The following is a 50,905-nucleotide window of genomic DNA, read 5'->3' as shown; positions in this document are numbered from 1 at the left end:
TGTGGGGAACCCTCAGCCCAAGGGGAGAGGGAGAAAACACTAAAGGCCGTCCTTTGGACGGCCTTGCTGTTTATTCTCCGCGCTGGCGCACCGCTTCAAACAGGCAGATACCCGTTGCAACGGAAACGTTCAGAGACGACACGCTGCCCGCCATCGGGATGCTGATCAGCTCGTCGCAGTGCTCGCGCGTCAGACGACGCATGCCTTCACCTTCCGCCCCCATCACCAGCGCCAGACGGCCGGTCATTTTGCTCTGATACAGAGTATGATCCGCTTCGCCCGCGGTACCGACGATCCAGATATTCTCTTCCTGCAGCAGACGCATGGTGCGCGCCAGGTTGGTCACGCGGATCAGCGGAACGTTTTCCGCCGCGCCGCAGGCCACTTTCTTCGCCGTCGCGTTCAGTTGGGCAGAGCGATCTTTCGGTACGATCACCGCGTGCACGCCCGCCGCATCCGCGCTGCGCAGGCACGCGCCGAGGTTATGTGGGTCGGTGACGCCATCGAGGATCAGGAAGAACGGATTCTCCAGCTCAGCAATCAGATCCGGCAGATCGTTTTCCTGATACTGACGGCCCGGCTTCACGCGGGCAATGATCCCCTGATGCACCGCGCCGTCGCTTTTCTCATCCAGGAACTGGCGGTTCGCCAGCTGGATCACCACACCCTGCGCTTCCAGGGCATGGATCAGCGGCATCAGACGCTTATCTTCACGCCCTTTCAGAATAAACACTTCCTGAAAACGCTCCGGTGCGCGCTCGAGAAGGGCCTGCACCGCGTGGATGCCGTAAATCATTTCACTCATTGATGGTTCTCGTAATAAATATTTCCCCTCTCCCAGTTGGGGAGAGGGTCAGGGTGAGGGGAGAATTACTCCGCCTGCTTTTTCTTGGCTGCGCGCTTCGCTTTTGTCGCGGCAGCGATTTTCTGCGTCTTCGCGGAAGGCTTTTTCGCTGAGCGAGCCTCTTTCTTCGCCGCCTTTGGCTTCTGTTTCTTCTCGCCGCGGAAGGCGCTGTCCGGCTCGAAGTTTACCTTTTTGCCCGCCTGGCGACGTTTACCGCTCGCTTTGCCGTTTCCGCCTTTTTTCGCCCTTTCACGCTCGGTTTTACCGACGTTACGCGGCGCGCGCTCGCTGGAGATCAGGCTGAAGTCGATTTTACGGTCGTCCATATTCACGGCTTCGACCTTCACTTCCACGCGATCGCCCAGACGGTAGGTCTGGCCGCCTGATTCGCCAATCAGACGCTGGCCGACCTGGTCGAAGCGGTAGTAGTCGTTATCCAGGCTGGAGACGTGCACCAGACCGTCGATAAACAGCTCATCCAGACGAACGAAGAACCCAAAGCCGGTCACGCTGGCAATCACGCCCTTAAAGACGTTGCCCACCTGATCCAGCATAAAGTCACACTTCAACCAATCCGCCACGTCACGCGTCGCTTCATCCGCACGGCGCTCGGTCATAGAACAGTGCTGACCCAGCTGCAGCATCTCTTCCATCGAGTAGTGATACCCACCGGTTTCAGTCGTGTTGCCTTTATGGCCCTGCTCGTGCGCCAGCAGATACTTGATCGCACGGTGCAGTGACAGATCCGGATAACGGCGGATCGGCGAGGTAAAGTGCGCGTAAGACTGCAGCGCCAGGCCGAAGTGCCCCCGGTTTTCCGGATCGTAAATCGCCTGCTTCATGGAGCGCAGCAGCATGGTTTGCAGCATTTCTGCATCAGGACGATCGCTAATCGATTCCAGCAGCTCGGCGTAATCGCGTGGCTCAGGCTTATTACCACCAGGCAGTTCCAGGCCGAGCTCAGCCAGCACGGAGCGGAACGACGTAATGGCTTCCGTGGTCGGCTTATCGTGAATACGGAACAGCGCAGGTTCTTTGGCTTTCTCAACGAAGCGTGCCGCCGAGATATTCGCCAGAATCATACACTCTTCGATCAGCTTGTGCGCATCGTTACGCTGGGTCTGTTCGATACGCTCAATGCGGCGCTCGGCGTTGAAGATAAACTTCGCTTCTTCGCTCTCAAAGGAGATCCCGCCGCGCTCTTCGCGCGCCTGCTCCAGCGTTTTGTAGAGGTTATGCAGCTCTTCAATGTGTTTAACCAGCGGCGCGTACTGCTCGCGAAGGTCCTGGTCGCCCTGCAGCATATGCCAGACCTTGGTATAGGTCAGACGCGCGTGCGAGCTCATTACCGCTTCGTAGAATTTGTAGCCCGTTAAGCGCCCTTTGGTGGAGATGGTCATCTCACATACCATACAGAGACGGTCAACCTGCGGGTTCAGGGAGCACAGGCCGTTGGAGAGCACTTCCGGGAGCATCGGTACAACCTGAGACGGGAAGTAGACCGAGGTACCGCGGCTGCGCGCTTCGTTATCCAGCGGCGTGTGCGGACGAACGTAGTAGCTTACGTCTGCGATCGCTACCCACAGACGCCAGCCGCCACCGCGTTTTTTCTCGCAATAGACCGCGTCATCGAAGTCGCGGGCGTCTTCACCGTCGATCGTGACCAGCGGCAGGGAGCGCAGATCCACACGGCCCGCTTTGGACTCTTCCGGTACTTCTTCGCGCAGGTTTTCGATCTGCTCTTCGACCGCTTTCGGCCAGACGTACGGAATTTCATGGGTACGCAGCGCCATATCGACGGCCATGCCGGTGCCCATGTTATCGCCCAGCACTTCGACGATTTTACCCACCGCTTTGGTGCGACGGGTCGGGCGCTGGGTGAGTTCAACCACCACCACAAAGCCCATACGCGCGCCCATCACCTCTTCAGGTGGGATCAAAATATCGAAGCTCAGACGGCTGTCGTCCGGCACCACGAAGCCTACGCCCGCATCGGTAAAGTAGCGGCCCACAATCTGGCTGGTTTTTGGCACCAGCACGCGAACCACGCGTGCTTCGCGGCGGCCTTTACGGTCTGCACCCAGCGGCTGCGCCAGGATCTGGTCGCCGTGGATGCACATTTTCATCTGTTCGGATGAGAGGTAAAGGTCGTCCTTACGGCCTTCCACGCGCAGGAAGCCAAAGCCATCGCGGTGACCAATGACGGTCCCTTTCAGCAGATCGAGGCGTTCCGGCAGCGCGTAGCACTGGCGGCGGGTAAAGACCAGTTGCCCGTCACGCTCCATCGCGCGCAGGCGGCGGCGAAGGGCTTCAATTTGCTCTTCACCTTCAATATTTAATTCAACGGCAAGTTCTTCACGATTGGCGGGTTTTTCGCGTTTTGTTAAGTGTTCAATGATGAACTCGCGGCTGGGGATAGGATTCGCGTATTTTTCGGCTTCGCGTTCCTGGAAAGGATCTTGTGACATGTCGGTTCCTCCGTTGTCAGCTCCGGTGGAAATTTTCTTCATTCCACCAGCAATAATTTATAAAGCGGTTGATTCTCTTCAACCAAATCGGCCAGCGTGTAGTTATCCAGTTCCTTGAGAAAACTTTGCACGGCCTTTGAAAGCGCCTGTTTCAGGCGGCAAGCGGGCGTAATGTGGCAGAACGCGCTGCTGCAGTTCACCAGAGACAAGGGCTCCAGCTCGCGTACCACATCCCCGATACGAATACTCTGTGCCGGTTTACCAAGACGGATCCCTCCATTCTTCCCGCGGACGGCAGCAACGTATCCGGCACGGCTAAGTTGATTGATTATTTTGACCATATGATTACGGGATACACCGTATACCTCTGTGACTTCAGAGATACTGGTCATCTTCCCTTCGGGTAACGACGCCATGTAAATCAGCGCGCGTAAGCCGTAATCGGTGAAACTTGTTAACTGCACATCAACCTCAGGAAAAAGGGAAAACGCGGTCAAACCGCAGAGATATTCATTAATGATGATAAACCAGCCAGATAGTTAGCAGCTAATTTATTTGACAGACGGGGCGAAAAAGCGGAGATCCAGGAGCGGTCGCCGGTTGGCGCTACGCTTATCTGGCCTACGGGTCTCCCCGCAGGCCAGCAGTCACGAAGATTATGCGTCGAACGGGTCGCGCAGGATCATCGTTTCAGTACGATCCGGGCCGGTAGAAATAATATCGATCGGCACTTCGGTCAGTTCTTCAATGCGCTTGATGTAATCCAGCGCCGCCTGCGGCAGGCCGCTACGCTCTTTCACACCGAAGGTGGTCTCAGACCAGCCCGGCATAGTTTCGTAGATTGGCTCAATGCCTTCCCAGTCGTCAGCAGCCAGCGGAGTGGTGGTCACTTCGCGGCCATCTGGCATACGGTAGCCTACGCAGATTTTCACTTCTTTCAGGCCGTCCAGCACGTCCAACTTGGTCAGGCAGAAGCCAGACAGGGAGTTGATCTGCACTGCGCGACGCACGGCAACCGCATCCAGCCAGCCGGTACGACGACGACGACCGGTGGTCGCGCCAAACTCGTTACCCTGCTTGCACAGGAACTCGCCGGTTTCATCAAACAGTTCGGTCGGGAATGGACCCGCACCTACGCGAGTAGAGTACGCTTTGATGATGCCCAGAACGTAATCCACATAACGTGGACCCAGGCCGGAGCCGGTCGCTACGCCACCCGCAGTGGTGTTCGAGGAGGTGACGTACGGATAGGTACCGTGGTCGATGTCCAGCAGCGTACCCTGCGCACCTTCGAACATGACGAAATCGCCACGCTTGCGCGCCTGGTCCAGCAGATCGGATACATCAACAACCATACCGGTCAGAATGTCTGCAATCGCCATGACGTCATCCAGCACTTTCTGGTAGTCAACAGCGTCAGCTTTGTAGAAGTTCACCAGCTGGAAGTTGTGATATTCCATCACTTCTTTCAGTTTTTCAGCGAAGGTCGCTTTGTCGAAGAGGTCACCGACGCGCAGACCGCGACGTGCAACTTTATCTTCGTAAGCCGGGCCGATACCACGACCGGTGGTGCCGATCGCTTTCGCGCCACGCGCTTTTTCACGCGCCACGTCCAGCGCCACGTGATAGTCCAGGATCAGCGGGCAGGCTTCGGAGAGCAGCAGACGCTCACGAACAGGGATACCACGGTCTTCCAGACCTTTCATCTCTTTCATCAGCGCAGCAGGAGACAGCACAACGCCGTTACCGATGATGCTGGTGACGTTTTCGCGAAGAATGCCTGATGGAATAAGATGGAGGACGGTTTTTTCACCGTTGATTACGAGAGTATGGCCTGCGTTGTGACCGCCCTGGTAGCGTACAACATATTTAGCCCGTTCAGTCAGAAGATCGACAATCTTCCCTTTACCTTCGTCACCCCATTGGGTGCCCAGTACGACGACGTTGTTACCCATTTTTTTCAAAATCACCGTTTGCTTAAAAATGGATTCTACCATCGCTTTTTCAGATATACAGCACTTTTTGACCTTAAAATACGCCAATTGCGGCTAGTTTTTGATCAGCCAATCGTTTTCCTCAACATGTAGTAGATAACGATACCAGCAACCACAAGACCACCGCCGAAACGACGCAAAATATTATCCGGTAGCTGGCTCATGGTCGCGATCATACGACGCCATGCGCGCGGATAGAGCATCGGGCCGAGACCTTCCAGCACCAGAACCAGGGCCAGCGCGAGCCAGATCGTTGAATTCATTTTTCATCCTTATAAAAGAAAACCACCGCTCCGTTGGGAGCGGTGGTTTGAATACTCAAACGAGCCTGAGTTTATCGCGTTGCGTTGGTCGGCGTCTTCATATAACGGAAGAAATCGCTGTCCGGGCTGAGCACCATCACGTCCTGGTTGCTCTTAAAGCTATTCTCGTAAGCGCGCAGGCTACGGATAAAGGCGTAGAAGTCTGGATCCTGACTGAATGCATCGGCAAACAGCTTCGCCGCTTCCGCATCGCCTTCACCGCGCAGGATACGGCCCTGACGTTCAGATTCCGCCAGCGTCTTGGTCACTTCATAGTCCGCTGCCGCACGCAGTTTTTCAGCCTCTTCCTGACCCTGTGAACGATGACGACGGGCAACCGCTTCACGCTCGGCGCGCATACGGTTGTAGATCGCCTCGGACACTTCCGCTGGCAGGTTGATCTGCTTGATACGCACGTCAACCACTTCGATACCCAGCGCCGCCATACTGTTCGGGTTGATCACCGGCACTTTACCGTTGGTTTCAGCCTGAACGCGTTCGGCCGCTTTAGCAATCGCGTCATCCGCTGCTGGCGTTGCCACTTCGTCTTCGGTGCCCGCTGTACCGGAGTTCAGCGCATCGCGCACTTCCAGGGTCAGACGACCGCGGGAGTCGGTCACGATGTCTTTCACATCAAGACGACCAATTTCAGAACGCAGACGGTCAGAGAACTTACGTTTCAGCAGCACTTCTGCCTGAGAAACGTCACCGCCGCCCGTTGCCAGGAAGTAACGGCTGAAATCGCTGATGCGCCATTTGATGTAAGAATCAACGATCAGGTCTTTCTTCTCTTTAGTCACGAAACGGTCGGCCTGGTTATCCATGGTCTGGATACGCGCATCAAGCGTTTTCACAGACTGAATGAACGGCACCTTGAAGTGCAGGCCCGGCTCGTAAATCACCGGACGTTTGTCGCCATCACGCACGACGCTGCTGAACTGGAATTTGATCCCACGCTCGCCCTCTTTCACCACAAAGATCGAGGTATACAGCACGACCAGTACGATGACGATGATCGCAATAACTGACTTACGCATCCTTATTCCCCCTGACGCTGGTAGTCGTTACGCTGCGCGTTAGCACGGCGTTGGTCCATAATGTCACCATCGTTCAAAGAAGGCGTTGTGTTCGCGCTGGAGCTGCCTGATGAGGCTGGCGGCAGACGCAGCAGGTTGTTCGCTCCGCTGGTGTCTTTCGCTGCCGGCGCAGAACCGCCTTTCAGCATCTGATCCAGCGGCAGAACCATCAGGTTTCCGCCTTTGCTGTCGTTAACCAGCACTTTGCGGGTGTGGCTCAGCACTTTTTCCATAGTCTCGATATACAGACGCTCGCGGGTAATTTCCGGCGCGGCTTTGTATTCCGGCAGGATGCGCGCGAAGCGAGCCACTTCACCCTGAGCTTCCAGGATGGTCTGGGTCTTATACGCACGCGCCTCTTCCAGAATACGCTGCGCCTGACCGTTAGCACGCGGCTGAACTTCGTTGGTGTACGCTTCTGCTTCGCGGATGTACTGCTGTTCGTTTTCACGGGCAGCAATCGCATCGTCAAACGCGGCCTTCACCTCTTCCGGCGGACGTGCAGCCTGGAAGTTGACGTCCAGCAGGGTGATACCCATGTTGTACGGACGAATCGTCTCTTCCAGCTCGCGCTGGGTATCGCTACGAATAACGGTACGACCTTCGGTCAGGATGCGGTCCATGGTGTATTTGCCGATCACACCACGCAGGGCGCTGTCGGTCGCCTGACGCAGGCTGTCATCGGCGCTGGTCACGCTAAATAGATAACGCTCAGGATCGGTCACGCGGTACTGCACGTTCATCTCGACGCGCACCACGTTCTCGTCAGACGTCAGCATCACGCCAGAAGCGGCCAGTTCACGGACGGACTCCACGTTAACTGCGGTCACGTCATCAATGAAGGTCGGCTTCCAGTTCAGGCCCGGCTCAACCAGATGGCTGAACTTACCGAAACGGGTGACCACGCCGCGTTCTGCTTCTTTAATGGTGTAGAACCCGCTGGCTGCCCAGACGATCACCAGCCCGGCAGCAACGATGCCCACCAGGCGGCCACCTAATTGCGGGCGCGGCCCCTGACTGGAACTGCCACCCGAGCCAGAACCTTTTCCTCCGCCAAGGCCACCAAGCTTTTTGCTCAGCTTGCGGAAGATATCATCCAGATCCGGCGGCCCCTGCTCGCGACCACCTTTGTTGCCATTTCCCCCAGAGTTGCCGCCTTGATTATTGCTGCTTCCCCACGGGTCGCGGTCTTGTCCGTTATTACCGGGCTGATTCCACGCCATGTATATGCTCCATATTTGTTATGCAAGGGCGAATTTTTCAGGCTTCCCCTTTCTGATCAGACGATATAGTCCGCCAGCGCAGGTTCTTGTTTACAGAGGCGACGCCAGTCAACGATCGGCATACGCACCTGCATCCCCACGCTGCCGTCATCCTCCATCCACTCTTTTTCTATCGCCTGAAGCTGATAAAACCGGCTGCGCAGCCTGCCTTCCTGTGGCGGCAGTCGCAGCGTGTGCTGAGCTACCTCACCGGAAAGACGTTCTGTCAAAGCCTGGAAAAGCAGTGGCACACCGATTCCGGCCTGAGCAGAAAGCCAGACCCGAATCGGTTTGTTCTCTTCATCACGGTCGATACGCGGTTCGAAATCCTCCAGCATATCGATCTTATTCATCACCAACAGGGTGGGAATTTCGTGGGCGTCAATTTCTTCCAGCACCACGTTCACCGCGTCGATGTTCTCCTGCACGCGTACGTCAGCCGCATCAATCACGTGCAGCAGCAGAGTCGCCTGACGCGTCTCCTGCAACGTCGCCTTAAACGCCGCCACCAGATCGTGCGGCAGATGGCGGATAAACCCTACGGTATCCGCCAGCACTGTTTCACCCACGTCTGCAACGTCAATGCGGCGCAGCGTCGGGTCCAGGGTCGCAAACAGCTGGTCTGCGGCATACACCTGGGCCTCGGTTATCTGGTTAAACAGGGTGGATTTACCGGCGTTGGTATAGCCCACCAGCGACACCGTGGGGATGTCGGCTTTGGTTCGCGCCCGACGCCCCTGTTCACGCTGTTTCTCGACACGTTCCAGACGTGAGAGGATCTGGGTAATACGGCCACGCAGCAAACGGCGGTCGGTTTCGAGCTGGGTTTCACCCGGACCGCGCAAACCAATCCCGCCTTTTTGTCTTTCAAGGTGGGTCCAGCCACGCACCAGACGCGTCGCCAGATGGCGCAACTGCGCCAGCTCAACCTGCAGTTTCCCCTCGTGGGTACGGGCACGCTGAGCAAAAATGTCTAAAATCAATCCCGTGCGATCGATAACACGGCATTCGCAGAGAGCTTCCAGGTTGCGCTCCTGGGCTGGAGACAGCGCATGATCAAACAACACGACTGACGCGCCGGTTGCTTTTACGGCATCCGCAATTTCTACTGCTTTACCTTCACCAACAAAATACTTTGGGTGCGGCGCTTTACGGCTACCGGTAATCACCTGCATTGCTTCGACACCGGCGGAAGAGACCAGAGATTCAAACTCCTGGAGGTCTTCCATATCTTTGTCTTGCGAAAAATAGATGTGTACCAGCACCGCCTGCTCACCGGCATCATAACGGTCAAACAAGCGTAAACCTCTCTAAAAAGATCAGCGGGGAACGCAGGATCCCTGGCTCCCCGTGTGGATAACAGCTAAAACCTTATTCGGTCTCGTCGCTGTCCTGCGCAGGAGCAGAAGAACCCTGCGCGTTGCTGCCATGATGGTAGTTACTGCCTGTGCCGCCGCCAGCGTTATTGCTGTGATGAGAGACCGGACGGGACGGAACAACAGTAGAGATAGCGTGCTTGTAGACCATCTGGCTGACCGTGTTTTTCAACAGGATCACGAACTGATCGAAAGACTCAATCTGACCTTGCAGCTTAATACCATTCACCAAATAAATAGAAACTGGAACACGTTCCCGACGCAATGCGTTCAGGAACGGATCTTGTAAAGATTGCCCCTTAGCCATTCTATCTTTTCCTTATATGCTTGTTTTGTACTTAGAACCTTGCGATTCTGAAAAATTGCGCACGATACGTCTCAATTGTACACATTCAGTGGGCGATATCACCAACAACCTCAATCACATCGTTTAACGCCTGTTGCGGTTTTTCACTGTCTAACCAGTGAACCCCCTCCCAACCGCGCAACCAGGTGATCTGGCGCTTCGCTAACTGTCTCGTGGCGCAAACACCTCGATAAACCATTTCATCGTATGAAATCTCACCTTCAAGATACGACCACATCTGGCGGTATCCCACACAACGAACGGAAGGCATATCCGTATGCAAATCTCCACGGGCAAATAGCGCCCGCACTTCTGCTTCAAAATCTGAAGCCAACATCTGATAAAAACGCTGCTCAATTCGTTGATGGAGCAGTTCACGGCTCGCCGGGGCGATGGCGAACTGATGCACCTGATAGGGCAGAGCGTCTCCTGACGTTTGCGTCAGTTCCGTTAAAGTTTTACCCGAAATGAAAAAAACTTCCAGTGCCCGGGAAAGCCTTTGCGGATCGTTTGGATGGATTCGCGCCGCCGCAACCGGGTCAATCTCTGCCAGTTGCTTATGCAATGCGTCCCACCCCTGCTCTGCCGCCTGCTGCTCAATCTTTGCTCTGATTTCAGGATCTGCAGAAGGTAAGGGTGACAAACCTTCGAGCAGCGCCTTGAAGTAGAGCATGGTTCCGCCAACCAACAGCGGTATACGCCCCGCCGCCGTTATCTCGGCCATCTCAGCCAGGGCGTCCCGGCGGAAATCCGCTGCGGAGTAAGCCTCTGCCGGGTCGAGAATATCCAGCAAACGGTGCGGTGCCGCACGCAGTTCGTCTGCGCCGGGCTTCGCCGTGCCGATGTCCATCCCTCGATAGATGAGGGCGGAATCAACGCTAATCAACTCTACAGGCAAAACTTTACGTAACTCAATGGCTAACGCTGTTTTGCCAGAGGCCGTTGGGCCCATTAAAAAAATTGCCTTTGGCAGGCTCGCCTTGCTTACGTCAGTCATGTTTCAGGGCGGTCATCGCCGTTTTTAAATCAACAGGTTGTAATAACCCACCCGGCGGCGCTTTCACCAGCTGTGGGCAGAGGCGTTCCACCTCCGCCAGCACGGTAATCGCCTGCGCCATACTCCACGGTGAATGTTCGCTGGCCAGATGGCGGGCGATCCACTGCGCGGTGTTGGCAGCCTCCAACGATGTTTGCTGCGCCAGGTAGCCTATCAGTTCAGGAATCAAGTTTTGTAAATTTTGTTGGCGTAAGGGTAAAGGCACTGCGCGAATTGTCACATGTTGTGGTTCGAGCACAATTTCAATGCCCATTTGCGCCAGCTGGGCCTCTGCACGCTGCAATACCCTTGTTTCTTCAGCGGATATTTTCAGGCGAACCGGGATCAATAACGGCTGCGCACAGGCCGCATGTTCCCCCGGCGTCAGTTGCGCCTGCTTGAGCCAGCGTTCGGCAACCGGCAGCGCCAGAAGCAGCAGTTTGCTGTCGCGCTCAAGCAGGGCCATATCCGGTGCGATAATCGTCAGTACCCGGCCAAAACTCTGGCTAAGGCCTTCAAGGGAAGGTGTCGCCACCGAAACGTGCTCTTTGCGCTCGACTGCGGGCGTTTCCAGCAGCTTACGGTACAGCGCCCCCTGCTGCTTCTGATAGCCGGGCTGAGCGTTCGGGTAGTTCACGCCCGTCGGACGCGGCGCGGCTCCTGCAGAGGAGAAACGCGGGGCGTCTGGTTCACGCGCGACGGCAGGCTCCGCAAAATGGTTGCGGCCCGCAGCAACACGGTTTTCCGGAATGGGGCGCGGTGCGGAGTCTTCTTTTTCCAGCGGCAGCGTGGGTTCAAGCTGCTGTTGCAGCACGCTCAGCACGCCCTGGTAGATAAAATCATGCACCAGACGCGACTGATGGAAACGCACTTCATGCTTGGCAGGATGGACGTTGACATCCACCTGATGCGGGTCGATCTCCAGATAAAGCACAAAGGCCGGTTGCTGATCGGCCCCGAGCTTGTCTTCGCAGGCCTGGCGAATGGCGTGGTTAATGAGGCGGTCGCGCATCATGCGGCCGTTCACGTAGCAATACTGAATTTCAGAATACGCCGCGCTACTGGCGTTCGGATCGGCCACCCAGCCGCGTAAAGCCAGATCGCCGTGCTGCCACTCGATAGCCAACGCCTGCTCCAGGAACGGCGTCCCGCAGATAGCGCCTAACCGTCGCTCTTTCTGACCACCTTCAGCCACCGCGCGGTACTGGCGCATCACCTTGCCGTTATGGCTGAGGTTGATGGTGACGTCGAAACGGGCGAGCGCAATTCGGCGGATGATCTCGTCGATATGACCGAACTCGGTTTTTTCGGTACGCATAAACTTGCGGCGGGCGGGAGTATTGTAGAACAGGTCCAGAACTTCCAGCGTAGTACCGACAGGGTGCGCCGCGGGTTTGACCGTGACGTCCATATCCCGCCCTTCAGCGTAGGCCTGCCAGGCTTCCTGCTGTTCAGCGGTGCGGGAGGTCAGCGTTAAACGAGAAACCGAGCTGATACTGGCCAGCGCTTCGCCGCGAAAACCGAGGCTGATAATCGCTTCCAGGTCATCCAGAGAGGCAATTTTACTGGTGGCATGACGCGCCAGCGCCAGCGCCAGCTCCTCTTTTTTGATGCCGCAGCCGTTGTCGCGAATGCGGATAAGCTTTGCGCCGCCGCGTTCGATATCAATATCAATGCGGGTGGCGCCCGCATCGAGGCTATTTTCAACCAGCTCCTTCACCACCGACGCAGGGCGTTCCACCACCTCACCGGCGGCGATTTGGTTCGCGAGCTGCGGCGGCAGAACCTGAATCGGCATGAAATCTCCTTAATTTGTGGCGGTCAACCCACCCGGCTGCGCGGCGCTGGCCGTCTGGGCTGCTCCGCCCTGCGGCGCGGACTGCAGAGGATGCGCCTCAAAATATTTACGTAAACCGTTATAAATCGCTTCGGCAATTTGCTGCTGATAGCTGTCGCTGCCCAGCAGGCGCTCTTCACTGTTATTGCTGATAAAGCCCGTCTCTACCAGAATTGACGGAATATCCGGCGAGCGCAGAACGCCCAGGCTAGCATGTTCAGGGCGGCGCTTATGCAATGCCCCGATGCCCTGCAACTGGTTCAATACGTTAGTGGCGACATCATACCCGACGCGCTGAGAATGACCGAATTGTAAATCCAGCACCGCCTGGCTGAGGTATGGGTCAGACTGGCTGTTTGCCAGCACATCACCCGCGCCGCCTAACAGTTCAGACTGTTTCTCATGCTCTTCCAGCCAGTTGGCCATTTCGCTGTTTGCCCGGCGGTTCGACAGGACCCATACCGAGGCGCCCGTCGCGTTACGGTTCGGTGCGGCATCCGCGTGAATGGAGACCAGGAAATTGGCGTTTTGTTTGCGCGCCACGTCTGAGCGGCCCATCACAGAGATAAAATAGTCGCCGTCGCGGGTTAGTACGCCTTTAAACATCGGATCATCGTTTAACAGCGTCCGCAGCTTGCGGGCCACCGCAATAGTGACATTTTTCTCTCGCGTGCCGCCCGGGCCAATCGCTCCAGGATCCTGTCCACCGTGCCCGGCATCAATGGCGATAATCACTTTGTCACCGCTGACCGTACGCCGTGCGCTGACCGCCGGACGCGTTACCGTGTTACTGCTGGTTGCCGCGGTGATGCGATCGTTCTGCGATTTAAACGGATTACGCGCAGGTTCCGATGGGCGAGGCGTATACACCGGTTCTTCCACGCGTTTCGCGACAACCGGTGGCGGCGGAGGCGGCGGAACATCGGCATTGATGGTGAAGACCACCGTATAGTTCGCCCCGTTTTGCTGCTTCACCGCCTTCGTTTTGCCCTTTTCGGTCAGATCGACCACCAGGCGCAGCGACTGGCTGTCCTGAGGGGTACCCGAGCGGATACTTTTCACCAGGTTGTTACCGCTGAACCGCAGCGGTAACCCCTGGATCACGCCTGTCTGTTTGATATCCAGCGCCACGCTGTGGCTGTCTGGCTGTGAAAACGCGTATTCAGGGTCGCCCATAAAGCTGAACGTAATCCGGGCCTGGCTTTCGCCGTTTGACACCTGAATATCCGAAAGGCTTGCCGCCCCGGCCTGCGCGCACAGCAGCACCGTCGCAGCCAACACCCAACCTTTAACGCGACTAATCATCCCGTCATCCCTACTCTTAACCAGCGAGACGCGCCAGTAAGGAACACCCTGATGAGGAAACCGCACTGATGCGAGCCTCACGCCCTTGAGCCTGGTAATCTAAGTGAATTTCGACATCCGGGTCAGGCAGCACACCCGCACCTTGTTGCGGCCACTCCACCAGGCAGATGGCGTCGTTGGCAAAATAATCACGGATCCCCATAAATTCCAGCTCCTCAGGATCCGCAAGGCGGTATAAATCAAAGTGGTACACCATAAGATTGTCGAGGGTGTACGGCTCGACCAGCGTGTAGGTAGGGCTTTTCACGTTCCCGTTATGCCCTAACGCCTGCAAAAAACCCCGGCTGAAGGTGGTTTTACCCGCACCTAAATCGCCATACAGATAAATGACGGTTGCCCCCTGACAGGCCTGCGCCACGCGCTTGCCGAGATCTAAAGTGGCTTGTTCATCAGGTAAAGGAATCGCTCGATTAGTCATTTTCTACGTCAATCACATCCGGGTTAACAACACGCCGCAGCGTGCAAAAGAGATCGGTGGCCAGCATACCGCGTGTCCCCTCCCGCGCAGCAAGCCTGTCAGCTGCCGCGCCGTGGGCCACGCAGCCCGCACAGGCTGCATCATAAAGGGGAAGTTTCTGTCCAAGCAATGCGCCGATGATGCCTGAAAGCACATCGCCCATACCGCCGCTCGCCATGCCCGCATTTCCGGCATCAATAATGCCCTGCGTCTCGTCACTGGCGACAACGGTGCCTGCCCCTTTCAAAACGGCAACACCTCCGTAACGTTTTACCAGACGCTGAGCAGAAAGTAAGCGATCGCTTTCAATTTCTGCCACGCTGCAGTTAAGCAGGCGCGCGGCTTCGCCGGGGTGTGGCGTCAGAATGCGATTGTGACGCTTATCCGGATTTATTGCCAGAAGGTTAAGCGCGTCGGCATCCCACAGCATCGGTTTACGAAAATTCTCGACCTTTTGCAGGGCCTGTTTACCCCATGTCTGTTGTCCAAGCCCGGGACCAATAACCACCACATCCGCCCATTCGAGGCTTTCTTCCAGCGTCTGGGGCGTAAGCTCATGGACCATCAGTTCCGGTCGGGCTGTGATGATTGGCGCAATATTTTCAATGCGAGTGAGTACTCGCACTAACCCGGCACCGCTGCGAAGTGCCGCCTCACCGGTCATGCGAACCGCTCCTGCCGTACCGCGATCGCCACCAATAATCACCAGCCTGCCGTTGTCGCCCTTGTGAGACGTTGGGCGGCGCGGCGGAAGCCACTCTTTTAGCTGCGAGGAATCAAAGCGCGACAGGAGCGTTTCCTGTCCAACGAGCCAGCTCTCCAGCCCCAGCGCGTTATGGTGCAATACGCCGACCAAATCCCGCGCTTTTCCGGTTAACAGGCCCGGCTTCAGGGCGATAAAGGTCACGGTGTGCGCAGCCTGAATAACGGCGCCAGGCGTCGCGCCGGTCTGCGCGATCAGGCCCGACGGAATATCCAGCGCGACTACCGGCGCAGAGTACCCGTTAGCGTGTTCAATAAGCGCGGCAATGTTTTCGCGAGGCGCGCTGCGTAGCCCGGTCCCCAGCAGACCATCAACAATCAGATCAACATCTTCCGGCCAGACGATATCAGGAGCATGAATCACGCCGCCTGCGTTCAGCCATGCCTCCCGCGCCGCGCAGGCCTCTTCCGGCAGGGGCTTATCACTCTCCAGCGCCAGCAGGGTAACGCGGAGACCGGCCGCAACGGCAAGACGCGCAACGACGTAACCGTCGCCGCCGTTATTGCCGTGCCCGCACAAAATCAGCCAGTGAGTGGACTGCGGGTACGCGCTGTGGGCAACGTTAAACGCCGCCTCTCCCGCGCGCTGCATCAGTTCATAAAGGGTAATGCCGAGACTGTCTGCGGCCTCTTTTTCGGCGCGCCGGAGGTCATCCGCATGCCAGATGGAATGTGGTATACTTGCGGGGTTTTTCTTCACCGTATGGTCCGTCATGTCACAGCCCCTCGATCTCAATGAATTAGCGCAAAAAATAAAACAGTGGGGTGCTGAGCTTGGCTTCCAGAAGGTAGGCATTACCGATACCGACCTCTCTGCCAGCGAGCCAAAACTGCAGGCCTGGCTGGACAAACAATACCACGGCGAAATGGAGTGGATGGCGCGTCACGGCATGATGCGCGCCCGTCCACATGAACTTTTACCGGGTACACTACGCGTCATCAGCGTGCGCATGAACTACCTGCCTGCCAACGCGGCCTTTGCGCGCACGCTAAAAAATCCCTCCCTGGGTTACGTCAGCCGGTACGCTCTGGGACGTGATTACCATAAGCTTCTGCGTAACCGCTTAAAAAAACTCGGGGAAACCATTCAGCAGCACTGTGATTCGCTGAATTTTAGACCCTTTGTCGATTCCGCGCCTGTTCTTGAGCGCCCGATCGCCGAAAAAGCCGGACTTGGCTGGACAGGTAAGCACTCACTTATCCTGAGCCGCGACGCCGGATCGTTCTTCTTCCTCGGTGAGCTGCTGATAGATTTACCCCTGCCTGTAGATGGCCCGGTGGAGGAAGGCTGTGGCCGCTGCGTGGCCTGCATGACCATCTGCCCGACGGGCGCCATCGTTGAGCCTTACACCGTTGATGCCCGCCGCTGCATCTCCTATCTCACGATAGAGCTTGAAGGGGCGATCCCGGAAGAGTTCCGACCGCTTATCGGCAACCGCATCTACGGCTGCGACGACTGCCAGCTGATTTGCCCGTGGAACCGCTATTCACAGCTGACGGACGAAGAGGACTTCAGCCCGCGTAAAGCGCTGCATGCGCCACAGCTTATTGAGCTGTTCGCCTGGACCGAAGCCTGGTTCCTGAAGGTGACGGAAGGTTCCGCTATTCGGCGTATCGGCCACCTGCGCTGGCTGCGAAACGTGGCCGTCGCGCTGGGCAATGCCCCGTGGGATGAAGCGAATATTCAGGCGCTCGAAAGCCGTAGAGGTGAGCACCCACTTCTTGATGAACACATAGAATGGGCGATTGCGCAGCAAATCGAGAAGCGAAATGCCTGTGTGGTCGAGGTGCAGCTTCCTAAGAAACAGCGGCTGGTTAGGGTGATTGAAAAAGGGCTTACGCGGGATGCGTGATATATTCACAGCCTGTGAATAAAAATAAAAACTCAAGCGCCATCTGGACTTGAGAAGAGGTCAAGTGATCTCAATAACATTTTGAAATGAAATTTTACCCAATTAATACAGTGGCTTGGGAAGATATTATTCACCCTGCTAACTTTCTGTACGGTTTGGGTAAAGCGCGAATTCTGTGGATAACTCTGTTTACAAGAGTATTTCAGATGCAATAGAAAACGTCCCCAGCGCGTCTTTTCGCTGTGGATATTTTAGAGATGAAGAAGAATTTGGAGCGGGAAACGAGACTCGAACTCGCGACCCCGACCTTGGCAAGGTCGTGCTCTACCAACTGAGCTATTCCCGCAAATCTGTACTGCTTTTGTTGCTGTCGTAACGTGTAATTCTCTGTCGTTACGGGAGGCGCATTATACGAGAAATCCTTTTAGCTGCAACCCCCCTTAAAGTGATTTTTTCGAAATTCAGTTCAAGTGCTTATTTAATCGGCAAGCTGAACAATTTAACGACAAAAACCCGGCCACGCAAGGTGCCGGATCTCAAAATCACAGCTTAATAAAGTTTTCGCGGTAGTACGCGAGTTCCGCCACGGACTCGCGGATATCGTCCATCGCCTGGTGCGTACCCTGTTTTTTAAAGCCGTCCAGAATTTCAGGTTTCCAGCGGCGCGCCAGTTCTTTCAGGGTGCTCACGTCCAGATAGCGGTAATGGAAGTAAGACTCCAGCTCCGGCATGTACTTGAAGAGGAAACGGCGATCCTGACCGATGCTGTTCCCGCAGATCGGCGATTTACCCGCTGGTACCCACTGCTTCAGAAATTCGAGCGTCGCCAGTTCCGCCTCGCGATCGCCCAGCGTGCTCGCCTTCACGCGCTCGACAAGACCGCTGCCGGTGTGGGTACGCACGTTCCACTCATCCATCAGCGCAAGCTGGTCGTCGGACTGATGCACCGCAATCGTTGGCCCTTCGGCAAGGATATTCAGGTTGGCATCGGTCACCAGAGTTGCAATCTCAATAATGCGATCGCGCTCGGGATCCAGCCCGGTCATTTCGAGATCGATCCAAATCAGGTTGTTTTCATCCGCGCTCATGTTATTTTCCACCCTTCTCGCATAACCGGCAGTAGCAGGTTAACTAGTATTAATTAGAGTGTATCATAGAGGTTTTGCCCCTTACGGGCGACCAGGAGCCAGTGCGATTGAGTAAAAATAAACTCTCCAAAGGGCAGCAGCGCCGCGTGAATGCCAATCATCAGCGCCGTCTTAAAACCACTTCGGAGAAGGTCGATTACGACGACAACCTGTTTGGCGAACCAACGGAAGGCGTAGTCATCAGCCGTTTCGGTATGCACGCCGACGTGGAATCCGCCGATGGCGAAATCCACCGCTGTAACATTCGCCGGACCATTCGTTCTCTGGTGACCGGCGACCGCGTCGTCTGGCGACCGGGTAAAGAGGCGGCAGAGGGCGTTACGGTAAAAGGTATCGTTGAAGCGGTCCATGAGCGTACGTCCGTGTTAACCCGTCCCGATTTTTACGACGGGGTGAAGCCGATTGCCGCCAACATTAACCAGATTGTCATCGTATCGGCGATTTTGCCCGAACTTTCGCTCAATATTATCGACCGATACCTTGTCGCCTGTGAAACGCTGCAGGTTGAACCTATTATCGTGCTGAACAAAATCGATCTGCTGGATGACGAAGGCATGGCTTTCGTTAATGAGCAGATGGATATCTACCGCAAGATTGGCTACCGCGTTCTGATGGTGTCCAGCTACACCAAAGACGGACTGAAACCGCTGGAAGAGGCGCTTACCGATCGCATCAGCATCTTTGCGGGTCAGTCCGGCGTGGGGAAATCGAGCCTGCTAAACAACCTTCTCGGCCTCCAGCAGGAAATCCTCACTAACGACGTGTCTGACGTCTCGGGTCTGGGCCAGCACACCACCACCGCATCACGCCTGTATCACTTCCCGCACGGTGGCGATGTGATCGACTCACCGGGCGTGCGTGAATTCGGTTTATGGCATCTTGAGCCGGAACAAATCTTTAATGGATTTGTCGAATTCCATGATTATTTAGGCGCTTGCAAATACCGCGACTGCAAACACGATAACGATCCAGGCTGCGCTATCCGCGAAGCGGTTGAGAAAGGTGAAATCGCGGAGACCCGCTTCGAGAATTACCACCGCATTCTTGAGAGCATGGATCAGGTAAAAACGCGTAAAAACTTTTCTGATTCTGATAACTGACAACTAAGCTAAGCATCGCTAAAATCGTCCCCTTTTTTCAGGTTCCGGCGGCTTACTGCCGGATCAGGAACGACAAAACAATGGCCTGGAGGCTACCTTGTTAAACGCATTTAAACTTTCGCTTCAATACATTCTGCCAAAACTGTGGCTCACTCGCCTGGCGGGCTGGGGCGCAAGCAAACGCGCGGGCTGGCTGACCAAACTGGTCATCGACCTTTTCGTTAAGTATTACAAGGTCGACATGAAAGAAGCGCAGAAGCCGGACACCGCCAGCTACCGCACGTTCAACGAGTTTTTCGTGCGCCCGCTCCGCGACGAAGTGCGCCCGCTGAACACCGACCCTAACGTCCTGGTGATGCCAGCAGACGGCGTGATCAGCCAGTTGGGTAACATCGAAGACGACAAAATCCTGCAGGCGAAGGGCCACAACTACAGCCTGGAAGCGCTGCTGGCGGGCAATTATCTGATGGCGGACCTGTTCCGCAACGGTACCTTTGCCACCACCTATCTGTCACCGCGCGACTACCACCGCGTACACATGCCGTGTAACGGTATCCTGCGTGAGATGATCTACGTGCCGGGCGATCTGTTCTCCGTGAACCACCTGACCGCGCAAAACGTACCGAACCTGTTTGCCCGTAACGAACGCGTCATCTGCCTGTTCGATACTGAATTCGGCCCTATGGCGCAGATTCTGGTTGGCGCGACCATTGTCGGCAGCATCGAAACCGTCTGGGCTGGCACCATTACCCCGCCGCGTGAAGGCGTGATCAAGCGCTGGACGTGGCCTGCCGGTGAAGAAGAAGGCTCTGTCGCCCTGCTGAAAGGCCAGGAAATGGGTCGCTTCAAGCTGGGCTCTACCGTCATCAACCTGTTTGCGCCGGGCAAAGTGAAGCTGGCTGAGCAGCTCGAAAGCCTGTCGGTCACCAAACTGGGTCAGCCGCTGGCGGTCTCTACCGAAACCTTCGTGACGCCGGATGCAGAACCTGCTCCGCTGCCGCAAGAAGAGATCGACGCCGAGCACGACGCCAGCCCGCTGGTTGACGACAAAAAAGACGAAGGCTAACAACAGAAGGATCGCTGACGTGCGCCCGATTATCGTTCTACTGATGGCCTGGTGCCTCAGCATGGGGGCGTACGCAGCGACAGCCCCCGACGCCAAACAGATAACCCAGGAGCTGGAGCAGGCGAAAGCGGCTAAACCCGCTCAGCCAGAGACCGTTGAGTCACTCCAGTCCGCACTGAACGCGCTTGAAGAGCGGAAAGGCTCGCTTGAGCGCGCTCAGCAGTATCAGCAGGTTATCGACAACTTCCCTAAACTCTCGCAAACGCTGCGCGCGCAACTCGCTAATCTGCGCGATGAGCCGCGCGAAGTGCCGGAAGGCATGACCACCGACGCCCTGAATCAGGAAATCCTGCAGGTCAGCAGCCAGCTCCTGGAAAAGAGCCGCCAGGCTCAGCAGGAGCAGGAGCGAGCGCGTGAAATTGCCGACTCCCTCAGCCAGCTTCCGCAGCAGCAAACCGACGCCCGCCGCCAGCTTAACGACGTTGAGCGCCGCGTGGGTACGCAAAGCGGCAACACGCCGCAGGCCCAGGCGCAAAATCTGGGTCTGCAGGCGGAATCTGCCCGTCTGAAGGCCCTTGTGGATGAGCTGGAGCTGGCGCAGCTTTCCGCCAACAACCGCCAGGAACTGGCGCGGATGCGCTCTGAACTCGCTCAGAAGCAGAGCGAGCAGCTGGATGCGTACCTTCAGGCCCTGCGTAATTTGCTTAACAGCCAGCGCCAGCGCGAAGCCGAGCGAGCGCTTGAAAGCACCGAGCTGCTGGCGGAAAACAGCGCCAATCTGCCGGAAGGTATCGTCGATCAGTTTAAGGTCAACCGCGAGCTTTCTGCCGCCCTGAATCAGCAGGCGCAGCGTATGGATCTGGTTGCCTCCCAGCAGCGTCAGGCGACGAATCAAACCCTGCAGGTGCGCCAGGCGCTCAACACCCTGCGCGAGCAGTCCCAGTGGCTCGGGTCATCAAACCTGCTGGGCGAAGCGTTACGCGCCCAGGTCGCGCGCCTGCCGGAAATGCCGAAACCGCAGCAGCTGGATACCGAGATGGCCCAGCTGCGCGTGCAGCGACTGCACTTTGAAGATCTTCTCAATAAGCAGCCGCAAATACGCCAGATCCGTCAGGCTGACGGACAACCTCTGACCAGCGAGCAAAACCGTATTCTGGAAGCCCAGCTGCGCACCCAGCGCGAACTGCTGAACTCCCTGCTGCAGGGCGGGGATACGCTGATTCTGGAACTGACTAAACTCAAGGTCTCTAACAGCCAGCTGGAAGACGCGCTGAAAGAGGTGAACGAGGCTACGCACCGTTATCTCTTCTGGACATCCGACGTGCGTCCAATGACCTTCTCGTGGCCAATTGAGATCGTTCAGGATCTGCGCCGCCTGATTTCCCTCGACACCTTTAGCCAGCTCGGACAGGCCAGCGTGATGATGCTGACCAGTAAAGAGACGATTTTCCCGCTGCTGGGCGCGTTGGTTCTGGTGGGCTTCAGCATTTATTCGCGCAGACATTTCACCCGCTTCCTGGAGCGTTCCAGCGCGCGGGTGGGGAAAGTCACTCAGGATCACTTCTGGCTGACGCTGCGCACCGTGTTCTGGTCGATTCTCGTCGCCTCTCCGCTACCGGTGCTGTGGATGACGCTTGGCTATGGCCTGCGGGAAGCCTGGCCCTATCCGCTCGCGGTCGCCATTGGCGATGGCGTCACCGCCACGGTACCGTTGCTGTGGGTGGTGATGATTTGCGCGACGTTCGCGCGGCCTAACGGCCTGTTCATCGCCCACTTTGGCTGGCCTCGTAACCGCGTGGCGCGCGCCATGCGCTATTACCTGATGAGCATCGGGCTGATTGTGCCGCTGATTATGGCGCTGATCATGTTTGATAATCTCAACGACCGGGAATTCTCAGGCTCGCTGGGCCGCCTCTGCTTTATGCTGATCTGCGGCGCGCTGGCCATCGTCACGCTCAGCCTGAAACGCGCGGGGATACCGCTCTATCTGGATAAATCCGGCAGCGGCGATAACATGTTCAACCGGCTGCTCTGGAACCTGCTGCTGAGCGCTCCTCTGATTGCGATGCTGGCAGCGGCGGTAGGTTACCTGGCAACCTCGCAGGCCCTGCTGGCGCGACTGGAAACGTCGGTGGCGATCTGGTTCCTGCTGCTGGTGGTGTATCACGTGATCCGGCGCGGGATGCTGATCCAGCGCCGCCGTCTGGCCTTTGACCGCGCCAAACACCGCCGGGCAGAGATCCTCGCTCAGCGTGCCCGTGGCGAGGAAGAGCCAACGCATGTCAACAGCACGGAAGGCACGATGGATGCGGACGAGGTCGAACTGGATCTGGATGCCATCAGTACCCAGTCTCTGCGCCTGGTGCGCTCCCTCCTGATGCTGATTGCCCTTCTGTCGGTGATCTTCCTGTGGTCGGAAATTCACTCCGCGTTTGGCTTCCTGGAGAACATCTCTCTGTGGGACGTGACGTCCACGGTGCAGGGCGTTGAAAGCCTGGAGCCGATCACCTTAGGCGCGTTGCTGATTGCCATCCTGGTGCTGATCATCACCACCCAGTTGGTGCGTAACTTCCCGGCACTGCTGGAGCTGGCGCTGCTGCAGCATCTGGATTTAACCCCCGGCACGGGATACGCCATTACGACCATTACGAAATACCTGATACTGCTGTTTGGCGGAATGGTCGGGTTCTCAATGATTGGTATTGAGTGGTCTAAACTGCAGTGGCTGGTGGCCGCGCTGACGTTTGGCCTTGGCTTTGGCATGCAGGAGATTTTCGCTAACTTTGTATCCGGCCTGATCATCCTGTTTGAAAAGCCGATTCGCATTGGCGATACGGTGACGATCCGCGATCTGACCGGGAGCGTAACGAAGATCAACACCCGCGCCACCACGATCAGCGACTGGGACCGTAAAGAGATCATCGTGCCGAACAAGGCATTTATTACCGAGCAGTTTATCAACTGGTCCCTGTCGGACTCCGTCACGCGCGTGGTGCTGACGGTACCGGCGCCGTCGGATGCTAACAGTGAAGAGGTCACGCAGATCCTCTACACCGCCGCTGAACGCTGTACGCTGGTGCTCGATAACCCTGCGCCGGAAGTATTCCTGGTTGATTTACAGCAGGGGATCCAGATTTTCGAGTTGCGTATCTACGCCGCCGAAATGGGGCACCGCATGCCGCTGCGCCATGAGATCCACCAGCTGATTCTGGCGGGCTTCCGCGAGCATGGTATTGATATGCCGTTCCCACCGTTCCAGATGCGTCTGGAAAGCATGGACGGACGCAAGATGGGTAAAACGCTCACGTCGGCGGCAAGATCGCGCCCGGCGGGAAGTCTGTAATCGTTCTCCCCTCCCTTTCGGGAGGGGCATTTTACCGCTACGCCACTTCCGTGACGTACGCCATTGAGCGCCGGCGGTAATTCTCATAAATCCCCATCGCCAGCAGCGAGAAGAAGACTGGCCCACCGACCATCCACAGCGCGCTGTTCCAGTCGTTCGCCTCAACCACGGGCTGAATAACGGTAAAGATGTTGGCAAACGCCACGACCAGCACCACCACCGTGGTCGCCAGCAGCGTTGCCGCGCGGGTTTTGAAGATCACAAACGGACGCTCAAGATCCCGCTTCGCCTTAAAGAACGGGAACGCCAGCGTCAGGAACAGGTACGGCAGCGTCATCGACACGTTCGCCATCAGGGTCAGTTTGTTATAGAACGCAGACGCGGTATCACCGCCAAATGACACCAGCAGAATGAACACGCACACCAGCAGACACTGCATCCACATGGCGTTGGCAGGCATGCCTGCGGTATTGAGCTGCGTCATGCGTGCCGGCCACAGCGCCTTTGGCGTACCCTGGATGATTGCTTTCAGCGGCGAGTAGATTAGCGTGAAGAACGCGCCGGTATAGGCAAGGAACATAGACAGGCCGGTAATGCGCGCAAACCAGATCCCCAGGGTGGCCGATGCTTCCGGCGTCAGGTGCATGGCGTTACCCAGCGTCATTCCCAGGCTTTTCATCAGCACGTAGGTGATGTTCCCGAGGTTAGTGGTATTGTTACTCAACACCTGCTGCCAGTTAGTGCTAACGCCCCAGAGGAAAATCGCCAGCGAATAGCCGATGGAGATGACGATGGCGGCAAAAATAATCCCTTTGGCAAAGTTTTTTTCCGGGTTCTCGGTCTTATCGACCAGCCCACCTACCGCTTCAATACCGCCGTAGGCAAAAATGGCAAATACCACGAAGGAGAGCATGGCCAGCCCGGACTGATAGCCCGGATTAGGCGATGAAACGAAGTTTACCTCCTGCGCGAAGTGTCCGCCGTTCAGGCACAGAATGGCGATACTCACCAGCAGCAGCACCAGGTTCAGGCACATCACGGAAATACCGCCAACGGCGGTGATACGGGCAATTTTGTTGATGCCTTTTGACGCCACCAGCGTCACCACCACCATCCAGCACACCGCCAGAATCCCGACCACCTGCGTGGAACTCAGCCCGGCTAAAGACCAGACCTGCGTTTTATCCGCACCGAAAAGAAACGTGGAGAACGGCACCCAGACTTTGGCCGCCGTGCTGACCATCCAGACCACGTAGGAGGAGAACCACATAAACGTCCCGATAAACGCGTAGCGCGGGCCGATGCTGTTGTTCATCCATGAATAGATACCGCCCTCTTCTTTCCGGTAAGCCGAGCCCATCTCCGCCATCATCAACGCAAACGGGATAAAGAAGAACAGAGCAGAAACGATATAAAACGGCGTCGCGCTGTAGCCCATCAGATAGAAAGCCGACGGGCTGTTGGCAAAGCCAAAAACTGACGTAAAAATCATCAGAATGAGCCCGGTGAGGGTCATCTTTTTGAGTGACTGGGACATATAACCATCCGAAGAGGAATTAAACTGCGCGGATGGTAGCAGATGACCAGACTAATATTGTGGCTATACGAGGCAATTTAAGAAAAAGACCCGTGTACAGAGAAAATGGCAGTTTTTAATGTTGCGGAGAAGAAATGGAAAGGAATATTGCCACAGATATATATGCCGGGTAAGCGACAGCGCCACCCGGCCATGCTTTAGGCGCGATCGACCGTAAAGGCAATCACATCGCCCAGCTGCTCGGCGCCCAGCGCCAGCATGACCAGACGATCCACGCCCAGCGCCACGCCGGAGCAATCCGGCAGACCGGCTTTTAATGCTTCCAGCAAGTTTACATCAATCGGCTGCTGCGGCAGACCGCGTGCGGCGCGCTTACGGTTATCCTGCTCGAAACGCTGCTGCTGTTCGCGCGCGTCGGTCAGCTCGTGGAAGCCGTTAGCCAGCTCGATGCCTTTGTAGTAAACCTCAAAACGCTCTGCCACGCGGTGATCTTCGGTGCTGATCTGCGCCAGAGACGCCTGGCTTGCCGGGAAGTGATAGACAAACGTCGGGCGATCTTTGCCAATCTGCGGTTCCACGCCGAAGGTGAACAGCAGCTGCAGCAGCGTGTCGCGATCCTCTTCGGTATCCGCCACGTTGCTCAGATCCAGTTTTGCCGCCACTTCACGCAGCTGGGCTTTGTCCGCCGACAGCGGATCGATTTCCAGATGGCGCTGGAAGGCCTGCTGATAGGAGAGCGTTTCGGCTTCTGAGCAGTCCAGTACCTGCTGCAGCAGATCGTCCACCTCATTCATCAGGCGGTACATATCATAGTGCGGGCGGTACCACTCCAGCATGGTGAATTCCGGGTTGTGGTGACGCCCCATCTCTTCATTACGGAAGCTGCGGCACAGCTGATACACCGGACCACACCCCGCCGCCAGCAGGCGCTTCATGTGATATTCCGGGCTGGTCATCAGATACAGATTCATGCCCTGGGAGTGGCCTGGGCCAACAAAACGGGTTTCAAACGGGACCAGATGAATATCCGTTACCGTTGCCTGACTCATGCACGGGGTTTCCACCTCCAGGACGCCGCGGTCGGCAAAGAAACGGCGGATCTCCGTCATAATTGCGGCGCGTTTTAACAGATTTGGGATGGATGCGCTCGGCTGCCAGGTGGCCGTTTCGCTCATGAGTTTTTCTCCGATTTCAGACAAGGGCACGAAGTCTACTCGTTAGCAGTGGCAGAGACAAATTTTGCGCAGTAAAAACGCGTATTTCATTTATGTGGATTATTTTGTGATGCAATTCATCAATCACGATGATAAATCACCGCACAGAACAGCAAAAAAATCGAACACGTCAAATTTCCCTCACAACTACGCGGTTATACTGTTATACCCATAAAGGAGCAGTGGAATCGCTTCCGCAATCGCCCGTTCGGGCAGGTGAACGTCCTTTAGTTCATCGCATTGCGGGAAAACAAAAATCTGGAGGAATGTCGTGCAAACTTTTCAAGCCGATCTTGCCGTAATAGGCGCTGGCGGGGCTGGATTACGCGCTGCAATTGCTGCGGCACAAGCCAACCCGAACGCTAAAATCGCATTGATTTCAAAAGTCTATCCGATGCGCAGCCACACAGTGGCAGCAGAAGGAGGATCCGCCGCCGTCGCGCAGGATCATGACAGCTTCGAATACCATTTCCACGACACGGTTGCAGGGGGCGACTGGCTTTGCGAACAGGATGTCGTTGACTACTTCGTGCACCATTGCCCAACGGAGATGACCCAACTGGAACAATGGGGATGCCCGTGGAGCCGCCGTCCGGACGGCAGCGTCAACGTCCGCCGCTTCGGTGGCATGAAGATCGAACGCACCTGGTTCGCCGCCGATAAGACCGGCTTCCACATGCTGCACACCCTCTTCCAGACCTCCCTTCAGTTCCCACAAATTCAGCGCTTCGATGAACATTTTGTCCTCGACATTCTGGTCGACGACGGTCATGCGCGTGGCCTGGTGGCGATGAATATGATGGAAGGCACGCTCGTCCAGATCCGCGCCAATGCGGTGGTGATGGCAACGGGCGGTGCGGGACGCGTCTATCGCTACAACACCAACGGCGGCATCGTCACCGGCGACGGGATGGGCATGGCGCTGAGCCACGGCGTGCCGCTGCGCGATATGGAGTTTGTGCAGTATCACCCAACCGGCCTGCCGGGCTCCGGCATTTTGATGACGGAAGGCTGCCGCGGTGAAGGCGGTATTCTGGTCAACAAAAACGGCTACCGCTATCTGCAGGATTACGGCATGGGCCCGGAAACCCCGCTCGGCGAGCCGAAAAACAAATACATGGAGCTCGGCCCGCGCGACAAAGTTTCTCAGGCCTTCTGGCACGAGTGGCGCAAGGGCAACACCATCTCAACGCCACGCGGCGACGTGGTCTATCTCGACCTGCGTCACCTGGGCGAGAAGAAACTGCTGGAGCGTCTGCCGTTTATCTGCGAACTGGCAAAAGCCTACGTGGGCGTCGACCCGGTGAAAGAGCCGATACCGGTACGCCCAACCGCGCACTACACCATGGGTGGGATTGAAACCGACCAGCAGTGTGAAACCCGCATTAAAGGGCTTTTCGCGGTGGGCGAGTGTTCCTCCGTCGGCCTGCACGGTGCCAACCGTCTGGGCTCTAACTCACTGGCAGAGCTGGTCGTCTTTGGCCGCATGGCGGGCGAGCGCGCTATGGAGCGTGCGGCGACCGCAGGCGAAGCAAACGGTGCGGCGCTGGATGCGCAGGTCACAGACGTTGAAAAACGCCTGAAGGATCTGGTGAACCAGGAAGGCAACGAGAACTGGTCGAAGATCCGCGACGAGATGGGCCTGTCGATGGAAGAAGGCTGCGGTATCTACCGTACGCCGGAACTGATGCAGAAAACCGTCGACAAGCTGGCGGAGCTTCAGGAGCGCTTCAAGCGCGTGCGCATCACCGATACCTCCAGCGTCTTCAACACCGACCTGCTCTATACCATTGAGCTTGGCCACGGCCTGAACGTCGCGGAATGTATGGCGCACTCTGCGCTGGCGCGTAAAGAGTCTCGCGGCGCCCACCAGCGTCTGGACGAAGGCTGCACCGAACGTGACGACGTCAATTTCCTGAAACACACTCTCGCCTGGCGCGATGCGGATGGCACCACGCGTCTGGACTACAGCGACGTGAAAATCACCACGCTGCCACCGGCTAAACGCGTGTATGGCGCAGAAGCAGAAGCCGCCGAGAAGAAGGAGAAGGCGAATGGCTGAGATGCAAAAATTGAAAGTTGAAGTGGTGCGCTACAACCCGGAAGTGGATACCGCCCCCCACAGCGCTTTCTACGAAGTGCCTTATGACGAGCAAACCTCCCTCCTGGATGCGCTCGGCTATATCAAAGACAACCTGGCGCCGGACCTGAGCTACCGCTGGTCCTGCCGCATGGCGATCTGCGGCTCCTGCGGCATGATGGTCAACAAGGTACCGAAGCTGGCCTGTAAAACCTTCCTGCGTGACTACACCAAGGGCATTAAGGTTGAAGCGCTGGGCAACTTCCCAATCGAGCGCGATCTGGTGGTCGATATGACCCACTTTATCGAAAGCCTGGAAGCGATTAAGCCGTACATCATCGGCAACCCGCGCACGCCGGACCAGGGTCCGAACACCCAGACGCCGGCTCAGATGGCGAAATACCATCAGTTCTCCGGCTGCATCAACTGCGGCCTGTGTTACGCCGCCTGTCCTCAGTTTGGCCTGAACCCGGAGTTCATCGGCCCGGCCGCCATTACCCTGGCGCACCGCTATAACGAAGACAGCCGCGACCACGGCAAAAAAGAACGTATGGCGCAGCTAAACGGCCAGAACGGCGTCTGGACCTGTACGTTTGTGGGCTACTGCTCCGAAGTCTGTCCGAAGCACGTCGACCCGGCCGCCGCAATTCAGCAGGGTAAAGTGGAAAGCTCGAAAGACTTTCTTATCGCTACCCTGAAACCACGCTAAGGAGTGCATGATGACGACTAAACGCAAAGCCTACGTGCGGCCTGTGCCGTCCACCTGGTGGAAAAACCTGCCGTTTTATCGCTTCTATATGCTGCGTGAAGGCACGGCGGTACCGGCGGTCTGGTTCAGCCTTGAGTTAATGTATGGCGTTTTTGCCCTTAAACACGGGCCGGAAACCTGGGCGAACTTTGTCGGTTTCCTGCAAAACCCAATCATCGTGGTTCTGAACCTGATCGCGCTCGCGGCGGCGCTACTTCATACCAAAACCTGGTTTGAACTGGCGCCAAAAGCGGCAAACATCATCATTAAAGACGAAAAAATGGGGCCGGAGCCAGTCATTAAAGGGCTATGGGCAGTGACGATCCTGGTCACGGTTGTCATTCTGTTTGTCGCACTGTTCTGGTAAGGAGACTACTGTGATCAATCAAAATCCAAAACGTTCAGACGAGCCGGTCTTCTGGGGCCTGTTTGGCGCAGGCGGCATGTGGAGTGCCATCATCGCCCCGGTGATCATCCTGCTGGTCGGCATTATGCTGCCGCTGGGGCTGTTCCCGGGCGATGCGCTGAGCTACGAGCGTGTGCTGGCGTTTGCGAGCAGCTTTATTGGCCGCGTGTTCATCTTCCTGATGATCGTCCTGCCGCTGTGGTGCGGCCTGCACCGCATTCACCATGCGATGCATGACCTGAAAATCCATGTGCCGAGCGGTAAATGGGTGTTCTACGGGCTGGCAACCATCCTGACCGTGGTGACGCTGATTGCCGTGGTCACTATCTGACGCTTCTGGCCCGCCATCCGGCGGGCCTTTTATTTCTGCATCTTTCCTACCAGCCATTGGGCAAATTCACGCATTGCGGACGTTTCAGCCCGCGACTGCAGTCTCGTTAACCAGTAACTGCCCAGATCAATTTGCGTTGTAAACGGCTGCACGATGCGCTCGCTGTTCAGCAAATGGGTAAACATATCGACAGGCGCAATGGCAATGCCCATACCTGCCTGTGCGGCTTCCAGCATGGTGACAGACGAATCAAACACCATCACCCGGTGCGTTGGCGACGGAGGATGCTCGCCTGCCGCCTGCATCCACGCCGACCATTCGTCGCGTCGGTAAGAGCGCAGCAGGGTAAACTTCAGGATGTCGGCCGGAGACTGGAGCACGGCGGCGATTTCGGGCGAGCAAAGCGGCGCCAGCGGCGCAGGGCACAGGAATTGCGCCTCGGTGCCGTGCCACGCCCCACCGCCGTAGCGGATCGTATAATCAAGCCCTTCAGCAGCCGGATCGACGCGGTTGTTATGGGTGGAAAGGTGAAGATCGATATGCGGATAACAGCGGCGAAAGTCCGCGAGATGAGAGAACAGGATACCCGTGGCGAAAGTCCCTACTACGCCAATTTTTAGCTTCTCCTGAGCGCGCTGGCTGGCAAAGCGATCCAGCATTCCGGCGATACGATCGAATGAATCATTCAGCACCGGCAGCAGATTTTCCCCCTCGGTTGTCAGCATCAGGCCGCGCGAGACGCGGACAAACAGCTGGCAATTCAGATGCTGCTCCAGCGCCTTAACGTGCTGGCTGATGGCGGAATGGGTGACGTTCAGCTCTATCGCGGCATGCGTAAAACTGAGGTGCCGGGCGGCCGCTTCGAAGGCGCGAAGCGAATTAAGCGGAAGATAGCTGCGGGTCATTGTTCCATCCGTTAGAAAAATTAACAGCTCATGCTAAATTTAACCGTTTGTCAGCCATAGTCAAATCCAACAGACTACAGCGGTCTGCCGGGCCCGGACACTCCCTTGACCTGCTATTATGGAAGATAATTGATGATGAAAAAATTCCTTTGCTGCGCCCTGCTGCTCAGCACATCCTGCTCTGTACTCGCCGCGCCGATGTCGGAAAAACAGCTGGCTGACGTGGTAGAACGTAACGTTACGCCCCTGATGAAAGCGCAGGGTATTCCAGGCATGGCGGTGGCCGTGATTTATCAGGGCCAGCCACACTACTTTACCTTTGGAAAGGCCGATATCGCGGCGAACAAACCCGTCACCCCGCAAACCCTGTTCGAGCTGGGCTCTATAAGTAAAACCTTCACCGGCGTGCTGGGGGGCGATGCTATTGCCCGCGGCGAAATTTCGCTGGGCGATCCGGTAACCAAATATTGGCCTGATCTGACCGGCAAGCAGTGGCAAGGGATTCGCATGCTGGATCTGGCAACCTACACCGCCGGTGGCCTGCCTTTACAGGTGCCCGATGAGGTCACAGATAACGCATCCCTGCTGCGCTTCTATCAAAACTGGCAGCCTCAGTGGAAGCCGGGCACAACGCGTCTTTACGCCAACTCCAGCATCGGTCTTTTTGGCGCGCTGGCGGTCAAACCTTCCGGCATGAACTATGAGCAGGCCATGACGACGCGGGTCTTTAAGCCGCTCAAGCTGGATCATACCTGGATTAACGTTCCGAAAGCGGAGGAGACGCATTACGCCTGGGGATATCGTGACGGTAAAGCGGTCCACGTTTCACCGGGCATGCTGGACGCAGAGGCATATGGCGTGAAAACCAACGTGCAGGATATGGCGAGCTGGGTGATGGCCAATATGGCCCCTGACGCGCTGCAGGATACGTCCCTGAAGCAAGGCATTACGCTGGCGCAGTCTCGCTACTGGCGCGTGGGTGCCATGTATCAGGGGTTAGGTTGGGAGATGCTTAACTGGCCGGTCGATGCCAAAACCGTCGTCGGAGGCAGTGATAACAAGGTGGCGCTGGCACCGTTGCCTGCGAGAGAAGTGAGTCCACCCGTTCCCCCGGTTAAGGCCTCATGGGTGCACAAAACGGGCTCCACCGGCGGGTTTGGCAGCTACGTGGCCTTTATTCCTGAAAAGCAGCTCGGCATTGTGATGCTGGCGAATAAAAGCTATCCGAACCCGGCGCGAGTTGAGGCGGCATACCGTATCCTCGACGCGCTGCAGTAAAACATTGCCGGGTAGCGCTGCGCTTACCCGGCGAAACACACCGCACAAAAACCACATTTTCCTTGCCGTCATCTACACTTAACAAAAAACAGTAAGGAAACTCCTATGCGCATTTTGCCTGTTATCGCCGCGGTGACAGCCGCGTTTTTAGTGGTGGCCTGCAGTTCCCCTACCCCACCTCCTGGCGTTACCGTCGTCACGCCTTTTGATGCACAACGCTTCCTTGGAACATGGTATGAAATCGCGCGCCTCGACCATCGGTTTGAGCAGGGCTTAGAGAAGGTTACTGCAAATTACAGCCCAATGGATGATGGCGGTATTCAGGTGATCAACCGGGGCTATAATCCCGATCGGGAGATGTGGCAGCAGTCGGTCGGGAAAGCCTATTTCACTGGCGACCCGCGACGGGCCGCGCTCAAAGTCTCTTTCTTCGGCCCGTTTTATGGTGGCTATAACGTGATAGCGCTCGACAGAGAGTACCGTCACGCGCTGGTCTGCGGGCCGGATCGCGACTATCTGTGGATACTTTCCCGCACGCCAACTATTTCGTCAGAAATGAAACAGCAGATGCTGGACGTCGCGACCCGACAGGGGTTTGATGTGTCGAAACTCATCTGGGTAAAACAGCCCCGTTAATGGGTGCTGAGCTTCAGCCCAATGATACCGGCAACAATCAGAGCGAGGCTGGCGATGCGCGCCAGGCTCGCTGACTCACCCAGCAGCAGAATGCCGGTAATCGCCGCGCCTACGGCACCGATCCCCGTCCAGACGGCATAGGCCGTTCCCACGGGCAGAGAACGCATTGCCCACGATAGCAGAACAATGCTCACGATCATCGCCGTAACGGTAATAACGCTGGGCGTCAGGCGGGTAAATCCGTGGGTGTACTTGAGACCAATCGCCCATACCACTTCGAGCAGACCAGCAATAAAGAGAATAATCCAGGACATCTCGGGCTCCTTAACTTAAAAACAGTTGGGGCCGTCCCCGATGAAGGAAGCGCTTACGGGTCGTCCCGCAAGGCAGATAACACCCCATATTTTGGTTAGCGTGCGATTTTTTTTCAATCATTTTCTGATGAACGCGTTAAGCCCAGAAATAGCCGCAGTATGGCGCGGAGTTCAGGCATTTATAGCTCATCGGACTTCTCTATGATGATGTGCTTTCTGATGGCAGGAAGCCAAACCACTAGCCGACTGCGAATAAAATATGTTCAAGATTCTTTTGATTGACCGTTGTCACTTCACCCGCACCGGGTTTGAAGCATGGCTCAATCATTCCGGTTTGTTCCCGGGGCACTACGTTGTGACCGGGCTGAACAATCTATTCCTCGCCAGGGAGCACATTCTGCAATGGAAACCTGAGCTGGTCATCGCTGACCTGCATGGTTTCAGGCAGGATATTCACCATTTCCAGCAACTCTCTTCCTTGCTGAACGCCAGCGAAAAATTACCTTTTATTATGCTGCAATCGGGAGAGGACAAGGACCTGGCGACCTGGCTCGGGAACTTCCCGGTCTGGTCTTCGCTAATGAAAAATGCCCCTCTTGAGGAAATCGCGACGGTTATCAATGACGCGTTAATTTCGCGCGCAAGCACGTACCGCCCGACGGTGGCCGCCCCCTTGCTGACACGACAGGAGGAGAAAGTGTTGACGTTATGGATGGACGGCGCGAGCAACCAAAAGATAGCCGCTCACCTGAGCATTAACGGAAAAACGGTTTATACCTATAAACGCAATATCCGCATGAAGCTGCATATGGATACACGCTTTTCACCGTTTTTATCCCTGCAGGAAGCAGAGAATTGACGGTACGGTGAAACTCACGTGCCGTACCGTCCATGCTTCATTAGTTCTGAGCTTTAGTTGCTGCACCAGAAATCGCGTTACCACCGTCGGAGATATCTTCCCCTACGCCGCGGGTGGTATTACATGCAGTCAACACGGAGGAAAGCACGAGGACAGAAAAGATCGCTGCAATTGTTTTCTTAACCATAATATCTTCCTTTTATAGCCAAAGTTGTTTTGTGTATAGCAACTTAAGAATAGACAAGATCCCGCCGATTGACGGAAAAGGAAGCAATTTTAGGAAAATTAGACGGACTTAGCTGGCTGCGTGAGAAATGATATGACCGAGGTCCTGGATATCTTCCCCCATGCCACGGGCGGTGTTACAGCCGGAAAGCAGTACGCTGGAGAGCGCTAACAGAAGCAGAATTTTAACGGTACGTTTCATCATCCCTGCCTGCAAAAATCAGGCGCAGCGGGCGCTGCGCCTCGAATCATGACGTAAATTACTTCACGCGGGATACGTATTCGCCGGAGCGAGTATCCACTTTGATCACTTCACCGATCTGTACGAACAGCGGTACTTTCACCACAGCGCCGGTGGAGAGCGTTGCTGGCTTGCCGCCAGTACCCGCGGTGTCACCTTTCAGACCTGGATCGGTTTCAACGATTTCCAGCTCAACAAAGTTTGGTGGGGTAACGGCGATAGGCTGGCCGTTCCACAGGGTCACGATGCACTCAGCCTGATCCAGCAGCCACTTCGCGTTATCGCCAATCGCTTTCGCGTCAGCAGACAGCTGCTCGAAGGTTTCGTTGTTCATGAAGTGCCAGAACTCACCGTCGTTGTACAGGTAAGTCAGGTTCATATCGACAACATCAGCGCCTTCAGCGGAGTCAGTAGATTTGAAGGTTTTCTCAACACGGGTGCCGGTCAGCAGGCGGCGCAGCTTAACGCGTGCGAATGCCTGACCTTTACCTGGTTTAACGAATTCGCTGGCTTCAACCGCGTACGGTTCGCCGTCCATCATGATTTTAAGACCAGCACGAAAATCGTTGCTATAGTACGTTGCCATAAGGCCCTCTAAATTTGTTAACTGGTAGCTAAGCCACAAAATGGCGCATATTGTAACCCTAAACACCCCATCCAGAGAAGATTGGTTATCGCAACTTGCCGATGTAATCACCAGTCCTGATGAATTGCTGCGTCTTTTAGACCTCGATCAGCATCCGGAGTTGCTTGCTGGCCGTGAGGCAAAGCGACTTTTCGCCCTGCGTGTTCCCCGCGCGTTTGTTGCGCGCATGGAAAAAGGCAACCCTGACGATCCTTTATTAAAACAAACCTTTACGTCGCAGGATGAGTTTATTACAGCACCGGGCTACAGCACCGATCCGCTGGAAGAGCAAAACAGCGTGGTGCCGGGTTTACTGCACAAATATCTCAATCGCGCCCTGCTGCTGGTAAAAGGCGGCTGTGCGGTAAATTGTCGTTACTGCTTCCGTCGGCACTTCCCGTATGCCGAAAACCAGGGAAATAAGCGCAACTGGCAGGTTGCGCTGGACTATATCGCCGCCCATCCAGAGCTGGATGAGATTATTTTTTCCGGCGGTGACCCGCTGATGGCAAAAGATCATGAACTGGACTGGCTTTTGACGCAGCTTGAAGCCATCCCGCACATTAAGCGTCTGCGCATTCACAGCCGTTTACCGATCGTCATCCCGGCGCGTATTACCGACGCCCTGGTCACGCGCCTGGAGCAGTCACGTCTACAGGTGCTGCTGGTAAACCATATCAACCACGCGAACGAGATCGACGATGAATTTCGCGCGGCGATGGCGCGTCTGCGTAAGGCGGGCGTGACGCTGCTCAACCAGAGCGTGTTGTTGCGCGGCGTGAACGACAGCGCCCGGGTGCTGGCCGATCTCAGCAATGCCTTGTTTGACGCAGGCGTGATGCCCTATTACCTGCACGTACTGGATCGCGTGCAGGGCGCGGCGCATTTCATGGTGACGGATGAGGAAGCCCGACAAATTATGCGCGAGCTGTTAACGCTGGTTTCAGGTTATATGGTGCCGAAGCTGGCACGCGAGATTGGCGGAGAGCCGAGTAAGACACCGCTGGATTTGCAACTGCGGCAGCGCTAAAAGGCAGGTGGCGCTACGCTTACCTGCCCTACGAGGTGGGGCGCAGCGCCATCAGCAAGTAAACTCAGTTCGGGCACTTATAGACCTGGCCGCTCATCTGGCTGGCCGTTGGCACGAAGCTGGAGAGCATTCCTTGCGTCGGGCTGCTCACGCCGTAAATCACGTTCCCCCCCATTGCAGCAGCCTGGTTACGCAGGGCATTCGCCGCGCCGCGCATAGAGCCGCCTTCTTCACCGTGCTGACCCGACATCCAGTTACTTTGTTCACCGGTGGCCGTGCCTAACAGCTGGCATTCGCTGCCTGGCTTATCTTCCACAAAGCGAACGCCCTGGCCCGCTGCCGACAGTTCATTGCTGGAGCTACAACCCGCCAGCAGCAACGCTGCTCCTACGATCCCTGCACAGACTTTTACGCGCATGTTATTCCTCGTTTTCAATAAGCTGGACAGTAATTGTCCGTGTGTAAATCTTATACCTAAAAGATGACTAAAAGAAAAATCCCCGCGCATTTCTGCGAGCCGGATTCCGTACATCACTCCTCCGACATCTTAAATGAATTCTGATAATGCCCTTTGGGATATCGTGTTTTAGCCCTCGATCGTTTTTAGTGTTGCGACGTACAACTTTTGTACGCGATTAAAACAGGGGGTTTCATGAGTGCATCATCCTCAGGAGAGGAAAAGGTAACATGGGTGGGCTATCTGGCGTTTGTGCTCACCATCGTATTTTTCTCAGGCTTTTTCGCCAAAAGTACCGAATGGTGGCGCGTGCTGGATTTTACCGTCCTAAACGGCAGCTTCGGTCCGGTGAACGGCGCGCTCACGTTTCGCGGTGAGGGCGGCACGGGGGCGAAAGACGGTTTCTTGTTTGCCCTTGAACTGGCGCCTTCGGTCATTTTATCGCTCGGGATCATTGCCGTCACCGAGGGGCTGGGCGGGCTGCGTGCCGCGCAACAGCTGATGACGCCCATTTTGCGCCCGCTGCTTGGCGTACCGGGCGTCTGCTCTCTGGCCCTCATCGCCAACCTGCAAAATACCGATGCCGCAGCAGGGATGACCAAAGAGTTGACCGACGAAGGGGCTATTACCGATCGCGAGCGCGCCATTTTCGCCACCTTCCAGACCAGCGGTAGCGCCATCATTACCAACTATTTTTCTTCCGGCGCCGCACTCTTCACGTTTATTACCGTCCCGGTAATCACGCCGCTGGCCGTCATACTGATGTTTAAATTTGTTGGCGCGAACCTCCTGCGTCTGTGGATCGCTCACATGGAAGATCGTCGTATTCAGGAGGAAAAAAATGATCGCCCAGCCGCGTAAAAATATCATGGACATGTTTATCGATGGCGCCCGCCGAGGCTTTACCATCGCCACTACCAGCCTGCTGCCGAACGTGGTTATGGCGTTTGTCATCATTCAGGCGCTCAAGGTGACCGGCCAGCTGGATATTGTTGGCAATATTTGCGAGCCAATTATGGCCCTGTGGGGGCTTCCGGGCGCGGCGGCAACGGTCCTGCTGGCCTCGGTGATGAGTATGGGCGGCGGCGTGGGGGTTTGCGCCAGCCTGGTGGCTGCCGGCACGCTCAACGGCCACGATGCCACCGTTCTGCTGCCCGCCATCTATCTGATGGGCAATCCGGTGCAAAACACCGGCCGCTGCCTGGGCACCGCAGGCGTTAACCCGAAGTATTATCCACACATAATTACCGTCTGCGTCATTAACGCCCTACTCTCAATGTGGGTAATGCAGCTACTCTTCTGAGGAGATAAAAATGGATTTTTCAGTGCTGGAACCCCATCTTTTCCGCAATGTGCACCTTTACGCGCCGGAGGATCGGGGACGTTGCGATCTGCTGATCGCCGGGGGAAAAATCGTCGCGATTGAAAAAATGGATCGCGCAGCAATGCGGCTTAACTGTCCTGAAACCGATCTCGCCGGGGCGGTGGTTTGTCCAGGCTTTATCGATCAGCACGTACACCTGATCGGCGGCGGCGGTGAAGCCGGTCCGCACACCCGGACGCCGGAGGTACGGTTGTCCGCGCTGGTGGCGGCGGGCATCACCTCCGTTGTTGGCCTGCTGGGTACCGACGGCGTGACCCGCCATCCCGAATCTCTGCTGGCAAAAACGCGGGCGCTTGAGCATGAAGGGATCAGCGCGTGGATGCTGACAGGCGCATACGGGCTGCCTTCTCCGACAATTACCGGCAGCATCGAAAAGGATGTGGCGCTGATTGATAAAATCATCGGCGTGAAATGCGCGATTTCCGACCATCGCTCTTCCGCACCAGCGGATGACCAGCTCGCGAATATGGCCGCCCAGTCGCGCGTCGGCGGGCTGCTGGGCGCTAAAGCGGGCATATCCGTGTTTCACCTCGGCAACAGCCCGAAGCTGCTGGAGCCCCTGCTTAACATCCTGAATAATGCCGACGTGCCCCGCACGAAGCTGCTGCCAACCCACGTTAACCGCGACCAGGCGCTGTTCCTCGCCGCGCTGGATTATGCCCGCGATGGGGGCTATATCGACATCACCACCAGCATCAGTGAGCCCATTGATGCCGCCACCGCCATCGCGACGGCCCGTGAAGCGCAGGTACCGTTTAACCGGCTTACGCTCAGTTCGGACGGTAACGGCAGCCAACCGAATTTTGACGCGAACGGTAATCTGGTGGGCATTGGCGTAGCCGGGTTCGAATCTCTGCCTCAGACGCTGCAGCAACTGGTCAGCCGGTATCACCTGCCGCTGGAGGAGGCGCTTCTGCCGTTTACGCGTAACGTAGCGGAGTTTCTCGGGCTGGAGCATAAGGGGCGGCTCGCGCCCGGATGCGATGCCGATTTCCTGGTGCTGACGGATGACCTGAAGATCCGCGAGGTCTGGGCGAAAGGCCGCCAGATGGTGTGCGAAGGCGTAGCATGCGTGAAGGGAACATTTGAGTAGCGGCAATAAAAAACCCCGGACATTTCTGCCCGGGGTTCGTTCTGAGAGGTTCAGAACAACATGATTACATCATGCCGCCCATTCCACCCATGCCGCCCATACCAGCAGCACCTAAGTCAGGCGCGTCGCCTTTTGGCAGGTCGGTTACCATGCACTCGGTCGTGATCATCAGGCCAGCTACAGATGCCGCGTACTGCAGAGCTGAACGGGTCACTTTAGTTGGGTCCAGGATACCGAAGTCGATCATGTTGCCGTATTCTTCAGTTGCCGCGTTGTAACCGTAGTTACCTTCACCCGCTTTCACGTTGTTCGCAACCACAGACGGCTCTTCACCGGCGTTGGACACGATCTGACGCAGAGGAGCTTCCATTGCGCGCAGCGCAACTTTAATACCCACGTTCTGGTCTTCGTTCTGAGCGGTCAGGCCAGCCAGCTTAGCGGCTACACGTACCAGCGCGACACCACCACCAGCAACTACGCCTTCTTCTACCGCAGCACGGGTCGCGTGCAGGGCATCGTCAACGCGTGCTTTCTTCTCTTTCATTTCAACTTCGGTCGCCGCACCGACTTTGATTACCGCAACGCCGCCAGCCAGTTTCGCTACGCGCTCCTGCAGTTTTTCACGGTCGTAATCGGAAGTGGCTTCTTCGATCTGCTTACGGATCTGACCAACACGGCCCTGAATAGCGGCTTCTTCACCCACACCGTCGATGATGGTGGTGGTGTCTTTGTTGATCACAACGCGTTTCGCCTGGCCCAGGTCTTCCAGGGTCGCTTTTTCCAGCTCCATACCGATCTCTTCGGAGATCACGGTACCACCGGTCAGGGTAGCGATATCCTGCAGCATTGCTTTACGGCGATCGCCGAAGCCAGGTGCTTTAACCGCAGCCACTTTCACGATGCCGCGCATGGTGTTAACCACCAGGGTCGCCAGCGCTTCGCCTTCAACATCTTCAGCGATGATAACCAGCGGCTTGCCTGCTTTCGCAACGGCTTCCAGCACTGGCAGCATTTCGCGGATGTTGGAGATTTTCTTGTCAGCCAGCAGGATGAACGGGCTTTCCAGCTCAACAGCGCCAGTTTCTGGCTTGTTGATGAAGTATGGGGACAGGTAACCGCGGTCGAACTGCATACCTTCAACCACGTCCAGTTCGTCTTCCAGACCGGTACCGTCTTCAACGGTGATCACGCCTTCTTTACCGACTTTATCCATCGCTTCAGCGATCAGTTTACCTACGGTTTCGTCGGAGTTAGCGGAGATAGTACCAACCTGAGCAATGGCTTTAGAGTCAGAGCACGGTACGGACAGCGCTTTCAGTTCTTCAACAGCGGATGCGACAGCTTTGTCGATACCACGTTTCAGATCCATTGGGTTCATGCCCGCAGCAACGGCTTTCAGGCCTTCAGTGATGATAGCCTGCGCCAGTACGGTCGCGGTGGTGGTACCGTCGCCTGCAGCGTCGTTCGCTTTAGAGGCAACTTCTTTCACCATCTGCGCGCCCATGTTTTCGAACTTGTCTTCCAGTTCGATTTCACGTGCAACGGAAACACCATCTTTGGTGATGGTTGGCGCGCCGAAGGATTTATCCAGCACTACGTTACGGCCTTTCGGGCCCAGGGTCACTTTAACTGCATCTGCCAGTACGTTTACGCCGCGGAGCATTTTTACACGAGCGTCGTTACCGAATTTTACGTCTTTAGCTGCCATGTTCTTATTTCCTCAAATTCTCGTGCGTAAATTACGCTTCAACAATTGCCAGAATGTCGCTCTCGGACATGATCAACACTTCTTCATTGTCGATCTTCTCGGATTTCACGCCGTAGCCATCGTTGAAAATTACGATGTCACCAACTTTAACGTCCAGCGGCTGCACAGTTCCGTTTTCCAGGATGCGGCCCTTACCGACAGCGATGATTTCGCCACGCGTTGATTTGGCTGCTGCAGAACCGGTCAGAACGATGCCGCCAGCAGACTTGGTTTCAACTTCTTTACGTTTGACGATCACACGATCATGTAACGGACGAATACTCATTGATAGCTCTCCTTTGAGAAAGTCATTATCAGTTATGGATGACGCCGGCCCGCATGCGGTTTTCCGACTAGTGCCCTGAGAGATGGGGATAGCTTTTTACCCCTTCAAGGGGGGAATCGAAAAAAAATTTGCGAAAGTGTTACCATCCACTCTCTTTTGATGGTGGCAGGGCAAGGTAAATGAGTGGACTCAGGCAGGAGCTGGGGCTGGCGCAGGGCGTTGGCCTGCTTTCAACCTCCTTGTTAGGTACCGGCGTGTTTGCCGTACCGGCACTGGCGGCACTGGTCGCCGGAAATAACAGTCTTTGGGCATGGCCGGTGCTGATCCTGCTGGTGTTCCCGGTGGCGATTGTGTTTGCCATACTCGGGCGGCACTTCCCCAGCGCGGGCGGCGTGGCGCATTTTGTCGGCATGGCGTTTGGTCCGCGCATGGAGCGCGTAACCGGCTGGCTGTTTTTGTCGGTAATACCCGTTGGCCTTCCGGCAGCCCTGCATATCGCCACCGGCTTTGGACAGGCGCTGTTTGGCTGGCACGATGAGCAACTGCTGCTGGCTGAACTGGGTACGCTGGCGATCGTCTGGTGGGTGGGCTCGCGCGGAGCCAGTTCAAGCGCGAATCTGCAAACGCTGGTTGCAGCGTTGATCGTCGTGCTGATCGTCGCCATCTGGTTTGCGGGTAACATTACCGTAGCAGATATCCCCTTCCCTGCGATAAACGATATCGACCATTCACAGCTTTTCGCTGCGTTATCCGTCATGTTCTGGTGTTTTGTTGGCCTTGAAGCGTTCGCTCACCTGGCATCCGAGTTTAAACAGCCCGAGCGTGATTTTCCCCGCGCTCTGATGATTGGTTTACTGCTGGCGGGCACCGTATATTGGGCCTGTACCGTGCTGGTGCTGCACTTCAACGCGTTCGGCGAAGATAAAGCCGCCGCCGCATCGCTACCGGGTATCGTGGTTAAACTTTTCGGCGTGAAGGCGCTATGGGTGGCCTGCGTGATTGGCTATCTCGCCTGCTTTGCCAGCCTCAACATTTATATCCAGAGCTTCGCCCGTCTGGTGTGGTCACAGGCGCGCTACAAACCTGAGAGCCGCCTCGCGCGGTTGTCTAAACGTCAACTCCCTATGAATGCGCTGAATGCCGTGCTGGGCTGCTGCGTCCTGAGCTCGCTGGGTATTTATCTTCTCGACATCAACCTCGATGCTCTAATTATCTACGCCAACGGTATTTTCATCATGATCTACCTGCTGTGCATGCTGGCTGGCTGTCGTCTGCTGAAAGGTCGCTATAAAGCTCTGGCGGTCGTCGGGGGCGTGCTGTGCCTGCTGTTGCTGGCGATGGTGGGATGGAAGAGTGTGTATGCCATCGTCATGCTGGCGGGGCTGTGGGCGTTTTTACCGAAGCGGAAAAATCCGTAGGCCCGGTAAGCGAAGCCACCGGGCAAAAAAATTATCGATCGTCTTTATGGTCTAAACGGTCGCGCTGTTCATCCTTGCGCTGATACTCCCCTTCGAAGGTATCGCCTGGCCCTGTGCTGAACCCGCCGCCCGGCATGCGGCTGAAGCGCAGGTGCGGCAGCAGCTTCATGGTCAGGTGCTTCTGTACGGGCGGCAACAGCAACAGCAGGCCGAGGAAGTCGGTGAAGAACCCCGGCAGGATCAGCAGCAGGCCAGCAATAATCAGCGACACGCTTTTGATCATCTCTTCTGCCGGGCTTTCGTTTGCGGCCATCTTCTGCTGCATTATCAGGAAATTTTTGAAACCCTGATTACGCACCAGCGACATGCCGATGACGGAGGTGAAGATCACCAGAATCAGCGTCAGCAGGACGCCCAGCACGTGAGCTACCTGAATGAAAATAGAAATCTCAATGTAAACATAGAGAAAGAAAGCAATAAACGGTATCCAGCGCACTGGCATCTCCTGTGTGGCAGGTGCCATCTGGCCCCTGTCTGAATGTGTTCGCGTCACGCGTCTGTAAGAGATGGAGACGGTTAGCCAAAATTCAATCGGTTTGCACGGATATTTTTTTCGGAAATATTAAAGCGGTGACACATTTCACAGATTAATAATTATCATGGAATCGGGTCGATAATAAGTGATCCAGCTTACGGCAATTCGCTATCATCAGCATATGATCTCGAACATCTGGCCGATTGAGGGAATAATCGTCGGTCAGAAAATATTCAAAACCACATATATGTTGTGTGTTTAGTACAATCCATCGGCAGCTTGAAAAGAAGGTTCACATGTTAAACAACATTCGTATCGAAGAAGACTTGTTGGGTACCAGGGAAGTTCCAGCGGATGCCTACTATGGTGTTCACACTCTGAGAGCGATTGAAAACTTCTACATCAGCAACAGCAAAATCAGCGATATCCCTGAGTTTGTCCGTGGCATGGTGATGGTGAAGAAAGCCGCAGCGCTGGCGAACAAAGAGCTGCAAACCATTCCTAAAAGCGCGGCAAATGCGATTATCGCTGCCTGCGATGAAGTGCTGAACAACGGCAAATGCATGGACCAGTTCCCGGTTGACGTCTATCAGGGCGGCGCGGGTACCTCCGTCAACATGAATACCAACGAAGTACTGGCAAACATCGGCCTTGAGCTGATGGGCCACCAGAAAGGTGAATACCAGTACCTCAACCCGAACGACCACGTTAACAAATGCCAGTCCACCAACGACGCCTACCCAACCGGCTTCCGTATCGCGGTGTATGCCTCCGTGGTCAAACTGGTCGACGCGATCAACCAACTGGGCGATGGCTTCCAGCGTAAGGCCGTTGAGTTCCAGGACATTCTGAAAATGGGCCGTACCCAGCTGCAAGACGCGGTGCCAATGACCCTCGGTCAGGAATTCCATGCGTTTAACGTGCTGCTTAACGAAGAGACCAAAAACCTGCTGCGCACCTCCGAGCTGCTGCTGGAAGTGAACCTGGGCGCAACCGCCATCGGTACGCGTCTGAACACCCCGGATGGCTATCAACAGCTGGCGGTTCAGAAGCTGGCGGAAGTGTCTAACCTGCCGGTGGTGCCTGCGGAAGACCTGATTGAAGCCACATCCGACTGCGGCGCGTACGTAATGGTACACAGCGCCCTGAAACGTCTGGCGGTGAAACTGTCCAAAATCTGTAATGACCTGCGCCTGCTCTCCTCCGGCCCGCGCGCTGGCCTGAACGAAATCAACCTGCCAGAGTTGCAGGCGGGTTCTTCCATTATGCCAGCCAAAGTTAACCCGGTAGTGCCAGAAGTGGTGAACCAGGTTTGCTTTAAAGTCATCGGTAACGACACCACCGTGACCATGGCTTCAGAAGCCGGTCAGCTGCAGCTGAACGTGATGGAGCCGGTGATTGGCCAGGCTATGTTTGAATCCATTCACATCCTGACTAACGCCTGCTACAACCTGCTGGAAAAATGCATTAACGGCATCACCGCGAATAAAGAAGTCTGTGAAGGCTATGTTTATAACTCCATCGGGATCGTTACTTACCTCAACCCGTTCATCGGCCACCACAACGGTGACATCGTTGGTAAGATTTGCGCCGAAACCGGTAAGAGCGTGCGTGAAGTCGTGCTGGAGCGTGGACTGTTGACCGAAGCCGAGCTGGACGATATCTTCTCGGCCCAGAACCTGATGCATCCGGCATATAAAGCGAAACGATATACCGATGAAAGCGAACAGTAACAGTTCAGGCTAGGCTTCCGAAAGGCACGTCACTTGTGACGTGCCTTTTTTCTTTTTAGGCGTTACCTAAATACAACAATTCAATATCAACTTGTTAATAAGCAAGGCAGGTCTTTATGTTTGGAGCAGAACTCGTCATCGTCCTGTTGGCGATTTATTTGGGCGCGCGGCTCGGGGGTATCGGCATTGGTTTTGCCGGCGGTCTCGGGGTGCTCGTACTTACCCTTATCTTTCAGATTAAACCCGGCGCAATTCCTTTTGACGTTATCGAAATCATCATGGCGGTTATTGCCGCTATTGCGGCCATGCAGGTGGCGGGCGGTATGGACTACCTGGTGAGCCTGGCGGAGCGCATGCTGCGCCGCCATCCGAAATACATCACCTTCCTTGCCCCGCTGGTGACCTGGTTTATGACCATTCTCGCGGGAACCGGCCACACGGCGTTCTCCACGCTGCCGGTGATCACCGAGGTGGCAAAAGAACAGGGGATTCGCCCGTCTCGTCCGCTTTCTATTGCCGTGGTGGCGTCGCAGATTGCGATCACCGCGTCGCCAATCTCAGCCGCCGTAGTCTTCTTCGCAGGTATCCTTGAGCCGATGGGCGTGAGCTACCTGACGCTGCTGGCGATCTGTATTCCAGTCACGCTGATTGCGGTGATGATTACCGCCGTGCTGTGTAACTTCCTCGGTGCCGAGCTGAAAGACGATCCGGTTTACCAGGAGCGTCTGGCAAAAGGTGAAGTGAGCCTGCGCGGTAGCCAGGTATTCGAGCTGAAGCCGCACGCGAAACGCTCCGTGCTGCTGTTCCTGATCGGTATCGTCGCCGTGATGTTCTACGCGACCGCCATCAGCGACACCGTGGGGCTGATCCAGAACCCGGTGCTGCCGCGTAACGAAGCGATTGTGGTATTCATGCTGACCATCGCCACGCTGATTAGCATCACCTGTAAAATCGACACCAGCGAAGTGCTGAACGCCAGCACCTTCAAATCCGGTATGAGCGCCTGCGTGTGCGTACTGGGCGTGGCGTGGCTCGGTGACACCTTTGTGAAAGCGCACATCAGCGACATCCAGACCGTTGCCGGCGACCTGCTGCACAACTACCCGTGGCTGCTGGCGGTGGTACTGTTCTTTGCCGCGACGCTGCTTTACTCTCAGGCTGCCACCACCAAAGCGCTGATGCCTGCGGCACTGATGCTGGGCGTGACGCCGCTGACGGCGATTGCCTCTTTTGCGGCCGTTTCCGCCCTGTTCGTGCTACCAACCTACCCAACCCTGCTGGCCGCGGTTGAGATGGATGACACCGGCTCAACCCGCATCGGTAAGTACGTGTTTAACCACGCGTTCCTGATCCCGGGCGTGGTGGCGATTACGCTTTGCGTCGTCCTCGGCTTTATCATCGGTGGCATTGTGCTGTAAACGGTTAGCCGTTGTAAAAATAGTTAAAATCGGGCCGCTCTGCGGCCCGTTTCATTAATGACCAATCGCATGGCGTGATATAGTGAAGACTTTCGTGATGAGGAGGTCGACTTGTGAACACGCCTGATGCTGTTGTCGTACTTTGTACCGCCCCTGATGAAGCCTCTGCCCAGGATCTCGCCGCCAAAGCGCTGGCCGAAAAACTGGCAGCCTGCGTCACGCTGCTCCCCGGCGCGACCTCCCTTTATTACTGGGAAGGCAAGCTGGAGCAGGAGTATGAAGTCCAGATGTTGCTCAAAACCAATCTGGCGAATCAGCAGGCGCTCCTTGACTGCCTCAAGTCTCATCATCCTTATCAAACCCCGGAGCTGCTGGTGCTGCCAGTGGTCCACGGCGATAACGACTATCTCTCATGGCTCAACGCTTCTTTACGCTGATCCTGCTGCTGTGCAGCACGTCAGTATTTGCCGGTTTGTTTGACGCGCCCGGCCGTTCGAACTTTATTCCCGCCGACCAGGCGTTCATTTTCGACTTTCAGCAAAACCAGCACGATCTCAATCTGACCTGGCAGGTGAAAGAGGGTTACTACCTCTACCGCAAGCAGGTCAGCATCACGCCGGCAAAGGCTAACGTTGGCGCATTGCAGATGCCCGCTGGCGAATGGCATGAGGACGAGTTCTACGGTAAAAGTGAAATTTATCGCCAGCGCTTAAGCGTGCCCGTCACGGTGAATCAGGCGGATAAAGATGCCACGCTGACGGTTACGTATCAGGGCTGTGCCGACGCGGGCTTCTGCTACCCCCCTGAAACGAAGGTCGTTCCGCTTACTGAAGTTAAAGCGGCTGCCTCCCCTCTCCCCTCAGGCGAGAGGGACAGGGTGAGGGATGAAGGCGAAGCCAAAGCTGCTTCCGATCTGCCGTTCTCAGCACTTTGGGCCTTACTGATTGGTATCGGCATTGCCTTTACCCCTTGTGTCCTGCCGATGTACCCGCTTATCTCCGGGATTGTACTGGGCGGCAAACAGCGCCTTTCTACCGCCCGGGCGCTGCTCCTGGCCTTTATTTATGTGCAGGGCATGGCGCTCACCTATACCGCGCTCGGCCTCGTGGTCGCCGCGGCCGGACTGCAGTTCCAGGCAGCGCTTCAGCACCCTTACGTGCTAATCGGCCTGTCAGCCGTATTTATTCTGCTTGCGCTGTCGATGTTTGGCCTGTTCACGCTTCAGCTGCCCTCTTCGCTGCAAACCCGCTTAACGCTGATGAGCAATCGCCAGCAGGGTGGCTCTGCGGGCGGTGTGTTCGCAATGGGTGCCATCGCCGGGTTGATTTGCTCCCCCTGCACCACCGCGCCGCTGAGCGCTATCCTGCTGTACATCGCCCAGAGCGGTAATATGTGGCTCGGCGGGGGTACGCTGTATCTTTACGCGCTGGGGATGGGCCTGCCGCTGATTCTGGTGACGGTGTTTGGCAACCGCCTGCTGCCGAAGAGTGGCCCGTGGATGGAGACGGTGAAAACCGCGTTCGGCTTTGTCATCCTGGCGCTCCCGGTGTTCCTGCTGGAGCGCATCATGGGTGACGCGTGGGGTTTGCGCCTGTGGGCCATGCTCGGCGTGGCGTTCTTCTCCTGGGCGTTTATCGTCAGCCTGGGGGCAAAAAAAGCGTGGATGCGTCTGGTGCAAATTCTCCTGCTCGCCGCCGCGTTGGTGAGCGTGCGCCCGCTTCAGGATTGGGCGTTCGGCTCGCCTGTGGGCCAGACGCAGGCACATTTAAACTTTATACACGTTAAGAACGTCGATGAGCTCAACAGCGCGCTGGCGCAGGCAAAAGGCAAACCGGTGATGCTCGACCTCTATGCCGACTGGTGTGTTGCCTGCAAAGAGTTTGAAAAATACACCTTTAGCGATCCTCAGGTGCAAAATGCCCTGAAAGAGACGGTACTCCTTCAGGCAAACGTCACAGCCAACAATGCGCAGGATAAGGCCCTGCTTAAACACCTTACCGTACTCGGGCTGCCAACCATTCTGTTCTTCAATGAGCAGGGGGAAGAGCTGCCTGAACAGCGTGTAACCGGGTTTATGGACGCAACGGCATTCAGCGCGCATTTGCGCAATCGCCAACCGTAAACAACACTTTAGACGGGACATACCGTTGGGAATAGCGGAGGAGATAACCGTGCAACGCGAAGACGTACTGGGACAAGCCCTGCAACTACTTGAGATTCAAGGGATCGCCAGCACCACGCTTGAGATGGTAGCCGACCGTATCGATTACCCTCTGGATGAGCTTAAGCGCTTCTGGCCGGATAAAGAGGCGCTGCTTTATGATGCCCTACGCTATCTTAGCCAGCAGGTGGATATCTGGCGCAGGCAGCTAATGTTGAATGAAGAGCTGACCGCCGAGCAAAAACTGTTAGCGCGCTACACCGCCCTGACAGAGTGCGTCAGCAACAATCGTTATCCCGGCTGCCTGTTTATTGCTGCCTGTACGTTTTATCCCGATCCTGGCCATCCAATACACCAGCTGGCGGATCAGCAAAAACGTGCGGCGCATGACTTCACCCATGAACTGCTGACAACGCTTGAAGTGGATGACCCGGCAATGGTCGCTAAGCAGATGGAGCTCGTACTGGAGGGTTGCCTGAGCCGCATGCTGGTGAACCGTAGCCAGGCCGATGTGGATACGGCGCACCGCCTGGCGGAAGACATTCTGCGCTTTGCCCAGTGTCGTATGGGCGGGGCGTTAACCTAGACCAGCATGCCCGCCCAGGCGGAGACGAGCAGACATAGCGCCATCAGGCGCTGAAACCGCACCATCGCTACGGTGGTGCGAAACACCCGGTTTACCGCCTTCCCCAGCCACGCCCAGCACATCAGGCACATCACAGAAATCAGTAAGAACCATAGCGCCATCAGCGCAATATCTCTTAACGGATGAATGCTCGCGGGAGCAAAAAGACTCACTACTGCCAGCGCCATCATCCACGTTTTCGGATTCACCATCTGCAGCAGCGCTGCGGCTTGCGCGGTGAAGCGATGAGGCGTCTTCTCAGAAAGATTCGCCGCAGGCGCCCGATACAGTTGCCAGCTCATCCAGGTTAGCCACAGCACGCCCGCCCAACTCATTGCCTGGCGTATCAGAGGAAACTGACGCAGCACCTCCCCGGCGCCGGCACCCGATATCAGCACAATCAGACTCGCCGTAATACATCCCCCCAAAATGGCGGGAATGGTATTTTTCACACCAAAGTGCTGGCTGTTAGTGAGAACGAGGATATTCGTCGGGCCGGGCGTTATCGACGCGACAAAGGCAAACAGCAGATAAGGCATCAGACTCACAGATGGCTCCTTTTTTATTAGAGCCATTACTGTGCCGCTATTTTCTGGAAACGTCTGGAAGGTTTGTGCACAACCGGCGGTAGTGGGCAGGGGAAATGCGGTATGCACGCTGGAACCAGCGTCCCAGATGGCTTTGGTCGGCAAAACCGAGCGCTGTAGCCACATTAACAGGCTGTTCGCCGTGCGCCAGCAGCTGTCGCGCCTTTGCCAGACGCAGCTGAATAAGCCAGGCGTGCGGTGCCAGGTTGAACTCGCGCTTAAAGCAGCGCGTCAGCGTAAAGCGATCCGTGCCCGTCTCGCGCGCAAGGTCTGACAACCCCACGTTCTCGCCGATATGCGCATAAAGATAGTCGCGTGCGCGGTGCGCCACGGCAGCGCTCTGTAGCTGCGACGGGAGTTTCTTACGCCAGTGGCAATGGGAGGTGATCTGAGAGAGCAGCTTATCCATTGTACTCTGCTGAACAATTTTCATCTCATCGCTATGCAACGCGTTAAATGTCTCGCCGATAGAACGGACCAGCTGAGGTTCTCGCGTTAGCGTTTGAGCAAAGTGAAGCGAGTAGCGATCCGGCGTGGCCTCATATAATCCCCGGAGGGTACGCGTCAGCCACTGCTCGTCAAGATAGAAGGTGAGATAGGTAAAGCCTCCTTCCACAGGCGCGTCGCCATCGTGAATTTCACCCGGCTCCAGTAAGAACGCATCACCAGGATGGCTGCGGTGGCGTTCGCGACGACAGTGGAACTGCTGGGTGCCTGAAAGGGTAATCCCGACCAGATAACTATCGTGCCAGTGGGGATCGAAGGCATGGCCTTCGAAGTGCGCTTTAATCGTTTCAATGCCGGTATCCGCATGCTGACGGAGCTCAAGCCAGTCGTTTGCCATACTGCCCTCCTGTTGTCATCAGCATTGCCGCACGGCCCGGTATTGTCTGGAAGATTTGTGCATTTTCACGGTGAAAACGTACAGATTGCCGCAAACTTAAGCAGTTGAACAGCTTTTCCTGAAATAATGTTGACGATAAGGCGCGATTGCGGTTTAATGCGCTCCGTTGCCCGGATAGCTCAGTCGGTAGAGCAGGGGATTGAAAATCCCCGTGTCCTTGGTTCGATTCCGAGTCCGGGCACCACTATTTAAAGAACCCAGCCTATGGCTGGGTTTTTGCTTTTCTGCGTTTATCAAAACCTTACATTATTTATACCCCTGTATCTCTTCCCGGTAAGATCGTGCGGTTAGCATTTCCCGGTGGCGCTGCGCTTACCGGGCCTGCAAAACCTGTAGGCCGGATAAGGCGAAGCCGCCACCCGGTATTTTCCGGCGCACAAAGCAAAAAACCCCGCACCTTACGGTACGGGGTTCTTCTTAATTGATGCCTGGCAGTTCCCTACTCTCACATGGGGAGACCCCACACTACCATCGGCGCTACGGCGTTTCACTT

General features: G+C 56.1%; 49 protein-coding genes and 2 tRNA genes. 22 read left to right on the top strand and 29 right to left on the bottom strand.

What is annotated here, in order from left to right:
* Nucleotides 1–70 precede the first annotated feature (70 nt).
* The 14 genes from rlmB to nnr form a co-directional block, all read right to left on the bottom strand.
* Nucleotides 71–805 carry a 23S rRNA (guanosine(2251)-2'-O)-methyltransferase RlmB gene (gene rlmB, locus INF73_RS21095; RefSeq protein WP_032643810.1) on the bottom strand — a complete coding sequence of 245 codons (735 nt, stop codon included), beginning with the start codon at nt 803–805 and terminating at the stop codon, nt 71–73.
* Between the two features lie 65 nt (nt 806–870).
* Nucleotides 871–3,312: a ribonuclease R gene (gene rnr / locus INF73_RS21090; protein ID WP_163332749.1), complete on the bottom strand. Its 2,442-nt coding sequence runs from the start codon at nt 3,310–3,312 to the stop codon at nt 871–873.
* Between the two features lie 38 nt (nt 3,313–3,350).
* Nucleotides 3,351–3,776 carry a nitric oxide-sensing transcriptional repressor NsrR gene (gene nsrR / locus INF73_RS21085; RefSeq protein ID WP_028015256.1) on the bottom strand — a complete coding sequence of 142 codons (426 nt, stop codon included), beginning with the start codon at nt 3,774–3,776 and terminating at the stop codon, nt 3,351–3,353.
* Nucleotides 3,777–3,968: 192 nt separating this feature from the next.
* The gene (locus INF73_RS21080) at nt 3,969–5,267 is read right to left on the bottom strand and encodes an adenylosuccinate synthase (protein WP_006178975.1); all 1,299 of its coding nucleotides are present in this window, start codon (nt 5,265–5,267) and stop codon (nt 3,969–3,971) included.
* Nucleotides 5,268–5,371: 104 nt separating this feature from the next.
* Nucleotides 5,372–5,569, bottom strand: coding sequence for a DUF2065 domain-containing protein (locus tag INF73_RS21075; RefSeq protein ID WP_003855996.1), 198 nt, complete (start codon nt 5,567–5,569; stop codon nt 5,372–5,374).
* 71 nt (nt 5,570–5,640) lie between these two features.
* Nucleotides 5,641–6,645, bottom strand: coding sequence for a protease modulator HflC (gene hflC, locus INF73_RS21070; RefSeq protein WP_028015255.1), 1,005 nt, complete (start codon nt 6,643–6,645; stop codon nt 5,641–5,643).
* 2 nt (nt 6,646–6,647) lie between these two features.
* Nucleotides 6,648–7,907 carry an FtsH protease activity modulator HflK gene (gene hflK / locus INF73_RS21065; RefSeq protein WP_193542269.1) on the bottom strand — a complete coding sequence of 420 codons (1,260 nt, stop codon included), beginning with the start codon at nt 7,905–7,907 and terminating at the stop codon, nt 6,648–6,650.
* A 56-nt stretch (nt 7,908–7,963) separates the two neighbouring features.
* A complete protein-coding gene (gene hflX / locus INF73_RS21060; RefSeq protein WP_023331851.1) occupies nt 7,964–9,244 on the bottom strand; it encodes a ribosome rescue GTPase HflX in 1,281 nt (426 codons plus the stop codon).
* Nucleotides 9,245–9,317: 73 nt separating this feature from the next.
* Nucleotides 9,318–9,629 (bottom strand): RNA chaperone Hfq, encoded by a 312-nt coding sequence (gene hfq, locus INF73_RS21055; RefSeq protein WP_013095287.1) that lies wholly within the window; start codon nt 9,627–9,629, stop codon nt 9,318–9,320.
* An 85-nt stretch (nt 9,630–9,714) separates the two neighbouring features.
* Nucleotides 9,715–10,665, bottom strand: a complete 951-nt coding sequence (miaA, locus tag INF73_RS21050; RefSeq protein ID WP_193542271.1) for a tRNA (adenosine(37)-N6)-dimethylallyltransferase MiaA — start codon at nt 10,663–10,665, stop codon at nt 9,715–9,717.
* Complete coding sequence (gene mutL, locus INF73_RS21045) at nt 10,658–12,502, bottom strand: DNA mismatch repair endonuclease MutL (protein ID WP_193542273.1); 1,845 nt, start codon at nt 12,500–12,502, stop codon at nt 10,658–10,660. Before mutL ends, miaA begins: the two co-directional genes overlap by 8 nt.
* A 9-nt stretch (nt 12,503–12,511) precedes the next feature.
* A complete protein-coding gene (gene amiB, locus INF73_RS21040; protein ID WP_028015251.1) occupies nt 12,512–13,846 on the bottom strand; it encodes an N-acetylmuramoyl-L-alanine amidase AmiB in 1,335 nt (444 codons plus the stop codon).
* A 16-nt stretch (nt 13,847–13,862) separates the two neighbouring features.
* Complete coding sequence (gene tsaE, locus INF73_RS21035) at nt 13,863–14,324, bottom strand: tRNA (adenosine(37)-N6)-threonylcarbamoyltransferase complex ATPase subunit type 1 TsaE (RefSeq protein WP_028015250.1); 462 nt, start codon at nt 14,322–14,324, stop codon at nt 13,863–13,865.
* Nucleotides 14,317–15,840 carry a bifunctional ADP-dependent NAD(P)H-hydrate dehydratase/NAD(P)H-hydrate epimerase gene (nnr, locus tag INF73_RS21030; RefSeq protein ID WP_193542275.1) on the bottom strand — a complete coding sequence of 508 codons (1,524 nt, stop codon included), beginning with the start codon at nt 15,838–15,840 and terminating at the stop codon, nt 14,317–14,319. Before nnr ends, tsaE begins: the two co-directional genes overlap by 8 nt.
* Between nnr and queG the strand changes: the two genes are divergently transcribed.
* Complete coding sequence (gene queG, locus INF73_RS21025) at nt 15,839–16,978, top strand: tRNA epoxyqueuosine(34) reductase QueG (RefSeq protein WP_028015248.1); 1,140 nt, start codon at nt 15,839–15,841, stop codon at nt 16,976–16,978. The genes nnr and queG overlap by 2 nt on opposite strands.
* A gap of 270 nt (nt 16,979–17,248) precedes the next feature.
* Here queG and INF73_RS21020 read toward each other — a convergent pair.
* Both INF73_RS21020 and orn read right to left on the bottom strand, forming a co-directional pair.
* A tRNA-Gly gene (locus INF73_RS21020) sits at nt 17,249–17,324 on the bottom strand.
* Between the two features lie 196 nt (nt 17,325–17,520).
* Nucleotides 17,521–18,066 (bottom strand): oligoribonuclease, encoded by a 546-nt coding sequence (gene orn / locus INF73_RS21015; RefSeq protein WP_028015247.1) that lies wholly within the window; start codon nt 18,064–18,066, stop codon nt 17,521–17,523.
* A 107-nt stretch (nt 18,067–18,173) separates the two neighbouring features.
* Between orn and rsgA the strand changes: the two genes are divergently transcribed.
* From rsgA to mscM, 3 genes are all read left to right on the top strand, one after another.
* Nucleotides 18,174–19,226, top strand: coding sequence for a small ribosomal subunit biogenesis GTPase RsgA (gene rsgA / locus INF73_RS21010; protein ID WP_032644955.1), 1,053 nt, complete (start codon nt 18,174–18,176; stop codon nt 19,224–19,226).
* Between the two features lie 97 nt (nt 19,227–19,323).
* Nucleotides 19,324–20,292, top strand: a complete 969-nt coding sequence (gene asd, locus INF73_RS21005; protein WP_028015245.1) for an archaetidylserine decarboxylase — start codon at nt 19,324–19,326, stop codon at nt 20,290–20,292.
* Between the two features lie 19 nt (nt 20,293–20,311).
* The gene (mscM, locus tag INF73_RS21000; protein ID WP_193542277.1) at nt 20,312–23,635 is read left to right on the top strand and encodes a miniconductance mechanosensitive channel MscM; all 3,324 of its coding nucleotides are present in this window, start codon (nt 20,312–20,314) and stop codon (nt 23,633–23,635) included.
* A 37-nt stretch (nt 23,636–23,672) separates the two neighbouring features.
* Here the strand turns inward: mscM and yjeM are convergent, their stop codons facing one another.
* Both yjeM and epmA read right to left on the bottom strand, forming a co-directional pair.
* The gene (yjeM, locus tag INF73_RS20995; RefSeq protein WP_045261278.1) at nt 23,673–25,172 is read right to left on the bottom strand and encodes a glutamate/gamma-aminobutyrate family transporter YjeM; all 1,500 of its coding nucleotides are present in this window, start codon (nt 25,170–25,172) and stop codon (nt 23,673–23,675) included.
* Between the two features lie 197 nt (nt 25,173–25,369).
* Entirely contained in the window at nt 25,370–26,347 is a 978-nt protein-coding gene (gene epmA, locus INF73_RS20990; protein WP_041911493.1) for an elongation factor P--(R)-beta-lysine ligase, read from the bottom strand.
* Nucleotides 26,348–26,657: 310 nt separating this feature from the next.
* On the opposite strand from epmA, the gene frdA reads away from it, so the two are divergent.
* The 4 genes from frdA to frdD are packed head-to-tail and all read left to right on the top strand — an operon-like array spanning nt 26,658 to nt 29,951.
* Nucleotides 26,658–28,448 (top strand): fumarate reductase (quinol) flavoprotein subunit, encoded by a 1,791-nt coding sequence (gene frdA / locus INF73_RS20985; RefSeq protein ID WP_028015241.1) that lies wholly within the window; start codon nt 26,658–26,660, stop codon nt 28,446–28,448.
* Nucleotides 28,441–29,175 (top strand): succinate dehydrogenase/fumarate reductase iron-sulfur subunit, encoded by a 735-nt coding sequence (locus INF73_RS20980; RefSeq protein WP_041911494.1) that lies wholly within the window; start codon nt 28,441–28,443, stop codon nt 29,173–29,175. The genes frdA and INF73_RS20980 overlap by 8 nt, the downstream gene beginning before the upstream one ends.
* A 10-nt stretch (nt 29,176–29,185) precedes the next feature.
* Nucleotides 29,186–29,581, top strand: a complete 396-nt coding sequence (gene frdC / locus INF73_RS20975) for a fumarate reductase subunit FrdC (RefSeq protein ID WP_028015239.1) — start codon at nt 29,186–29,188, stop codon at nt 29,579–29,581.
* A gap of 10 nt (nt 29,582–29,591) precedes the next feature.
* Nucleotides 29,592–29,951, top strand: coding sequence for a fumarate reductase subunit FrdD (gene frdD, locus INF73_RS20970; RefSeq protein ID WP_193542279.1), 360 nt, complete (start codon nt 29,592–29,594; stop codon nt 29,949–29,951).
* Nucleotides 29,952–29,980: 29 nt separating this feature from the next.
* Here frdD and ampR read toward each other — a convergent pair whose 3' ends face one another.
* Complete coding sequence (gene ampR, locus INF73_RS20965; RefSeq protein ID WP_045261281.1) at nt 29,981–30,856, bottom strand: LysR family transcriptional regulator AmpR; 876 nt, start codon at nt 30,854–30,856, stop codon at nt 29,981–29,983.
* 132 nt (nt 30,857–30,988) lie between these two features.
* Between ampR and INF73_RS20960 the strand changes: the two genes are divergently transcribed.
* Both INF73_RS20960 and INF73_RS20955 read left to right on the top strand, forming a co-directional pair.
* Complete coding sequence (locus INF73_RS20960) at nt 30,989–32,134, top strand: cephalosporin-hydrolyzing class C beta-lactamase ACT-153 (protein ID WP_193542281.1); 1,146 nt, start codon at nt 30,989–30,991, stop codon at nt 32,132–32,134.
* A gap of 105 nt (nt 32,135–32,239) precedes the next feature.
* A complete protein-coding gene (locus INF73_RS20955) occupies nt 32,240–32,770 on the top strand; it encodes a lipocalin family protein (protein ID WP_028015236.1) in 531 nt (176 codons plus the stop codon).
* On the opposite strand, the gene sugE is transcribed toward INF73_RS20955, so the two are convergent.
* Complete coding sequence (sugE, locus tag INF73_RS20950; RefSeq protein WP_006178944.1) at nt 32,767–33,084, bottom strand: quaternary ammonium compound efflux SMR transporter SugE; 318 nt, start codon at nt 33,082–33,084, stop codon at nt 32,767–32,769. The genes INF73_RS20955 and sugE overlap by 4 nt on opposite strands.
* Before the next feature lie 259 nt (nt 33,085–33,343).
* Between sugE and INF73_RS20945 the strand changes: the two genes are divergently transcribed.
* Nucleotides 33,344–33,943: a LuxR C-terminal-related transcriptional regulator gene (locus tag INF73_RS20945; protein WP_041911497.1), complete on the top strand. Its 600-nt coding sequence runs from the start codon at nt 33,344–33,346 to the stop codon at nt 33,941–33,943.
* 40 nt (nt 33,944–33,983) lie between these two features.
* Here INF73_RS20945 and ecnB read toward each other — a convergent pair whose 3' ends face one another.
* The 3 genes from ecnB to efp form a co-directional block, all read right to left on the bottom strand.
* Nucleotides 33,984–34,130: a lipoprotein toxin entericidin B gene (gene ecnB / locus INF73_RS20940; protein WP_003855942.1), complete on the bottom strand. Its 147-nt coding sequence runs from the start codon at nt 34,128–34,130 to the stop codon at nt 33,984–33,986.
* Nucleotides 34,131–34,238: 108 nt separating this feature from the next.
* Entirely contained in the window at nt 34,239–34,370 is a 132-nt protein-coding gene (locus INF73_RS20935; RefSeq protein WP_028015234.1) for an entericidin A/B family lipoprotein, read from the bottom strand.
* Nucleotides 34,371–34,428: 58 nt separating this feature from the next.
* The gene (efp, locus tag INF73_RS20930) at nt 34,429–34,995 is read right to left on the bottom strand and encodes an elongation factor P (RefSeq protein WP_003855940.1); all 567 of its coding nucleotides are present in this window, start codon (nt 34,993–34,995) and stop codon (nt 34,429–34,431) included.
* 40 nt (nt 34,996–35,035) lie between these two features.
* On the opposite strand from efp, the gene epmB reads away from it, so the two are divergent.
* A complete protein-coding gene (gene epmB, locus INF73_RS20925) occupies nt 35,036–36,064 on the top strand; it encodes an EF-P beta-lysylation protein EpmB (RefSeq protein ID WP_193542283.1) in 1,029 nt (342 codons plus the stop codon).
* Between the two features lie 64 nt (nt 36,065–36,128).
* On the opposite strand, the gene INF73_RS20920 is transcribed toward epmB, so the two are convergent.
* Nucleotides 36,129–36,482 carry a DUF4156 domain-containing protein gene (locus INF73_RS20920; RefSeq protein WP_014882205.1) on the bottom strand — a complete coding sequence of 118 codons (354 nt, stop codon included), beginning with the start codon at nt 36,480–36,482 and terminating at the stop codon, nt 36,129–36,131.
* Nucleotides 36,483–36,716: 234 nt separating this feature from the next.
* Between INF73_RS20920 and INF73_RS20915 the strand changes: the two genes are divergently transcribed.
* Genes INF73_RS20915 through iadA form a run of 3 tightly spaced genes read left to right on the top strand, consistent with a single transcriptional unit; the run spans nt 36,717 to nt 38,998 of the window.
* Nucleotides 36,717–37,382 carry a nucleoside recognition domain-containing protein gene (locus INF73_RS20915; protein WP_045261285.1) on the top strand — a complete coding sequence of 222 codons (666 nt, stop codon included), beginning with the start codon at nt 36,717–36,719 and terminating at the stop codon, nt 37,380–37,382.
* Nucleotides 37,363–37,824 carry a YjiG family protein gene (locus INF73_RS20910; RefSeq protein WP_193542285.1) on the top strand — a complete coding sequence of 154 codons (462 nt, stop codon included), beginning with the start codon at nt 37,363–37,365 and terminating at the stop codon, nt 37,822–37,824. The genes INF73_RS20915 and INF73_RS20910 overlap by 20 nt, the downstream gene beginning before the upstream one ends.
* A gap of 10 nt (nt 37,825–37,834) precedes the next feature.
* Nucleotides 37,835–38,998, top strand: a complete 1,164-nt coding sequence (gene iadA, locus INF73_RS20905; protein ID WP_193542287.1) for a beta-aspartyl-peptidase — start codon at nt 37,835–37,837, stop codon at nt 38,996–38,998.
* Nucleotides 38,999–39,062: 64 nt separating this feature from the next.
* Here the strand turns inward: iadA and groL are convergent, their stop codons facing one another.
* Both groL and INF73_RS20895 read right to left on the bottom strand, forming a co-directional pair.
* The gene (gene groL / locus INF73_RS20900; protein WP_023310114.1) at nt 39,063–40,706 is read right to left on the bottom strand and encodes a chaperonin GroEL; all 1,644 of its coding nucleotides are present in this window, start codon (nt 40,704–40,706) and stop codon (nt 39,063–39,065) included.
* 31 nt (nt 40,707–40,737) lie between these two features.
* Nucleotides 40,738–41,031 (bottom strand): co-chaperone GroES, encoded by a 294-nt coding sequence (locus INF73_RS20895; protein ID WP_003855929.1) that lies wholly within the window; start codon nt 41,029–41,031, stop codon nt 40,738–40,740.
* Between the two features lie 179 nt (nt 41,032–41,210).
* On the opposite strand from INF73_RS20895, the gene yjeH reads away from it, so the two are divergent.
* Nucleotides 41,211–42,449 (top strand): L-methionine/branched-chain amino acid transporter, encoded by a 1,239-nt coding sequence (gene yjeH, locus INF73_RS20890; protein WP_028015229.1) that lies wholly within the window; start codon nt 41,211–41,213, stop codon nt 42,447–42,449.
* Between the two features lie 31 nt (nt 42,450–42,480).
* Here yjeH and INF73_RS20885 read toward each other — a convergent pair whose 3' ends face one another.
* Nucleotides 42,481–42,945, bottom strand: coding sequence for an FxsA family protein (locus tag INF73_RS20885; RefSeq protein ID WP_193542289.1), 465 nt, complete (start codon nt 42,943–42,945; stop codon nt 42,481–42,483).
* A gap of 335 nt (nt 42,946–43,280) precedes the next feature.
* Between INF73_RS20885 and aspA the strand changes: the two genes are divergently transcribed.
* From aspA to INF73_RS20860, 5 genes are all read left to right on the top strand, one after another.
* Nucleotides 43,281–44,717, top strand: a complete 1,437-nt coding sequence (gene aspA, locus INF73_RS20880) for an aspartate ammonia-lyase (RefSeq protein ID WP_003855923.1) — start codon at nt 43,281–43,283, stop codon at nt 44,715–44,717.
* A gap of 116 nt (nt 44,718–44,833) precedes the next feature.
* The gene (locus tag INF73_RS20875; protein WP_008502949.1) at nt 44,834–46,135 is read left to right on the top strand and encodes an anaerobic C4-dicarboxylate transporter; all 1,302 of its coding nucleotides are present in this window, start codon (nt 44,834–44,836) and stop codon (nt 46,133–46,135) included.
* 113 nt (nt 46,136–46,248) lie between these two features.
* Entirely contained in the window at nt 46,249–46,572 is a 324-nt protein-coding gene (cutA, locus tag INF73_RS20870; RefSeq protein WP_028015227.1) for a divalent cation tolerance protein CutA, read from the top strand.
* On the top strand, nt 46,548–48,257 hold the full coding sequence (locus tag INF73_RS20865; protein ID WP_126817985.1) for a protein-disulfide reductase DsbD: 1,710 nt from the start codon (nt 46,548–46,550) through the stop codon (nt 48,255–48,257). Before cutA ends, INF73_RS20865 begins: the two co-directional genes overlap by 25 nt.
* Nucleotides 48,258–48,306: 49 nt before the next feature.
* On the top strand, nt 48,307–48,882 hold the full coding sequence (locus tag INF73_RS20860) for a transcriptional regulator (RefSeq protein WP_028015225.1): 576 nt from the start codon (nt 48,307–48,309) through the stop codon (nt 48,880–48,882).
* Here the strand turns inward: INF73_RS20860 and INF73_RS20855 are convergent.
* Together INF73_RS20855 and INF73_RS20850 are read right to left on the bottom strand one after the other, a co-directional pair.
* Nucleotides 48,879–49,469: a LysE family translocator gene (locus tag INF73_RS20855; RefSeq protein ID WP_045261289.1), complete on the bottom strand. Its 591-nt coding sequence runs from the start codon at nt 49,467–49,469 to the stop codon at nt 48,879–48,881. The two genes, INF73_RS20860 and INF73_RS20855, sit on opposite strands and share 4 nt — an antisense overlap.
* 37 nt (nt 49,470–49,506) lie before the next feature.
* Nucleotides 49,507–50,352, bottom strand: a complete 846-nt coding sequence (locus INF73_RS20850) for an AraC family transcriptional regulator (protein WP_041911503.1) — start codon at nt 50,350–50,352, stop codon at nt 49,507–49,509.
* Between the two features lie 168 nt (nt 50,353–50,520).
* Between INF73_RS20850 and INF73_RS20845 the strand changes: the two genes are divergently transcribed.
* Nucleotides 50,521–50,596 (top strand) — tRNA-Phe (locus tag INF73_RS20845).
* Nucleotides 50,597–50,905 lie beyond the last annotated feature (309 nt).

The organism is Enterobacter cloacae complex sp. P6RS (genome assembly GCF_014982245.1).
Taxonomy (GTDB): domain Bacteria; phylum Pseudomonadota; class Gammaproteobacteria; order Enterobacterales; family Enterobacteriaceae; genus Enterobacter; species Enterobacter bugandensis.
The sequence above is the reverse complement of the archived record's forward strand: the minus strand, read 5'-3'. Positions and strand labels throughout refer to the sequence as shown.

What these genes read in the sequence shown, in the direction of transcription:
- rlmB (WP_032643810.1), bottom strand. Translation starts at nt 805, where the DNA reads ATGAGTGAAATGATTTACGGCATCCACGCGGTGCAGGCCCTTCTCGAG.
- rnr (WP_163332749.1), bottom strand. Translation starts at nt 3,312, where the DNA reads ATGTCACAAGATCCTTTCCAGGAACGCGAAGCCGAAAAATACGCGAAT.
- INF73_RS21080 (WP_006178975.1), bottom strand. Translation starts at nt 5,267, where the DNA reads ATGGGTAACAACGTCGTCGTACTGGGCACCCAATGGGGTGACGAAGGT.
- INF73_RS21075 (WP_003855996.1), bottom strand. Translation starts at nt 5,569, where the DNA reads ATGAATTCAACGATCTGGCTCGCGCTGGCCCTGGTTCTGGTGCTGGAA.
- hflC (WP_028015255.1), bottom strand. Translation starts at nt 6,645, where the DNA reads ATGCGTAAGTCAGTTATTGCGATCATCGTCATCGTACTGGTCGTGCTG.
- hflK (WP_193542269.1), bottom strand. Translation starts at nt 7,907, where the DNA reads ATGGCGTGGAATCAGCCCGGTAATAACGGACAAGACCGCGACCCGTGG.
- hfq (WP_013095287.1), bottom strand. Translation starts at nt 9,629, where the DNA reads ATGGCTAAGGGGCAATCTTTACAAGATCCGTTCCTGAACGCATTGCGT.
- miaA (WP_193542271.1), bottom strand. Translation starts at nt 10,665, where the DNA reads ATGACTGACGTAAGCAAGGCGAGCCTGCCAAAGGCAATTTTTTTAATG.
- mutL (WP_193542273.1), bottom strand. Translation starts at nt 12,502, where the DNA reads ATGCCGATTCAGGTTCTGCCGCCGCAGCTCGCGAACCAAATCGCCGCC.
- amiB (WP_028015251.1), bottom strand. Translation starts at nt 13,846, where the DNA reads ATGATTAGTCGCGTTAAAGGTTGGGTGTTGGCTGCGACGGTGCTGCTG.
- tsaE (WP_028015250.1), bottom strand. Translation starts at nt 14,324, where the DNA reads ATGACTAATCGAGCGATTCCTTTACCTGATGAACAAGCCACTTTAGAT.
- queG (WP_028015248.1), top strand. Translation starts at nt 15,839, where the DNA reads ATGTCACAGCCCCTCGATCTCAATGAATTAGCGCAAAAAATAAAACAG.
- nnr (WP_193542275.1), bottom strand. Translation starts at nt 15,840, where the DNA reads ATGACGGACCATACGGTGAAGAAAAACCCCGCAAGTATACCACATTCC.
- orn (WP_028015247.1), bottom strand. Translation starts at nt 18,066, where the DNA reads ATGAGCGCGGATGAAAACAACCTGATTTGGATCGATCTCGAAATGACC.
- yjeM (WP_045261278.1), bottom strand. Translation starts at nt 25,172, where the DNA reads ATGTCCCAGTCACTCAAAAAGATGACCCTCACCGGGCTCATTCTGATG.
- epmA (WP_041911493.1), bottom strand. Translation starts at nt 26,347, where the DNA reads ATGAGCGAAACGGCCACCTGGCAGCCGAGCGCATCCATCCCAAATCTG.
- INF73_RS20980 (WP_041911494.1), top strand. Translation starts at nt 28,441, where the DNA reads ATGGCTGAGATGCAAAAATTGAAAGTTGAAGTGGTGCGCTACAACCCG.
- frdC (WP_028015239.1), top strand. Translation starts at nt 29,186, where the DNA reads ATGACGACTAAACGCAAAGCCTACGTGCGGCCTGTGCCGTCCACCTGG.
- ampR (WP_045261281.1), bottom strand. Translation starts at nt 30,856, where the DNA reads ATGACCCGCAGCTATCTTCCGCTTAATTCGCTTCGCGCCTTCGAAGCG.
- INF73_RS20960 (WP_193542281.1), top strand. Translation starts at nt 30,989, where the DNA reads ATGATGAAAAAATTCCTTTGCTGCGCCCTGCTGCTCAGCACATCCTGC.
- INF73_RS20955 (WP_028015236.1), top strand. Translation starts at nt 32,240, where the DNA reads ATGCGCATTTTGCCTGTTATCGCCGCGGTGACAGCCGCGTTTTTAGTG.
- sugE (WP_006178944.1), bottom strand. Translation starts at nt 33,084, where the DNA reads ATGTCCTGGATTATTCTCTTTATTGCTGGTCTGCTCGAAGTGGTATGG.
- INF73_RS20945 (WP_041911497.1), top strand. Translation starts at nt 33,344, where the DNA reads ATGTTCAAGATTCTTTTGATTGACCGTTGTCACTTCACCCGCACCGGG.
- ecnB (WP_003855942.1), bottom strand. Translation starts at nt 34,130, where the DNA reads ATGGTTAAGAAAACAATTGCAGCGATCTTTTCTGTCCTCGTGCTTTCC.
- INF73_RS20935 (WP_028015234.1), bottom strand. Translation starts at nt 34,370, where the DNA reads ATGAAACGTACCGTTAAAATTCTGCTTCTGTTAGCGCTCTCCAGCGTA.
- efp (WP_003855940.1), bottom strand. Translation starts at nt 34,995, where the DNA reads ATGGCAACGTACTATAGCAACGATTTTCGTGCTGGTCTTAAAATCATG.
- epmB (WP_193542283.1), top strand. Translation starts at nt 35,036, where the DNA reads ATGGCGCATATTGTAACCCTAAACACCCCATCCAGAGAAGATTGGTTA.
- INF73_RS20920 (WP_014882205.1), bottom strand. Translation starts at nt 36,482, where the DNA reads ATGCGCGTAAAAGTCTGTGCAGGGATCGTAGGAGCAGCGTTGCTGCTG.
- INF73_RS20915 (WP_045261285.1), top strand. Translation starts at nt 36,717, where the DNA reads ATGAGTGCATCATCCTCAGGAGAGGAAAAGGTAACATGGGTGGGCTAT.
- INF73_RS20910 (WP_193542285.1), top strand. Translation starts at nt 37,363, where the DNA reads ATGATCGCCCAGCCGCGTAAAAATATCATGGACATGTTTATCGATGGC.
- iadA (WP_193542287.1), top strand. Translation starts at nt 37,835, where the DNA reads ATGGATTTTTCAGTGCTGGAACCCCATCTTTTCCGCAATGTGCACCTT.
- groL (WP_023310114.1), bottom strand. Translation starts at nt 40,706, where the DNA reads ATGGCAGCTAAAGACGTAAAATTCGGTAACGACGCTCGTGTAAAAATG.
- INF73_RS20895 (WP_003855929.1), bottom strand. Translation starts at nt 41,031, where the DNA reads ATGAGTATTCGTCCGTTACATGATCGTGTGATCGTCAAACGTAAAGAA.
- yjeH (WP_028015229.1), top strand. Translation starts at nt 41,211, where the DNA reads ATGAGTGGACTCAGGCAGGAGCTGGGGCTGGCGCAGGGCGTTGGCCTG.
- aspA (WP_003855923.1), top strand. Translation starts at nt 43,281, where the DNA reads ATGTTAAACAACATTCGTATCGAAGAAGACTTGTTGGGTACCAGGGAA.
- INF73_RS20875 (WP_008502949.1), top strand. Translation starts at nt 44,834, where the DNA reads ATGTTTGGAGCAGAACTCGTCATCGTCCTGTTGGCGATTTATTTGGGC.
- INF73_RS20865 (WP_126817985.1), top strand. Translation starts at nt 46,548, where the DNA reads ATGGCTCAACGCTTCTTTACGCTGATCCTGCTGCTGTGCAGCACGTCA.
- INF73_RS20850 (WP_041911503.1), bottom strand. Translation starts at nt 50,352, where the DNA reads ATGGCAAACGACTGGCTTGAGCTCCGTCAGCATGCGGATACCGGCATT.